48 protein-coding genes and 3 pseudogenes are annotated in these 57671 nt (G+C 38.1%); 7 read left to right on the forward strand and 44 right to left on the reverse strand.

Annotated features, from left to right (window positions below):
• Positions 1-5 precede the first annotated feature (5 nt).
• The 6 genes from JCM14932_RS09045 to JCM14932_RS15140 all read right to left on the reverse strand — a co-directional run bounded on the left by JCM14932_RS09045 (position 6) and on the right by JCM14932_RS15140 (position 4258).
• Positions 6-968: a WxL protein peptidoglycan domain-containing protein gene (locus JCM14932_RS09045; protein ID WP_025024594.1), complete on the reverse strand. Its 963-nt coding sequence runs from the start codon at positions 966-968 to the stop codon at positions 6-8.
• Positions 969-1070: 102 nt separating this feature from the next.
• Positions 1071-2168 (reverse strand): DUF3324 domain-containing protein, encoded by a 1098-nt coding sequence (locus JCM14932_RS09050; protein ID WP_025024595.1) that lies wholly within the window; start codon positions 2166-2168, stop codon positions 1071-1073.
• Positions 2169-2283: 115 nt separating this feature from the next.
• Entirely contained in the window at positions 2284-2691 is a 408-nt protein-coding gene (locus tag JCM14932_RS09055) for a WxL domain-containing protein (protein WP_081776141.1), read from the reverse strand.
• A 69-nt stretch (positions 2692-2760) separates the two neighbouring features.
• The gene (locus tag JCM14932_RS09060; RefSeq protein WP_025024597.1) at positions 2761-3063 is read right to left on the reverse strand and encodes a hypothetical protein; all 303 of its coding nucleotides are present in this window, start codon (positions 3061-3063) and stop codon (positions 2761-2763) included.
• Positions 3064-3202: 139 nt separating this feature from the next.
• A complete protein-coding gene (locus JCM14932_RS09065; protein WP_025024598.1) occupies positions 3203-3628 on the reverse strand; it encodes an LPXTG cell wall anchor domain-containing protein in 426 nt (141 codons plus the stop codon).
• Between the two features lie 114 nt (positions 3629-3742).
• Positions 3743-4258 carry a GNAT family N-acetyltransferase gene (locus tag JCM14932_RS15140; protein ID WP_025024599.1) on the reverse strand — a complete coding sequence of 172 codons (516 nt, stop codon included), beginning with the start codon at positions 4256-4258 and terminating at the stop codon, positions 3743-3745.
• Positions 4259-4321: 63 nt separating this feature from the next.
• Here JCM14932_RS15140 and JCM14932_RS15145 point away from each other — a divergent pair, with 63 nt between their 5' ends.
• Together JCM14932_RS15145 and JCM14932_RS15150 are read left to right on the forward strand one after the other, a co-directional pair.
• The gene (locus tag JCM14932_RS15145) at positions 4322-4645 is read left to right on the forward strand and encodes a type II toxin-antitoxin system antitoxin (protein ID WP_034543067.1); all 324 of its coding nucleotides are present in this window, start codon (positions 4322-4324) and stop codon (positions 4643-4645) included.
• Between the two features lie 18 nt (positions 4646-4663).
• On the forward strand, positions 4664-5467 hold the full coding sequence (locus JCM14932_RS15150; RefSeq protein ID WP_034543069.1) for an SPFH domain-containing protein: 804 nt from the start codon (positions 4664-4666) through the stop codon (positions 5465-5467).
• Positions 5468-5513: 46 nt separating this feature from the next.
• On the opposite strand, the gene JCM14932_RS16595 is transcribed toward JCM14932_RS15150, so the two are convergent.
• Together JCM14932_RS16595 and JCM14932_RS09090 are read right to left on the reverse strand one after the other, a co-directional pair.
• Entirely contained in the window at positions 5514-5657 is a 144-nt protein-coding gene (locus tag JCM14932_RS16595; protein WP_155832109.1) for a hypothetical protein, read from the reverse strand.
• A 29-nt stretch (positions 5658-5686) separates the two neighbouring features.
• Entirely contained in the window at positions 5687-6340 is a 654-nt protein-coding gene (locus JCM14932_RS09090; RefSeq protein WP_025024600.1) for a nitroreductase, read from the reverse strand.
• A gap of 94 nt (positions 6341-6434) precedes the next feature.
• Between JCM14932_RS09090 and tpx the strand changes: the two genes are divergently transcribed.
• Positions 6435-6929: a thiol peroxidase gene (tpx, locus tag JCM14932_RS09095; RefSeq protein ID WP_025024601.1), complete on the forward strand. Its 495-nt coding sequence runs from the start codon at positions 6435-6437 to the stop codon at positions 6927-6929.
• Positions 6930-7136: 207 nt separating this feature from the next.
• Here the strand turns inward: tpx and JCM14932_RS09100 are convergent, their stop codons facing one another.
• On the reverse strand, positions 7137-7898 hold the full coding sequence (locus tag JCM14932_RS09100; RefSeq protein WP_025024602.1) for an NAD(P)H-dependent oxidoreductase: 762 nt from the start codon (positions 7896-7898) through the stop codon (positions 7137-7139).
• 118 nt (positions 7899-8016) lie between these two features.
• Here JCM14932_RS09100 and JCM14932_RS09105 point away from each other — a divergent pair, with 118 nt between their 5' ends.
• Positions 8017-8658, forward strand: a complete 642-nt coding sequence (locus tag JCM14932_RS09105) for an SDR family oxidoreductase (protein ID WP_025024603.1) — start codon at positions 8017-8019, stop codon at positions 8656-8658.
• Positions 8659-8691: 33 nt separating this feature from the next.
• Here JCM14932_RS09105 and JCM14932_RS16600 read toward each other — a convergent pair whose 3' ends face one another.
• From JCM14932_RS16600 to JCM14932_RS09135, 6 genes are all read right to left on the reverse strand, one after another.
• Positions 8692-8913, reverse strand: a complete 222-nt coding sequence (locus JCM14932_RS16600; RefSeq protein ID WP_162149792.1) for a hypothetical protein — start codon at positions 8911-8913, stop codon at positions 8692-8694.
• The gene (locus JCM14932_RS17660) at positions 8852-9088 is read right to left on the reverse strand and encodes a type II toxin-antitoxin system RelE/ParE family toxin (RefSeq protein ID WP_025024604.1); all 237 of its coding nucleotides are present in this window, start codon (positions 9086-9088) and stop codon (positions 8852-8854) included. The genes JCM14932_RS16600 and JCM14932_RS17660 overlap by 62 nt, the downstream gene beginning before the upstream one ends.
• An 88-nt stretch (positions 9089-9176) precedes the next feature.
• Positions 9177-11495 (reverse strand): BspA family leucine-rich repeat surface protein, encoded by a 2319-nt coding sequence (locus JCM14932_RS09120; protein ID WP_025024605.1) that lies wholly within the window; start codon positions 11493-11495, stop codon positions 9177-9179.
• Between the two features lie 139 nt (positions 11496-11634).
• Positions 11635-13683: an SLAP domain-containing protein gene (locus tag JCM14932_RS09125; protein ID WP_025024606.1), complete on the reverse strand. Its 2049-nt coding sequence runs from the start codon at positions 13681-13683 to the stop codon at positions 11635-11637.
• A gap of 136 nt (positions 13684-13819) precedes the next feature.
• Positions 13820-15730: an SLAP domain-containing protein gene (locus tag JCM14932_RS09130; RefSeq protein ID WP_081776144.1), complete on the reverse strand. Its 1911-nt coding sequence runs from the start codon at positions 15728-15730 to the stop codon at positions 13820-13822.
• A gap of 76 nt (positions 15731-15806) precedes the next feature.
• Entirely contained in the window at positions 15807-16658 is an 852-nt protein-coding gene (locus JCM14932_RS09135; protein WP_025024608.1) for a YitT family protein, read from the reverse strand.
• A 122-nt stretch (positions 16659-16780) separates the two neighbouring features.
• Here JCM14932_RS09135 and JCM14932_RS09140 point away from each other — a divergent pair, with 122 nt between their 5' ends.
• Positions 16781-17644, forward strand: a complete 864-nt coding sequence (locus JCM14932_RS09140) for an NAD(P)-dependent oxidoreductase (protein ID WP_025024609.1) — start codon at positions 16781-16783, stop codon at positions 17642-17644.
• Between the two features lie 36 nt (positions 17645-17680).
• Here JCM14932_RS09140 and JCM14932_RS09145 read toward each other — a convergent pair whose 3' ends face one another.
• The 9 genes and pseudogenes from JCM14932_RS09145 to JCM14932_RS15160 form a co-directional block, all read right to left on the reverse strand.
• Positions 17681-18019, reverse strand: a complete 339-nt coding sequence (locus tag JCM14932_RS09145; RefSeq protein WP_025024610.1) for a type II toxin-antitoxin system PemK/MazF family toxin — start codon at positions 18017-18019, stop codon at positions 17681-17683.
• On the reverse strand, positions 18019-18261 hold the full coding sequence (locus tag JCM14932_RS09150; protein WP_025024611.1) for an AbrB/MazE/SpoVT family DNA-binding domain-containing protein: 243 nt from the start codon (positions 18259-18261) through the stop codon (positions 18019-18021). The genes JCM14932_RS09145 and JCM14932_RS09150 overlap by 1 nt, the downstream gene beginning before the upstream one ends.
• A gap of 242 nt (positions 18262-18503) precedes the next feature.
• Entirely contained in the window at positions 18504-18701 is a 198-nt protein-coding gene (locus tag JCM14932_RS09155; RefSeq protein WP_025024612.1) for a DUF6440 family protein, read from the reverse strand.
• The gene (locus tag JCM14932_RS09160) at positions 18694-19131 is read right to left on the reverse strand and encodes a DUF805 domain-containing protein (RefSeq protein ID WP_025024613.1); all 438 of its coding nucleotides are present in this window, start codon (positions 19129-19131) and stop codon (positions 18694-18696) included. The genes JCM14932_RS09155 and JCM14932_RS09160 overlap by 8 nt, the downstream gene beginning before the upstream one ends.
• Before the next feature lie 11 nt (positions 19132-19142).
• Entirely contained in the window at positions 19143-19484 is a 342-nt protein-coding gene (locus JCM14932_RS09165) for a fluoride efflux transporter FluC (RefSeq protein ID WP_025024614.1), read from the reverse strand.
• Positions 19485-19600: 116 nt separating this feature from the next.
• A pseudogene (locus JCM14932_RS17200) lies at positions 19601-19693 on the reverse strand (CrcB family protein); the annotation flags it as partial.
• A gap of 2 nt (positions 19694-19695) precedes the next feature.
• Complete coding sequence (locus JCM14932_RS17205; protein ID WP_051528108.1) at positions 19696-19893, reverse strand: fluoride efflux transporter FluC; 198 nt, start codon at positions 19891-19893, stop codon at positions 19696-19698.
• A 273-nt stretch (positions 19894-20166) separates the two neighbouring features.
• Positions 20167-21066 (reverse strand): phosphogluconate dehydrogenase (NAD(+)-dependent, decarboxylating), encoded by a 900-nt coding sequence (gene gnd / locus JCM14932_RS09175; RefSeq protein WP_025024615.1) that lies wholly within the window; start codon positions 21064-21066, stop codon positions 20167-20169.
• Positions 21067-21455: 389 nt separating this feature from the next.
• Positions 21456-22001, reverse strand: a complete 546-nt coding sequence (locus JCM14932_RS15160) for a hypothetical protein (protein ID WP_025024616.1) — start codon at positions 21999-22001, stop codon at positions 21456-21458.
• Positions 22002-22197: 196 nt separating this feature from the next.
• Here JCM14932_RS15160 and JCM14932_RS09185 point away from each other — a divergent pair, with 196 nt between their 5' ends.
• Positions 22198-23583, forward strand: a complete 1386-nt coding sequence (locus JCM14932_RS09185) for a hemolysin family protein (protein WP_025024617.1) — start codon at positions 22198-22200, stop codon at positions 23581-23583.
• Positions 23584-24138: 555 nt separating this feature from the next.
• On the opposite strand, the gene JCM14932_RS17210 is transcribed toward JCM14932_RS09185, so the two are convergent.
• The 5 genes and pseudogenes from JCM14932_RS17210 to JCM14932_RS09210 form a co-directional block, all read right to left on the reverse strand.
• A complete protein-coding gene (locus tag JCM14932_RS17210) occupies positions 24139-24384 on the reverse strand; it encodes an iron-sulfur cluster biosynthesis family protein (protein ID WP_081776145.1) in 246 nt (81 codons plus the stop codon).
• Positions 24381-24527: pseudogene (locus JCM14932_RS17665) on the reverse strand (iron-sulfur cluster biosynthesis family protein); the annotation flags it as partial. The pseudogene JCM14932_RS17665 and the gene JCM14932_RS17210, both read right to left, overlap by 4 nt.
• Entirely contained in the window at positions 24527-24892 is a 366-nt protein-coding gene (locus tag JCM14932_RS09200) for an iron-sulfur cluster biosynthesis family protein (protein WP_025024619.1), read from the reverse strand. The gene JCM14932_RS09200 and the pseudogene JCM14932_RS17665, both read right to left, overlap by 1 nt.
• Positions 24893-25110: 218 nt before the next feature.
• Entirely contained in the window at positions 25111-25725 is a 615-nt protein-coding gene (locus tag JCM14932_RS09205; RefSeq protein WP_025024620.1) for a hypothetical protein, read from the reverse strand.
• Between the two features lie 6 nt (positions 25726-25731).
• Positions 25732-26394: an HAD hydrolase-like protein gene (locus tag JCM14932_RS09210; protein ID WP_025024621.1), complete on the reverse strand. Its 663-nt coding sequence runs from the start codon at positions 26392-26394 to the stop codon at positions 25732-25734.
• An 83-nt stretch (positions 26395-26477) separates the two neighbouring features.
• Here JCM14932_RS09210 and JCM14932_RS09215 point away from each other — a divergent pair, with 83 nt between their 5' ends.
• Positions 26478-28817 (forward strand): HAD-IC family P-type ATPase, encoded by a 2340-nt coding sequence (locus JCM14932_RS09215; RefSeq protein WP_025024622.1) that lies wholly within the window; start codon positions 26478-26480, stop codon positions 28815-28817.
• 63 nt (positions 28818-28880) lie between these two features.
• Here JCM14932_RS09215 and JCM14932_RS09220 read toward each other — a convergent pair whose 3' ends face one another.
• The 15 genes and pseudogenes from JCM14932_RS09220 to JCM14932_RS09295 all read right to left on the reverse strand — a co-directional run bounded on the left by JCM14932_RS09220 (position 28881) and on the right by JCM14932_RS09295 (position 57569).
• A complete protein-coding gene (locus tag JCM14932_RS09220; RefSeq protein ID WP_025024623.1) occupies positions 28881-29186 on the reverse strand; it encodes a type II toxin-antitoxin system YafQ family toxin in 306 nt (101 codons plus the stop codon).
• Positions 29179-29433, reverse strand: a complete 255-nt coding sequence (locus JCM14932_RS09225) for a type II toxin-antitoxin system RelB/DinJ family antitoxin (protein ID WP_025024624.1) — start codon at positions 29431-29433, stop codon at positions 29179-29181. Before JCM14932_RS09225 ends, JCM14932_RS09220 begins: the two co-directional genes overlap by 8 nt.
• 371 nt (positions 29434-29804) lie before the next feature.
• A complete protein-coding gene (gene sufB / locus JCM14932_RS09230) occupies positions 29805-31247 on the reverse strand; it encodes a Fe-S cluster assembly protein SufB (RefSeq protein WP_034543074.1) in 1443 nt (480 codons plus the stop codon).
• 18 nt (positions 31248-31265) lie between these two features.
• A pseudogene (gene sufU / locus JCM14932_RS15170) lies at positions 31266-31690 on the reverse strand (Fe-S cluster assembly sulfur transfer protein SufU).
• Positions 31677-32894, reverse strand: coding sequence for a cysteine desulfurase (locus tag JCM14932_RS09240; RefSeq protein WP_025024626.1), 1218 nt, complete (start codon positions 32892-32894; stop codon positions 31677-31679). The pseudogene sufU and the gene JCM14932_RS09240 overlap by 14 nt, the downstream one beginning before the upstream one ends.
• Complete coding sequence (sufD, locus tag JCM14932_RS09245) at positions 32881-34164, reverse strand: Fe-S cluster assembly protein SufD (protein WP_025024627.1); 1284 nt, start codon at positions 34162-34164, stop codon at positions 32881-32883. Before sufD ends, JCM14932_RS09240 begins: the two co-directional genes overlap by 14 nt.
• A gap of 12 nt (positions 34165-34176) precedes the next feature.
• Positions 34177-34971: a Fe-S cluster assembly ATPase SufC gene (gene sufC / locus JCM14932_RS09250; protein WP_025024628.1), complete on the reverse strand. Its 795-nt coding sequence runs from the start codon at positions 34969-34971 to the stop codon at positions 34177-34179.
• A 288-nt stretch (positions 34972-35259) separates the two neighbouring features.
• The gene (locus JCM14932_RS09255; RefSeq protein WP_025024629.1) at positions 35260-35763 is read right to left on the reverse strand and encodes an SLAP domain-containing protein; all 504 of its coding nucleotides are present in this window, start codon (positions 35761-35763) and stop codon (positions 35260-35262) included.
• Between the two features lie 383 nt (positions 35764-36146).
• Positions 36147-37352 (reverse strand): hypothetical protein, encoded by a 1206-nt coding sequence (locus tag JCM14932_RS09260; RefSeq protein ID WP_025024630.1) that lies wholly within the window; start codon positions 37350-37352, stop codon positions 36147-36149.
• 392 nt (positions 37353-37744) lie between these two features.
• Entirely contained in the window at positions 37745-40552 is a 2808-nt protein-coding gene (locus JCM14932_RS09270) for an L-type lectin family protein (protein ID WP_025024631.1), read from the reverse strand.
• A gap of 295 nt (positions 40553-40847) precedes the next feature.
• Positions 40848-43856: a hypothetical protein gene (locus tag JCM14932_RS09275; RefSeq protein ID WP_025024632.1), complete on the reverse strand. Its 3009-nt coding sequence runs from the start codon at positions 43854-43856 to the stop codon at positions 40848-40850.
• Positions 43857-44039: 183 nt separating this feature from the next.
• Positions 44040-47267 carry an L-type lectin family protein gene (locus JCM14932_RS09280; RefSeq protein WP_025024633.1) on the reverse strand — a complete coding sequence of 1076 codons (3228 nt, stop codon included), beginning with the start codon at positions 47265-47267 and terminating at the stop codon, positions 44040-44042.
• Positions 47268-47413: 146 nt separating this feature from the next.
• Entirely contained in the window at positions 47414-50686 is a 3273-nt protein-coding gene (locus JCM14932_RS09285; RefSeq protein WP_025024634.1) for a hypothetical protein, read from the reverse strand.
• Between the two features lie 177 nt (positions 50687-50863).
• Positions 50864-54979 carry a hypothetical protein gene (locus JCM14932_RS09290; protein ID WP_025024635.1) on the reverse strand — a complete coding sequence of 1372 codons (4116 nt, stop codon included), beginning with the start codon at positions 54977-54979 and terminating at the stop codon, positions 50864-50866.
• A 217-nt stretch (positions 54980-55196) separates the two neighbouring features.
• Positions 55197-57569 carry a hypothetical protein gene (locus JCM14932_RS09295; RefSeq protein WP_025024636.1) on the reverse strand — a complete coding sequence of 791 codons (2373 nt, stop codon included), beginning with the start codon at positions 57567-57569 and terminating at the stop codon, positions 55197-55199.
• Positions 57570-57671 lie beyond the last annotated feature (102 nt).

Below are 57671 nucleotides of genomic sequence, written 5' to 3' on the forward strand. Positions count from 1 at the left end.
GAATGTCAACTTACCCAAAGATTCAATACGATTAGAGATACCAAAACTAATACTATCAAGATATACGTAATCGTCTTATCGTAGACTAAGTTTTTACAACGTGAATTTATATTATTCGCTTGTTTCTCAGTTATTGTATAGGTCTTCTTAAAGTTCCAAACCGCTTTGCCACTTCTGGCAACGCCCTCAACTTTATACTTTCCCGGTTTTATAGGTGTTTGGTTCTGGTTAAAATCAATTGGAATCTTAGAATTTGGTGCAACCTTTGGATAGGTTAAATCAGCAACCATTTTCTTTGGTCCCCAATCAAATCTATCTAACCAGCTTTCACGCTTAACAGTTGCATGAACTATAACCTTTTTCATTATACCTGGTTGATTATTTTGAAGATTAACATAAATATGCGGTTGATGTTTTTCAACTGCCAAGGACAAACTATGCAGACTTAATATACCGCCAACAGCCTTATTATCCTCCGTTATCCATACTGGAACATTTGAGTTTCCACTTGCAGCACGATACACATCATATATGTTAAATCCACCCATAATTAGACCCTTTAATTTTTTATCAGGAATCTTTACTTTAAAAGTAAGATCCTTAGTTTGATTAGGTCTTAATATAACCGTTTGTGATTTGGTCATATCAGCGAAAGCATACTGTAATCCATAATCGCCAGTTTTAATATCTTCAGTGTAAGCAATTTTACCATCAGAAGAAGTAGTGGCATTGGTCGGTACAACTTTGAGTTTTAGCTTTCTAATACCAAAATTACTAAGTGATATTTTTAGTTTCCGTTCTCCACCTTTTTTACTACTGATTTGAAATCGATCTGTGACGTTAGAGTCACCAATCAAGGGGGTAACTGTTACTCCGTTAATATCTGCATAAATAGTTTTTGGAGTCATAAATAAAAGCAACAAACAAAAACTAATCATAGATAATTGATAAATTATTCTTCTCTTCATACTTTCTTACCCCATAAACCTAGACATATGTATATATCAATAATACTAAAAAAGCCGTTCCAAGTCTTGGAACAGCTCAATTTATTTTTTTATTTATGAATATTAACGACGACGTCTTCTAGGTTGATTGTTTGATCCACCATTATTATTACCATTGTTCTTATTATTCTTTTTACCTAGGTAAATACCTAATCCTAGAATAATAGCTAAAGCCAAAATAGCTAATAGAATATACAACCACATATAATTTGGCTTAATTCCTGCCAACTTATTGTACTTAGCAGCGTCTGAATTAGTAATTGTGAAGTCCTTGTTAATAACCCAACTCTTTATACCACCAGCAGTTTTATAAGTTAACTTAAGATGATAATCTCCCGCTTGTAATGATTTCTTACCCCAAGAAATGGAATAATTATAATTTGATGTTGGTGCTATTTGTTGATTACCTGCTGAAGATTTAACTTTGAAACTCTTGTCACCCTTTTTTGTAACTATTGCCTCTGAGTTTAGAGCACCATCATATGAATTGGCTGAATTATGTACATTAGCAAGAACACCAGGTGTTTGTCCGTTAGTTGATGTTACAGTATTAGGTTTAACTGTTCTAACCGAATATTTAGATTCAACCTTATCTTTGCCCGTTTGACGTGTTTGAATAGGAATAGAATAACTAAACTTGTTTTTTAACAAAGTACCATTAGATGAAACAGTACCTTTAGCCTTTTCCTTATATGGACTTACATTAAAACCACCCATTAAATATCCATCAAAGCTTTTCTTTGGAATTGTCAATGTAGCAGTTACTGTGGCTTGGGATTTTCCAGGAATAGTTATTGTTCCCTTATTAGGAGTAATCATATTTCTAGTTTGAAATTTTAAAGATGGATCAGTAACCTTAGTTTTATTGTAGCCTAAAGCTCCACTATCAGTTGTGTAGGCAGTATTTGCGTTATACAAAAATGTTCGCTTGCTGCTCTCCTGATTTATAATAGCTAATTTAAGTTCAATCTTTTGCCCAGGATCACCTGTAACAACATAACTCTCATTATCCAAATTAACATTGTCATTAGAATCACCAATAACTTTTAGCGCATACCCTCCATTAACAGCAGCACTTACACTCGTACTTTCAAATCCAAGTGTAGTTAATCCCAGAACAAATATTAATGCAAGAACAATTTTTCTCACTATCTTTTTCATTATAAAACCCTCCGTGGTTCCAACTGTATACAAACAACTACATTATAAAGTAAAAACCACTACAATTGTAGTGGTTTTATACTAAATTATAAATACATAACTTCTTACGAAAATTTTATGGTTCTACTGGTGTTGTTGATGCAGGTGTTGAATTCAATGTCCAAGTGATAGTCCCTTTATATGCATTAACTCCATCAGTAGCAGTTGTAGTTGATGGTAAGTGTAATGTAGCGGCATCTAATCCTGTGAATTCAGCATTGATTGTACCTAGCTTATATGTAGATGCTGCAAGGCTAACAACATTAGTATCAGTTGCTTGTTTCAATGTTGTTGCGGTTGTTGATAATGGGCTTGTTGGATCTTGTGGTGTTGCACTTGAAATAGGGTTACCCTTTGCATCATTCAATTGTTGTGAAGCTAAGTCAATTGACCAAGCTCCAGCTGCTGCCTTACCTTGTCCATCAATAAAGTTACCTAGGTTAGCACTAACTTGGAATCCTTTTGCAGATTTACGTGAATCAATAACTGATAGTAATCCTGAATCGTTACCATCTTTTGCGGCACCATTAGTTTCACCACCGACAAGTTTTGCTTAAGTTTCACCTGCTGCAACTGTACCGAAACCGAAGTTAGGAACAGCCTTAAGTACTAATGCACCGTCAACAACATTAACGTTAACATTTGAATTTGCTGTTGCTGTACCTTCAGCATCATTTGTACCGGCGATTGCTACATAACTTGTATTAGTTAATTCTCCTGTAGTTGATTTTGCTGATAAATCCTTTTGATCATATGAACCTGTAGCAGCAAATGCTGTTGTTGCTGGTGCAACTAGTCCTAAGATCATACCTGCTGAAGCTAAGCTACCTACTAATACGTTTTTTGATAATTTCATGTTTATATCCTCCCTGATATAGAAAAATTATTTTTTTAAGTTCTTCTTGATTACGGTTACTATGTTATCAGATTTTCCGTTGCGTACACTCCATATTTTGTAAAGTGTATTTTCGAAATCTGAACTTTTTTTGTAACCCTTAATCAGTGGTGAAACCGTGGATCTTCTTCATATAAAAAGCGAACAGACCAATCAGAATTGAAAAGCCCATAATAACATATCCATACTCGTGCGCATCTCCCGTTTGCGGATAAGATGACATGTTATTTACATTTACCGATGGGGTATAGCCGACATCTTTGGTCGTAGGACCGGTACTATCACCGGTGTTATCATCAGTGACTAACACGTTAGCGTTAGAACCGCCAGGGCCATCACTGTCATCAGTGTTGGCAACAACGGCTTCCGATCTAGCTACGCCCCCAGAGCTATTAGTAGACTCAGCGATAACGTGGTTAACGCCAAAGCCACCAACAACTCCTAGAACAATTACGGCAATTGCAAAATAACCGACTATTCGCTTTTTCAATGAAAGACTTTTACTAGTTCTTTGTCTTCTTTTCATATCGAAAAACCTCTCATCAAAATCAGTCTATTATCTCCTTACCGATTACTAGTTTATCATCTATTTCTTCCCTGCAAGTTCGGATTTGTTAAGAAATTCTTACGAGAAGTGAAACTATGGCTTGAGCAAGTAGTATTCAATGAGGTTATCGGTATTGTCCAATATGCTGAAGTTTTGGTTTACTTCATAAATATACTTAAAATCATGTTTGACAAGTAGTTTTTGAGGGGCAATATTATGTTTTTCGGCTGCTGCCCACAGTTCTGTCAGCTTTAATTCCTCAAAACTATACTTGATCATCAACTCAACCGCCTCAGATGCAATATGCTGATGTCGATATTTTTCCTCTATTATAAAGCCGAGTTCTCTGGTTAACTCCAAACCACTCGTCATACCCCGTTCATTCAACTCAATAATCCCTACCATTAATGAGTTTTCTTTTAACGCTATACAATAAGAAGTTTCTAGTTTCAAATACCGATCGAATATCTGCTTAGCATCATTAATATCCTCAGTGTATTCCATCCCTGACAGCTCATGATTACGTTTGTTCTTAACTAATCTATAGAAGGAATCAAAATCTCCCTCTTGAAAGTTTCTTACTATTATATTATTCCCAACTAGATGCATCTGATCTTCCTCAATTAATTGATTTTGTTAACACTAATTATATCGAAATGATATCATAAAGATATGGCAGAGAAAAAATTCTTACTTAGACTCGATGAGGAGCTCTACCAAAAAGTTGCCGAAAAGGCTGAAGCTGATAATCGAAGTGTTAATAAGTATATTGTGCATCTTCTACAACAAAACACAAAAGAAACAACCTTCGAGAATCGCCAATTTGTAGGACAAACAATCAAAGGGAGTGAGATATTAACCGACAGTGGATTGGTCAGTGTCAGCGGTATTTATTATCGCTACATCATCGCCGATTCCACCCCAGTTGATCCTACAGGTTTATACACAATACTTGGAGCAACTGGTAATATCCTCACCTTGCAATTAATCAAATAACAAAGGATGGATCATAATATGTTTGGGATAAAAATCGTTCATCAAAATCACAAAGGTCTGGTGGAATTATTGGGTAAATACCACCACAGCGTTGACGCCGGCCTGCACTTCTATATACCTATAATAGAAAGAATCTATTCAGTCAGTTTGGCAATGAGTCCTTTACGCTTACCTGACTATTCGATCATCACTAAGGATAACGCCGAAGTCCGGGCAAGTTTGACACTGAATTACCACACAACTGATGCTGTGAAGTACAAATACGAGAATACGGACTCCGTAGAGTCAATGTCGCAACTCGTTCGTGGTCACTTGCGGGATATTATAGGTAGAATGGATCTGAACGAAGCTCTCGGCTCCACTTCTAAGATCAATCAAGAATTGGCCGCAGCCATTGGTGACTTAACTAATACTTATGGTATCAACGTTGACCGTATCAATATCGATGAATTGAAGCCATCGACTTCGATTCAAGATTCAATGGACAAGCAACTAAAGGCTGACCGTGAGCGTATTGCCGCCATTGCCAAGGCTGAAGGTGAAGCCAAGAGTATCGAACTTACTACCAAAGCTAAGAACGATGCCTTGATTGCGACCGCCGAAGCACAGGCCAAGGCAACACGTACCCGTGCTGACGCTGAAAATTATCGTATCTCACAAATGAATAAGATTCTTGATGAAGCCAAAGATGGATACTTTGAGAACCAAAGCATCGAAGCTTTTAAGGAATTGGCTAACTCCCCTACTAATACCGTTGTTGTGCCAAGCAATCAGATTGGTGAACTTGGTAAGATTCCGGTTATTAAGAAGATGTTGGAATAGAAAAAGCGATTGGGAATATTTTCCCAGTCGCTTTTTTTATAGTATATTAAGCAATTTCTTTTCCTACAAGGTTTCCACCATCCATAGGTATATCCATTGCATCTTTCATTTCTTCAAAATCAATATCATTGTATTCTCCAGAAAACCAAGGGTTTGCTTTTGCTGTACGCTTATCAAATGTTTTCTTCAAAGAATCACCTCATCATTAATTTTTAAGAATCATTTTCGTATATTCAATATATTATCAACACTAGTACGATCAGTCTTAATACAGTTCAGCTTGCTATCATCAGGATAGCCCATTGCGATGCCGACAACTAATTCTTGATTGTCAGGTATCAGCAATTCTTTTTTCAAAATATCAGGATACTTCACCAAGCTATAAGCCGGTATGGTACCGACTCCCCAACTTGCTGCCGACAGCATCAAGGTTTGTCCAAAAGAACCTAGATCAAAGAGTGTGAATTCACTCGCCTTATTACTGGCGGTCAAGAAGGCAATGGCGGGCGCATGATACAAATTGGCTCTAGCTTCTTGGAACTCTGGATCACTCGTACCTTCATCCCCAATTGCACTCTTGACGGAGTCACCCCAGTGTTCAATGTTAGCTAGTGACAATTCTGAACGATCGGCACGATGCGGTGTCGTCAAGTCAGGTTCACTTGGCAAGTTATTCTTAGTCGCATTCTTATATGCAGCCTTGATGCGCTCCAGAACCCCTTCTTTAGCAACATAAACATGCCATGGTTGTGAGTTCTGCCATGATGGAGCGTGGCTGGCATCTTTAATTATTTCTTCTATTAAACTATCAGATACTTCTTCGTCACTGAATGAGCGAATCGATCTGCGTTTGTAAATCAAATTTTTCCCCAAAACAATACCTTCAATCTTATTCTTAGGACTTCAATCCATTTTAAACTATAATGGAATCATTAACACGGAAACTATCGGAAAGGTGTGAATTTTTATGGATCTAGAATTCAAAGGCAACACAGTTACTACTATTGGCACTCCACTATCTGTAGGTGACAAGTTCCCTGACTTCACTGCGCTCGACAAGGATGGCAATAAGGTCGCTCTCGACAGTTTACTAGACAAACCACTTCTTATTAGTGTTGTCCCTGACATTAACACTCGTGTCTGCAGTATTCAAACAAAACACTTCAACACAGAGGTTGGTGGACATAGCGAAATCAATTTTGTGACTATCTCAAAGAACACAGTTGAGGAACAATCACATTGGTGTGCAGCTGAAGGCGTTGAAAACATGAAGATGCTCTCAGATGTTGACCAAGACTTCGGTAAGAAATCCAACCTATTAATTCCCGATTTAGGTATTTTAGCACGTTCAGTCTGGGTTGTGGACACAAATAAACAAATTCTTTACTCAGAAATCTTGAAAGTTCAAACTAACGAACCAAATTACGATAAAGTTTTGGATCAAGTAGATCAAATGAACTAAACAAAAAGCCGACTTAATAGTCGGCTTTTTTTGTGCACATGAGTTTAAGAAGCAACAAAAAAAGTAGACCACTGTTAACTTTGGCAGGTTAACGGTCTACTAAGCAACAATTAAGTTTAGCCACCACTTGGCTATCAGGAGGGATGCGGACAACATCCCTCTTTTTGTACACTCATAATATAACACATCGCATCATAGATTACGCAATTATCTTCTTCGATGTTTGACGAATGTTACGAAGTGCAAAATAGACCCCAGCAGTACAAAGAAAATAATTGTAAAACTAATATAATCTGTCCAGAAATTAGCGGGCATAAATTGTTTTAGAGGTAACTGGATTCCCATGGTGATCAGCGCCATCACGGCAATCATGAAGAATAGCTGAATATATCTTTTCAATGTCGAATCGTCCTTTCGTTTACGTTGAGAAATTTTGTGTCCGTACTTGGCGCACAACTTCAACTTACTTTCGGGTATCTCTTTCATTCCAAAAGTCCCTGGTAGAACTATCTCGCCAGTCTTGATCACACCGGCAGCGGACATGACACGGTCAATCGTCTTGAGACTATCATCGGTCACACCAGTTACGAAGTTTTCCAAAGTGCTGACGTAACAAGATGTAATACTCAAGTAATGCTTGTCCTTGAATTGACCAGGTATCGTGTCACCATTTTCCTTGAAATAAACAAACTTAGGGCGCATGCAATCGAAGAAGTTCTTCAGCACACCTGACAATTCACGCCAATAAGTCGGTGCAGCGAAGACCCAAACATCGCTTTCGGCTAACTTGCCAGATAAATTGTCGAGAACCTCATTCTTCTCGTGATACTTGTGTGGCGTAATGTCATAGTCTTCGAGAAAAATTGTTTCGGTTTCCACTCCAGAATCAACATTGTTAAGAACAGCATCCAGCAACTTGGCGTTGATACCATGTTCCTGGTGAGATGCCAAGATTCCTAATATTTTCAATATAGTACCTCCCCCTGCTTTACCTAACATTATAGACAAATTCATATCAGTGGCAAAATATAAATAATATTGTTATGGTTACCATAACGGTAACATATCAAAAGGAGGAATTATATCAATGAAAGTCCTAATAATTGGTGCCCACGGAAAAGTCGGACATCTACTAATTGGTGAATTACAATCTAAGAACATCGATTTTGTCGCTGGTCTCCGTAGTCAAAAACAAATTGACGCGTTCGAGGCTAACAACATCCCTGCTCAATTCATCGACTTAACAGCTTCACTTGAGGATATCCACAAGTCGATTAAAGATTCTGGTGCTGACGTCATTGTCTTCTCAGCTGGTGCTGGGGGCGCTGGTTACGATATGACATTACAAATCGACCTTGATGGTGCAGTTAAGACTATGATGGTCGCTGAAGCACTCGGTATCAAACGTTATATTATGGTAAGTTCGATCTTCAGTGACAATCGTGACAAGTGGGATGCTTCAGGCATCAAGCCATACATGATTGCTAAGCATTATGCCGATGAACACCTACGTGGAACTGATCTAGATTACACGATTCTTCACCCAGGTGCTTTGACTGATGATGAAACAGTTGGCAAAGTTAAGTTACTCGGTGATGATGAGGCCGGCAGCATTCCAAGAATTGATGTTGCGAAGTCATTAGCTTCAATTATCAAGAATCCTAATACGATCGGTAAAGAATACAATATTGCTAGTGGTGATACACCTATTGATGGTGCATTTAACTAGTTAGACAAAAAAGAAGCCCGCGGGCTTCTTTTTTTATAGTGATTTTTTCTCATCTTTTATTTTATCTAGTCTAAAATCGTATGAAGTGACTTTTTTATCATATTCTTTCATGTTAGAAATTCTTTGATATTCTTTCTCAAAGGCAGATTTAAATTTAGGATTCTTCATTTCTTCTTTTAGAAGATCTTCAAAACTAGTAGTTTCCATTTTTGCCATCTTCCTCTCTAAGATACTCATCTCTAAGTTTTCTTGCATGATTTAATTCTCGAACAGGTGTCTTTTGCGTCTTCTTTGTGAACCCACTAATAATAGCATATTTGGAATTAACTATCCTAAAATAAAACATTCTCTGTATACCATCATGAGATTTAACTCTTATTTCAAATAAATTCTGGTTTATCCATAAAACAATTTTATTGTATATTTTCATTTGAATCTACTAGACATTTGATATAAGTAATAATAAATAATCTAATTACTTTTCAAACTAAAGGATTCACTTTATACGTCATATACTTTTAGACCAATGAAACATAAGATTCATTAACAAACTCATTTGTAGCCACGCGATAATATTTTTCACCATTGATCATTGTGTATCTATCGGTGATCCAATCAGTCGATGATTGCAACGCACGATTGGTTACCTTGTTGCCTTCAGCATTAACCAGATAGCCAATTTGATCATCATGGACACGTACAATATTTCTCTGCGGAACATAGACGTATACATCGCTAGTTTTGACATATTCATCAGTGGCGACACGATAATATGATTCATCGTTCAATGTATACTTTTCGTCGCTGATCCAACCGGTGTTGGCAGCCAAAGCTCTGTTTGTTACTACATTACCCAATTTGTTATAGGCATTGACTGTCTTGGTCATTGTGGCTACATCTTGGGTTTGTTTGATGGTTATTCCTTTGTTGGTTGCGGGGCTGCTGCTTCCGTGGGAATGGTGGTGAGTGCCGGTGTTTGAGCTCATGCTTTCGTTGTAGACAATATTCAAATTAACAGTTTCACTGTAATAATTAGAACCCAATTCAGTAATAAACTTTCCCAAGGCACTAGCAAACTCCTTTGAACTACAACCTTCCTTCAATCCTAGGTAACTTGCTATTGTCTCGTTATCGTCCGCTGGATCTGTAAACTTACCAGACATAATAGGATATTCCTGACCTTTTAGTGTAGTAAATATATCAAATGTTGTCTTATCAAGATTAATGGTACCCTTTGGAAATAATGCATCTTCAAATTTACTGAGATCAGATACAAAATCATATCCACCACGAATAGGTATTTCCCTTTTTGTACCACCATTTTCTGTATATACTAGATTGGCAGTAGATATTGCCGTACGAACTATCGGGATTTCGAATGTCTGAACTAGGTCACTTTCAGATTTCACAGCGGCCAAATCTATACTACCAAGCTGATCTTTATCTACGGGCATGAATCCCAAAAAAGTTGTCTCCTCCGTCAAAGGAATATTTTCTCCCTCATAATTAGAACCTGTAGTCGTAAATAGGGTCTTCTGAGAATCATCAGATGCATCATAGTAATTTACAATATATTTAACTTTTGCTATGGGAACTGCCTCCCAATATGTATCTCCATTTGTCGCGGCAGCCTCTACACTATCGTACAAATGATCCAAATACTCAGGTTGATCAGATCCATAATGTATTACACCATCTGTCCCTTTCCATCCTTTGAATACGGTAAAATTGTCTCCACCACTACTACCATCATTATAATTTAGCTCGGCAGAGGTTCCTTGTCCGTCATTACACAAAACTGTTTTACTACCAATCCAAACTTTTTCAAGAAAATCCAGAGCTAGCATTCCATCAAACTTAGATTTAGGATTAGTCATATCAAATCCTCTTAAGTCTAGATATTTCAGATTATAATCATACTGAAACATTACGCTATAGTTCATCGCTCCTGAAAAGCTTGTTCCATTCATTGTAACGGATGACAGATTGTTACAATTTTCGAACATACCAGTTAAATCATTATCTACAAATACCATTCCATCTAAATTTACTTTATTTAAACTTTTATGATTCTTAAACATACCAGATAAATCTGCTCCTGGTTTGATTTTCCAAGAGGAAATATCTAAATTCTCAATATTAGTATTTTCAAACATATTCGTCATTTTACTAGTTTTACTAACATCTAAATTACCAATATTGTCTACTTCTACAAGATTGCTTAATCCACTAAAAAGATTCTCTAAACTATCTCCACCCGTACATTTATCATCAAATGATACTTTTGAAATATTATCTACTTGATTCTCCCATGGATTCTTATTAGAAGGAGATGCCTTGACTGAACTTACTGTTCCAGCACCAATATGCAGGGTCTTATCAGAATCAATGTACCATTTGCTTCCAGTGTTATCATCAGTATCCAACTGACCTTCAGCTATGTTAGTGTTTGTTTCTGCAGGTTCTACATTTTGTTTTTGACCTGTTTGATCTAAACTTTCTGACTGATTATCAACCGGTTCAATTTCATCCTTTTGCGGTGTTTGTGGCGTATCTGCATTAGCTTGAACTCCATCATTGCCAGTATCTTTTGTATCTTGCGGCACTACTTTTGGATCCGTTTTTTCTGCCGGTTGTTCGACCACTTGTTCCGTATTACTTTGAGTATCAGTCGTATCGTCGACTGGATCAGCACTAACATTTGTGGTGCTTGCTCCTAAAAATACTAATCCACTAGCGAATGCCAAACTCGACATTACGACCCAATTCTTGCCAGACTTATATAACTTTTTTCTGACTATTGTATTTGGATTATGTTTTAATTGCTGAAACCTCATATTGATTTCCTCCCTAAAAAACATAAATTGTTATATTTTGCAAGTGATTACATAACTAATTTTATTATTATCTGTTTATACAGGAATTGCAATAGTTATTTATCTAAACATGAAAAAGAAGCCCCTGCGGACTTCTTTTTTAAACTAATGATACATATGATTCATTCACGAACTCATTTGTAGCAACACGATAGTACTTCTCACCATTAATCATTGTATATCTATCCGTGATCCAATCAGTAGATTCTTTCAAAGCACGATTGGTAATCTTGTTACCTTTAGAATCAACCAAATAACCAATTCGGTCATCATGAACACGTACGATATTCTTCTGTGAAACATAGACATATACATCACTAACCTTGACGTATTCATTGCTAGCAACACGATAATACGATTCATAATTCAATGTATACTTCTCATCACTGAACCAGTCTGTATTAGCGGCCAAAGCTCTATTTGTCACTAGCTTACCTAAACTATTGTAGACACTCACTATCTTAGTCGTTGTAGCTACATCTTGATTTTGTTTAACGATAGTTCCCGTATTAGTTGTGGTATTACTATTTCCATGAGAATGTGAATGAGAGTTGGAATTGTTATTATCTACGTTCTGATCATTTTTGAATGCAACATTAATTACTAAAGAACTTCCAGTACCTGATTCCATGACATCTGGGACCACTTGAAATTGCTTAGTACATACCAATTTAACAAAGTATTGAGGTGTCATATCTTCGGGTAAATTATCAAAGGTTCCATCTTCATTCGGCGTCTGATTTTCAGAATTAATAATTTGCAAATATTGATTATATGTCAGATGATCCTCAATTATATCAGAAAGTTTTATTATTTTACTTTCCCCGTTAGCACCTATTGTACCAATAGTAGTATTATCAAAATCAATTTTTTCAACCGACGGTATCTCTGCATAGAAATTATCTAATTTTTTAGAATTATTCTGTGTATCATTGATAATTAAATCTACAGATGAGATTTCTTTTTTCTTATCGTTTTTTATATCGTAATTATTAACTATTATTTTTTCTGGATCACATTTTTTCAAAACAACATCCTTTAGTACAAAATGATTGTCATCATACAAATCTTTATATTGACCTTCAGGAATATCAAGATAACCATCAGAAGATTTCAGTAAATATCCTGGTAGACTAGGGTCCAATCCTATCGGATCACCTTCACGAGGATATTTTGCACCTGTTTTGTCGTATTTATCTCCCAAATATACGTCCTTATCACTATCCGCATCATGGTAATAATATTTGATCCTATACTTAGTCTTTTGTAATGGAATAGCTTCCCAAGTTTTAACCCCCTCGTTATCGCTCTTAGGAGAACCATCATATAGCGATAAGAAATCAGAATAATTATTTCTTATATTCCCACTTTGGAATCCAAGATAATGATATGCACTGTTGGACTCTTTTCCAGATTGAATCATTGAACTCATTAGAGACACTTTATTAGTTAATGTCAATGTAGTTAAAGAATCTGTCCCATTCAACATATTTTCAGATAATGTTGACGAAAAAGCAAATTTAGACAAATCCAAAGATTTCAAAGATGAACAATTTTGGAACATTCCCGTTACCGTTGTGCCTTCATTAGTCGTAACATTACTGACATTAACACTTTCTAATTTGCTGGACTTATCACTATAGTCATCTCCATATGAAAACATATTAGCAGCATAAGCACTACTCAAATCAATATTATTCAAATCCACAGATTCCAATTCTGGCATTTTATAGAATAAATAACTTACATTACTACGAACTGCTTTAACTCCGGGGTCAAGAACAACTTTTTTAATACTATCTGAATATTGACCCCAGACACTCGTATCAGGACTACCAGTTCCCTTTAGAACACCTGTACCAATATGCAATGTATAATTTGAATCAATGTACCACTTACTACCGGTATTATCATCAGTGGCAATTTGTCCACTAGCAATATTATTAGATGGCTGTGGTGTAGATACTGTTTCTGTTTGTTCTGATTGATAACCCACTGCATCGGCATTAACATTAGTTACACTTGTTCCTAAAAATACTAATCCACTAGCAAATGCCAAACTCGATACTAAGATCCATTTCTTGTCAGACTTATATAACTTATTTCTAACTACTACATTTGGATTATGCTTTGAATGATGAAACCTCATAATGTTTCCCCCCTGAATCACATAGCACAAGCTATGTAATCGAATACATAATTAATTTTATTATTCTCTCTACATATAATAATTGCAATAGGCATTTTACTAAACATGAAAAAAGAAGCCCCTGCGGACTTCTTTTTTAAACTAATGATACATATGATTCATTCACGAACTCATTGGTAGCAACACGATAATACTTCTCACCATTGATCGTCGTATATCTATCTGTGACCCAATCGGTAGATTCTTTCAAAGCACGATTGGTAATCTTGTTACCTTTAGAATCAACCAAATAACCAATTCGGTCATCATGAACACGTACGATATTCTTCTGTGAAACATAGACATAAACGTCGCTAGCTTTGACATATTCATTGGTAGCAACACGATAATATGGAGTTCCATTCAGCTTATATTCTTGGTCACTCAGCCAGCCAGTATTCTTAGCTAAGGCTCGATTAGTTATCAGTTTACCTTTTTTATCGTATACATTGACTACCTTAGTGGTCGTTCCAACTGTTTGTTTTACTTTAGTTGTCGTACCCTTGTCGGCATCTGAATTATTATTGTTATTACTACTGTTACTTCCGCCGCCAGAACTTGAACCACCACCACTTGTGCTGTCCTTTGTGTATACAGCATTGACTGTGATTGGGGTTGTACCGGCATCAGCATCGCCAAAAACCTTATTTGCTTTATTCTGAAGTTGAGCATTTATTGCATAAGAAATAACTGCGTTCACACTCTTGTCAGTTAAATCAGGATTTGCGGCAATATAATCGTCAAATGATTGTTCTGCATCACCAATTTTAATTGTAGATTTAGCTGTGTCTAACTTGGTATTTGATGGATCTGAAACACTATTATCATACGTATATTCAGTGTCATTAACTGGGATTGTGAACGAAGCATCTGTTGCCTTGTCACTTCCAATTTGTTGTGATACTGAGATGTTTACTGGGTCTAATTTTTGTACACCAACCTTTATCATATACCCATCATTTCCATCGCTAACAATTTGAGCAGATGTATCAGTAACTGAATCAGCTGAATAGCCCGCAATTAAATGATTTATACTAGATAATTTTAATTCGTTATTAGTTAAGTTAGCATACTCTCCGGGGTTACCAGGGTATAACTTAGCAGTATCACTATATATTGAATCTCCATCCATCTTACCAGCATCAAAATACTGAACATAATAACTTGGTGCAACTTCAGTACCAACAGGAATCCATGTAAAATTAGATTCTTGCGTGGAAGTAGCAGCATATTTACCAGCTAATTCTTCTGAATTCAACATTTCGCTAGAATCTGAGGAATTTTGCCAATCACCAATTTTATAAACAACACCATCTTTTGTGTAAGTTGTAGGAAGGTCCCCAATATGAAGAACGCTATTTTTACCTAACGTAAGTGAAGATAACATGTCGGTTCCAGCAAAGTTACTATTAGTTGAAGTTACCTTAGACATATTCCAATCTGAAATATCTATCGAGGTTAGATTCCTGTCGCCATCAAAAAGATGCGTAATGGTAGTGGCATTGTCCACATTGATATTGTTCAAACCACTAATTTTCTTTACGTTTGGTAAAGATTTGAATAAGCCACTAAATTCCTTATTTGAATTCAGCACACCATCAACCTCTACTTCGGTAATATCTTGAGCATACCTACTCCAATATGGAGTACTGTCATCTTGTAAGCTTAACAATTCATATGTTAATCCTACATTACCAATACGTAATTGCAAATTATGATCGTTACCATTTATGGAGTATACACCCCAGTCGTAGTCAGTCATATCTGCATCAGGACTTTCACTATGTACTAATTTGTATGTATTATCATCCGTATCACCAACAACACTACTAGCAGAACCAACATCAGCAGCCTGAACCACAGTACCAGCACCATTACCAACACCAAACAAAGTAAAACCACCAACAACTGCAAGACTAGACATAACCACCCAAGTCTTACCAGACTTATACATTTTCTTCTTTTCTACGACATTTGAATCATGCTTTAACTGTTGAAATCTCATCATGAATCCCTCCCTGAATGTGAAACATGGTATTTTGAGTACTAAAAAAGAGCTTTATGAAAGCTCTTTCATAATTATCTTAATTATCGTTAAATTTACCCATAATTGCAACAGTTGGCTGAATATTTATGAACGCATTCTCGTCTACTCTGGTGATTATTTTTCTAGCAAAGAACAGTTCATATTTGGTCAATACCATTGTTAGAGAGCCAATCGGTTCTCCTGAATAAGCTCCAGTCAAGCTATGGTCAAGTGTGATACCACGATTGAGTGACTTCATTAATTCTTGAGACATCTCATCGATCTTGTGCGAATAAACTACCACGGTGATCTTTTGTTGCTGCAAATACATCTTGTCTACAATCATATTGCAGACGTAGATTGAGACGATACTGTAAAGAGCAAGCTCCCATCCGAAGACGATACCGGCAATAGTGATGATAACAGCATTAACAATGAAACTTACTTGTCCGACCGTTCGACCGGTACTCTTCTGCACGATCAGAGCGATAATATCCGTTCCTCCAGTTGAGAACCCAGCTCTGAAACAGACACCGATTCCAATTCCGGTCAGAATTCCACCGAAAATAGCAGCAAGCATCGGATCATTTGTGATCGGGTGCAATGGTACAAAGAGGATAAAGACTGATGCTGAAACAATGGCAATGATCGAAAGAATAGTGAACTTCTTTCCTAACTTAAACCATGAAAGCAGCACTAAGGGAATATTCAAGAGTGCGTACCAAAAATAAACTTGGGTATTAGTATGAGAAAATTGCTCGATCAAGTTGACGATCAATTGTGAGGCACCCATAACTCCAGCAGTATATATTTTTGCCGGCTGCAAGAGCAATTGGATTCCTAACGCTGAGGCCACCCCATAAAGCAACGCTGCCGAGATACTTTTATAATAGTTTTTGATGAATTCCATGGAATCACCCCTACTTCATTAGACTTCTTAATTTTGATTATATATCAGGCAAACATAAAAGCCTACCATTATTAATGGGCTATAATAAAACTAATGATTAAATCACAGGAGGTTTTACATTTATGCAAAAATTAGGTTTCATTGGAACTGGTGTTATGGGTTCTGGAATCATCAATAATCTGCTCAAAGCTGACTACGACGTGAATGTCTACACACGTACAGAATCGAAGGCTGAACCTCTATTAAAAAAAGGCGCTAAGTGGCTTGCTAGTCCTAAAGAAGTGGCTGAAAACTCTGACATTATCTTCTCAATGGTCGGATTCCCACAAGATGTCAAAGATGTTTACTTCAAGGACAATGGTATCTTCGCTGGATTGACTGACGGCAAGATCATCGTCGATATGACGACAAGTACTCCTACTCTTGCCAAAGAAATCGGTGAGAAAGCCGAAAAAATAAATGTCAAAACATTGGATGCCCCAGTATCTGGTGGAGATGTCGGTGCTCGTGATGGTAAGTTAACGATCATGGTTGGAGGATCAAAAGAAGCCTTCGACGAACTAGTACCAATCTTTGAAATCATCGGTCAAACCAACCATTACTTCGGATCATACGGTGCTGGTCAACATGCTAAAATGGCCAACCAGATCATGATTGCTGGAACAATGACTGGCATGACAGAAATGTTCGTCTATGCTAAGGCTGCCGGGTTAGATATGAATGCTATTTTGAAGACAGTTAGTGGCGGTAGTGCCAACAACTGGAGCCTTGATAACTACGGACCTCGTGTTCTGGACGGCGACTTCAAACCCGGATTCTATTCTAAACACTTCTTGAAGGACTTGCGTATTGCCCTCGATGAAAGTGAGAAGATGGGCTTAGACTTACCTGCTACTAAACAAGCCAAGGCATTGTACGAAAAATTAGTTGATGATAAAGATCTCGGTAATGATGGTACACAAGCGTTAATTAAATTATGGTGGTAATAAAAATGGACCCGCAATTGCGAGTCCATTTTTTTATTAAAATATACCTAAAATATCAGTTTGAATTGCATTTATAGCCTTCATCATAATTTTGCTATGAACATGTTCTACATAATTCCATCCTCTGGCTCCATAATCTAATGTATACAGTTGAAGAGTATCTATATAACCATCGATTTTCTGACCATCATATGCAACTAAATTAGGAGTCTTGATTCTAGCATTCGCATGAGTAATTGGCATTACTGCAACTCTATTAGTGTACTTATTATATTTAGAACTTGATACTACAAGTGCAGGTCTTACTTTCATTATTTCATTTCCGCGCTGTGGATCAAAATCAATCATTATAATATCACCTTTTTGCGGGTACACTAATTATTCAACTCACTTTCCAATATGGTTGGTCCCTCATCACTAGGTATTGCAAAATCTTTCTTACTGAAATTGGGGTCATCAAAAACACTTTTTCTATTAGGTATTAACGTTAATATACCTTCCTCATCGGAGTAAATTCTATAACTTTTATTTCCTGCTATTAACTCCTTAGGCAAAATGATTCCCTCTGAATTACCAACTTTACGCACTTTAATTTCCTTACCAGATAAATTCATCATATCAATGCCTCCAATCTCGTATAACATGTTATAACATGTTTTCAGACAATTAACATGTTTTATGCTTACAATATTTTTGCGAATAAATTTCTACCTGTTATAATGTGCTTGTAGTAAAAGAGACGAACCATACAAGGGCCCGCCTTTTGCAATTCCGCTGACGCGGTAGCAGATTTCAATCCAAAATAGCAGACCGATAACTTGCCAGTTAAACCGGGTCTGCTATTTTAGTGTCTTAAATTTTATGAATACTCTGGATTCAACAATGGCTTACCATCTTTATCCACAAGTACGGTCATCCCTGATCCCATTCCAGGATATACTCCCAAGAGATATTGAACTCCCGTAGTTTTGTCAGTGATAACATCCATCATTTGTGATCCATTTGATTTGGCCGACTGAACGTCAAAACGAGCATCTTCTTTATTCTTATTAAACATATTGGTCATCCTCCACGAATTTGGCCCAATTATTATTTTCGTCACGTTGTGGTAGGCAAGCTAGAACAATCATTATCAGCTCACCAATACCTGGTAAAACAATGCTAAGCATCCACCAGCCACGTAAGTTACGGTCATGCAAACGGCGGATCACCGCATTCCAAATCGAGATCAAATAATATCCCAATGTCATAACCATGGCGATCGACCAGACGGCGCTCCAGTAAAAATCATTGATCGACATGACTGTCACTAACCAACCGAATAGTCCTATCAAAACCACCGCCACTATAGTCATTCCTAACAATCCCCACCAGAAGTCAGCACGGCTCATCCGCTTCGCACCAACAAACATATCTTGAAAATACAACTTGGTCGAATTAATTAAGTTTGGCTTGTTACTTTCATTCCAAATATTTTTATTTTCCATTATTTACCTTCTTATAAGTGAATCCCGATTACAAACCCTAATATACCAATAATATACGTCAAAGCAAAATATAAGAAACATCTGAAGAATCTTCGTTGAAACCACAACTGACTCAATTCCATATTCAGTGTACCGTAAGTTGTGAATCCCCCGCAAAATCCTGTTCCTAAGAATAATAGTAATCCACCGGCATTAATATGCGCTGTGAATAATCCTAGCACCAAAGCTCCAAAAATATTTATCAACAAAGTTATAACTGGAAAATCTATTTTTATTTTTTGTGATAACGAGGTTAATTCATTTCGTAAAAAGGCGCCAACGCTGGCTCCCAAACCAACTAATAAAAATGTCATTGATTCTTTCTCCTTCCAGCGTAGTCAATGAAGGCACGTGTTGCTGCCCAATAATTACCGAGTAATGCACAGATGAATCCACCAATGATTGTGATCGTCAGATAAGTTATTAACATCGTCCAACTTCCGGATTGATACAGTCGATAGGTGTCGGCTGTGAATGTGGAAAAAGTTGTGTATGATCCTAACAGTCCTGTGCTTAATGCCAAAATTATTTTGATGATAAGTGATAGCGGTCTTGCAAATAATGAATCAAGAATGGCAGAATCAGTGCTCCACTTAAGTTAGCGACTAATGTCCCATATGGAAATCCATTGCTAGACTTGAATAATAGGCTCTCTGCATAACGGAGGTTACTACCGATGAAGGCCCCTATGAAGATGATTAGGAAGGTTTTTATTTTTTGCATTTCTTCACCTCAATCCCTATAGGATAGCACAAAAAAACCGGGAGTTTTATGTCCCAGTTTTTGGTTTGAACTATTTCTATTTAAAGATTCTTTGTTCTATGATTTTTTGGTTTTCCGAAACGAGTTGCGAAAGCCAGATTCCTCCACTCTCTACTCAAAACGCGCTTACAAAAGACAACTCCCTCCGCTTACTACGCTTAACAAATGCACCAACTACGTTGGTACCTTCGTTAAGCTAGGTAATACTCAGGAGTTACCGTCTTTTGACACGCTCTACTTCTTATCCATATCATGTCCACCGAACTCATTACGGAGTGCGGCAACAACTTTTCCTGACATTGTATCGTTCTCTAATGAACGGTAACGCATCATCAATGCGGCTGCGATAACTGGTGTTGGTACTTGTAGCTTCAAGGCTTCATCCAATGTCCATTTTCCTTCACCGGATGAGTGCATTACACCTTTGATTTCGTCTAACTTAGGATCTTTAGAGAAGGCATTTTCTACTAATTCCATCAACCAGCCACGGATAACTGATCCATGTGACCAAACTTTGGCTACAGCTTCATTATCATATTCAAAAGGACTGTGTGATAATACGTCGAATCCTTCAGCGATAGCTTGCATTTCACCATATTCAATACCATTGTGGACCATCTTCAAATAGTGACCACTTCCAGCTTTGCCTGTGTATAAGTAACCGTCTTTTTCAGCAATACCCTTAAAAATTGGTTCGATGTAACTGAATAATTCTTTGTCATCGCCACCGATCATGAAGTTACCATCATGATTAGCACCGCTCATACCACCTGATGTACCAACGTCAAAGAACTTGATACCTTTGTTCTTAAGAATTTCATTGTGCTTTAGTGAGTCTTCATAGAATGAGTTTCCACCATCGATCACAATATCATTTTGATCTAGCAATTCACTTAATGAGTCAATTGTTGAGTTTGCAGGCTTACCAGCTGGTAACATAACCCAGACGATACGTGGAGCATCTAAGTTCTTCACTGCATCTTCCAAGCTGTCAACAACGGTTGCGCCAAGTTTTGTTGCACTCTTCTTTGCATCTTCATTCAAATCAAATGCAACTACTTCATTGTTGTTTCTAATTAAATTCTCAGTCAAGTTGATACCCATCTTGCCGAGTCCAATCATTGCTAATTTCAAAATAAATCCTCCTAGATTTTTTTCGCCATTAAATAGTATACGGTAATGTTCGTCTATTTAAAATAAGTTTGCATAGTAAAAGCGCATTCAGTTTTTTGAATGCGCTGATTTGGTATTTTATTTTCACTGGTTTGTGGTTGCGCGTTTCTGAAACGAGTTGCGAAAGCCAGATTCCTGCGCCTGCTACAGATAGCAAATGCACCAACTTCGTTGGCACCTTCACTATCTTAGGCAGTGCTCAGAATCTACCGGCTTTCTCCACTCTCTCTAATTAAAACGCGCTTACAAAAGGCAACGCCTCCGCTTACTACGAATAACAAATGCACCAACTACGTTGGCACCTTCGTTATTCTAGGTAATGCTCAGACGTTCCCGCCTTTTGACACGCTCTATTTCACGAATCTATTCCACCAATGTCCACCCTTGTCATTATCTTCATGAACTTGTTCATTAACTTTTTCTTTGATAACAGCATCTTGAGTCTTTTCATTTTCTTCCTTGAAACGGTCGAATTGACTTTGTAAGCTGTCTCTTTCTTCTTTAGCGTCCGCTAATTGTTGCTTTAAGTCAGCGATTGTTTGATCTTTTTTATCTTCGTTAGCTCTAAGATCTTCAAGTGTCTTCTTTAATTGAGCAACTTCAACATCCTTGCTGTCAGTTTCTTCAGCGTCCTCGCTGGCAACTGGGAAGATTTGCTTGGCAGCTGAATCAAGTGTCATCTTCGGTCTATGACCTAGTTCAACCATTTGCTTGAAGTCTTCCAAGTTCTTGGCTGTGTACAAGCGGTTGTTCTGACTGTTACGTTCGAAGTAATCCGCGTTGCCTGTGGTATGTTCAACGATCAATGAATACTTGCGTAATGTTGCGACGCTGATCCCCAATTCTTCCGCTGCTTTAGCAGGAGTTAAAAATTTATTGCTCTTTGCTCTACTCAAAAGTATTTCCCCCGATTTGTCTCTATTGTTTTAATTATAAAAATAAAGTGCCGCAGTTTCAACCACCAAATAATAGTTGATGTATCGATATAGTTAGTAATCACTATATTTTGTCGTAATTATTGTTATACTAAAGACAGAATGTAGCACTTTAGGTGTATAATTCTTCTTACTAAAGAAAAGGGGAAATGATATATTGTCAAGCTCCACTATAACTACTAATTTAATTATAATTCTAATCACGTTCATCTTCGCCTTCTTCTTCGTGGCTGCTGAGTTCGCCTTAGTTCAAACCCGTCCCAGCCAACTAGAAGATGCCATCGCTAAAGGTGAAGGAAATCCTAAGAAACTAAAACGTGCGTTGATGATGGTCAACAATCTGAACGAATACTTATCAACAACACAGGTTGGTACTAGTATCGCCGGTATTATCTTAGGTTGGATCGGTGAAAGTACGATCGAGTACTTGCTGGTCGACTTCTTCGGGATCATCCATCTATCCAATGGCAGTGGTGGTATGCATGCCATAGGTTCAATCATCGGTGTGCTACTTCTTACCTATCTAGAAGTTGTTTTGACCGAGATCGTTCCTAAGAACGTTTCTATCGATATGCCACTGAAGATGTTAATGTTAACCGTAACACCAATGCGTGTCTTCCACTTATCAGTTTATCCATTCGTTTGGTTACTGAACGTTTCAGCTTCAGGTATCGTCAGATTGATGGGCTTGAAACCCGCTGATTCCGAAAACGAAGTCTTCTCTCAATCAGAGATTCTTCGTCTTTCTAAGTCAGCCGTTCAAGGTGGTGATATGGACCAAAACGATGTTGTCTTCATGCAACGTGCCTTCGAATTAAATGATAAGGTTGCTAAAGATATCATGGTCGATCGTACTAGTTTGTACGTGGTTGATATTACTGACAAAGTTAAAGACGTCTTGAAAGATTATCTACAACAAGGATTCTCAAGATTCCCCGTTGTCGTTGACAATGATAAGGATAAGGTCCTAGGTTACGTCTATGCTTACGATATCGTTCGCCAAAACCAAGTTGACGGTGAGATCGGTATCAGCCGTATCTTAAGATCTGTTAATACTGTTCCTGAAACAATGCCAATTCAAGATATCCTATCTAAAATGATCAAGAAGCAAACACCTATCGTTGTTGTTGTCGATGAATATGGTGGTACTAGTGGTATCGTTACTGATAAAGATATTTATGAAGAATTATTCGGTACTGTTAAAGATGAGATCGACGATGTCTCTGATGAATACATCGTTAAGAATGATGACGGTAGTTACAATGTTTCTGGTAAGACTACTCTTTATGATTTTGAAAGATACTTCAGAACAGATATACCTGAGTTCCAAGAATCAGATATTATCACTATCGGTGGTTATATCATTGAGAAATATCCAAACATCAATAAGGACTTCGAATTCAGTATGAGAAACTTCAAGTTCAAGGTCGTTGAGTTTGATCATGGGTTTGTTAACTGGTTCAAGGTTTCTGTTGATAAGAGTGCTGTTACAAAACAAGATAATTTAGCTTCATTGACTGATGTTGATGATTTGAAAGACTAATTAGAAGAGACCTGCAGATATTGCAGGTCTCTTTTTTTGTTGGCTTATAATTGCCGCCTCCAGCAGAAAGGGATGAGCCTGCTGTTGGACCGATTTCAGCCAAGGTCTGAAATCTTACTTTTGAACTCCGCCAAGAACACGGATTTCAAAAGACATCCGTGCTGTACGAACGGGAACCCTCCGTTCTACACCACTACAACTGCCTGGCTCATCCCTTTCTGCTTCCGGCTATATTACACAACTCAATTATTTTTTCTCTATATTATACATACACACTAAAGATACTAATCTAATATATTTTATACGTAGCTCAATTCAAAAACCGGAGATTGAGGACAGAAGTGCCAGCAGTGGCAGTTATGTTAGGACGGGCGAACTACCCGTTCTTACATAACAGGGCGACTTTTGAAATTTGCGGTTTGTGCAAAGTTCAAAAGCGAGGTTCCAGACCGTGGCTGGGACCGGTCCTCACAGCAGGCACTCCTGACCTCAATCGGAGGTACCCAACGCAAAAAAAGACCGATAACCATAAAGATTATCAGTCCACAAATCATATTAACAGCCGCCACCCATAGTAACAGTGTTAGCCTTAACTGCATCCCAATCAACGATATTAACCGCACCATCAACAAGCTCACGTGCGTTCTTGAAGACGATCATACGTGTCTTAGGATTCAATTCTAGTTGCATATCTTTTTGAATATAATCATCAGCGATCTTCTTGAAGTAGATTGGTCCAAGATCACTATCCAAAGCAATTTCATAATCTGACTTAGGTGCATCAGGTCGATCGCAATGAATCTAAATTTCGTTACCAATGCGCAATTACCCTCGTCAGAATATGGTCCTAAGCCATTGTCGAGATCAAGCAATAATACCTTGCCCTCATCAACATATGGTTGTAACTTTGCTTTTACTTCATTAGTCATTTCAATTCTTGCCATTATTTATTTGCCTTCACAATATCATAGTCTATGATGTTAACACTGTTATCGATGATCTCTTTGGAATTCTTCAGTACCAACAATTGGGTCTTAGGATTTACTTCCAACTTCAAACCTTCGTCAATGAAGTCTTCAGCACTTTGCTTGTAGTAAATCTTGCCAATGTCGCTATCAAGAGTGATCGTATAATCAGACATATCTTCATCGGCGCTTACGACAATTACTCTAAACTTAGTGATCAAAGCACAGTCACCTTCACCGGAAAAGCGTCCCAAGCCATCATCCAAGTCTAAGATGATATTCTTGCCAGCGTCAACGTATGATTGTAATTTGCCTTTTGCTTCACTTGTAAGTTCAATTTTCATGTACACGCACCTCTACTATCTATATTTGTATTTCGTGGTACTTCCCCAGTCTAATATGCTCAAGATGAATAGCATGAAGACGATAGATATATAACTTAGGAATATACCGTTGAGAATATTATACAAAACATCGCGCAAATTGTACTCTATATTGCTTGCGATGAGATCTTGAAGTGGATAATACGTCCCTGCCAGTAGGAGTGCCAACAGGATCGAAGTTACGATACCAATGGTTCCAATATGATGGAAGAACAATGTACTCGACTTAACCTTCGACCATAGCCGTAGGCTAGTAAAACAAAGACCAAACCTGATATAATCATTGTCAACTTAATGATTTTTTTAAGTGTCTGTAATTCTGATAGGACTTGTTCGATCGGTCCGATATCATCTTGAATGATTTGATCCATTATGCCCTTGTTACTATTGACGGCAGAGTCGATCTGCGGATCAATATCCAATCCATTAGCCTTGGCTTCTTTTTTGAGGTTATCACCGATCGTGGTTAAGATAACATCCCCAATGGTAAGTTTGGTATCATCATTATATACATCATCCACAGACGCATTGATAATCTTTTTTATATCACTTTTACTTAGATCAGTTGCCGAGATACTTCCGACCTCTGAATAATTATTGACCAATCGTCCGAGTTTTTGGTTAGTATAATTGCGTATCAAAGATACGTTAGCGTCACTGCTAACGACCTTCTTAACGTAATTTCGATTAAATACTGTCGACAGAGTTATTCCCAAAAAGACGATTATCATCAAACAAATTGATAATAAGACTAAGGTGAATCCGTGGCGATTGTATGATAATGATTTACTCATGATTGACTACTTCTCCATAGCTAGTTTTGCAATGTCTTGCGGTGTATTCACAATCCATTCAGAATGAGCCTTACTTAGTTCATCCTGTGTACCAAAGCCGTAAGTGACCCCGATGGCCTTGAGATTATTCTTGTGTGCCCCCACAATGTCACTGCTACGATCCCCAACCATAACCAAGTTGTCAGAATTTAAGTCGACTGACGTTTTTTCGATACCATATGCTATCACGTCTTCTTTGAGAGTGCGAGTTTTCTCATCTTCGCTGGCTCCGAAAACGTGTCTGATGTATGGCTTCAAACCAATTTGATCGATTATCTTCTTGGCGAAGATCTCTGGTTTTGAAGTCGCAACGAATACTTCCTTGTTGCCAGCTTTCAATTCCTTCATCATTTCAACGATACCATCATAAACTTGATATTGTTGCCAACCATCGATAGCATAATATTCCTTAAAAGTATTGAATAGTTCTTGTGCCTTAGGATCATTCATCTCTAAGTGATCGTACTTTTGAAATGATGCACCTAGTGTTGGTCCAATATACTTACGTAAAGTAGCATCATCATGTGGCACGTAGCCATCAACTTTTTTGTACATATATTTCAAACTCTTCATAATTCCTTGTTCGGAATTAATAATAGTTCCGTCTAAATCGAAAAATAAATTGTTCAAATTAATTTCATCCTTTATTTAGTGTTAAATTTAATACGTAGAAACAATTATAACATCTATCAAATATTGTCGCAGGTGTGTAAATGGTAAAAGTAAAAAGGCCCGAAATATTCACAGATATCAATCGCGGATTGAGCAGCCAACAGGTTAATGAACAAACGGCCGCTGGTCTGACAAATGTTCAAATCAAAAAATTGTCGCGTCCGATTCCAAAAATATTGGCTGACAATTTATTTACCTTGTTCAACTTCGTCAACCTGGTGATTGCTGTCTTAATCTTCTGGACTGGTTCATATCGTAACTTGTTCTTCTTAGGACCGGTCATCGCCAATATTATTATTGGAAGTTATCAGGAGATCCGTTCTAAGTTAACAGTCGACAAGATCAGTCTGGTCAATGAACAGGACTTCCCTGTCATACGCGATGGCAAACAAATCGAAGTCGCTATCGATGATCTGGTCGAAGACGATATCGTCTTACTGAAGCGTGGGAATACTATCCCGGCTGATGGTATCGTTCGTTACTCCAATGGACTACAGACTAATGAATCAAGCATCACTGGTGAAGCTGATACTATTGCTAAGGCTAGTGATGATGACGTCTATTCCGGTAGTTTTGTCGTCGCCGGGCAGGCTAAGATTCAACTGACACAGGTCGGAATGAATAGTTTTATTTCACAACTATCCAATGCTGTTGGTAAAGAAAAACGTAAAGTTAGTGTCTTGATGAAGATCATCAATAACATCATTAAAATTCTAACATATACTATTATCCCAATTGGACTTCTTTTATTTTTCCGTTCATATCTTAAGAATGGTGATATTGCGTCTTCAATTCTGGGAACGTCAGCTTCAGTTATCGGTATGATTCCAGAAGGATTAGTTGTCCTTACTTCAATTGCTTTGGCAACCGGTGCGTATAACCTATCCAAGAAGAACATCTTGGTTCGTTCACTAAGCGCCATCGAAACATTAGCACGTGTTGATACTCTTTGCCTGGACAAGACCGGTACGATCACGACTGGTAAGTTGACGGTTAAAGATACCTTATCCTATAACAATTACAGCGAAAAACAAGTTCAAGCTATCGCTACTAAGATCGTTGAAGTGACTCAAGAAACCAATGCCACTGCTCAGGCAATCACCAAACTAAAAGTTGAAAGTTTTGGTGAGAAATCTATTGAGGTAATTCCCTTTTCATCCGAAACAAAATATTCCGGATTCGTCTCTGCCGATGGCTCTAGATACCTTATGGGTGCCCCTGAGTTCATTATCAAGGATGCTGGTACAACTATAACCGAAGTTGTCGATACGGCAGCAGAGCAAGGATTTAGAGTTATCGCAGTACTTAAAGAGTCCAAAGGTATTCAAACTCTGATTGGATTACTAAAAATATCTGATGAAGTTAGAAAACAGGCTCCAACGACTTTCTCATATTTGAAAAATCAAGGTATCAACTTGAAGATCATCTCCGGTGATAATCCTGTGACAGTCGCTAATGTCGCTAAGCAAGCTGGAATTGATACTGACAATAGTTATATTGATATGAGCCAAGTTGCGGAAGGAACCGACTACACAAAATTAGTTATGAAATACCGTGTCTTCGGTCGCGTCCGTCCCAATCAAAAGGCTGACCTGATCAAGGCTATGCAGGACAATGGATTGACTATCGGTATGACTGGGGATGGTGTCAACGATGTTCTCGCCATGCGTCAATCAGATTGTAGTATTGCGATTGCTGGTGAGAGTGATGCTGCTGAAGCAACGGCCGACTTCGTATTATTGAATCGTAATTTTGACTCGATGATTTTCATGCTCAACGAAGGACGTCGAGTTATCAACAATGTCGAACGTGTTGCTTCACTATACTTGATCAAGACGATTTATTCAGTTATCTTGTCAATTATGTTCATCTTCTTAGGAACCGGTTATCCATTCGAGCCATCACAATTAACACCCGTTAACGCCCTAACTGTTGGTATTCCAACCTTCATTCTAGCGTTAGAGCCTAACTACACCCCACCCGCTGGACGATTCATGCATAACGTTATGGAAATTGCCTTACCATCAGCGATAGTCAATATTCTGATGATAAGTACCGTCTACTTCCTGGGAAATCACATGGGCTTGAGTTATCATACGACTTCAACCTTATCAGTCTTCACGATTGGAATCATCGGTTACTGTGCATTGATATCGATCAGTAATCCACTGATAACGAGGAAAAAAGTCATGATCGGTATATCGTTTATACTCTTCCTGTTGGCGTTCATATTCACTGACAAAACCTTCGGATTGCAAAATATTCTGATCTGGCGTTACAGCTTCATGTACCTTGCTATCTTCCTGATTTCTTGGCCACTGTTCATGTTTATGCGTGAAGTTTTAGGCCGTCGGGTATTTAGTAAGATTAATTGGAAATAAATATGAATATGGAAAAGGAGTGGCCTGTTGGTCACTCCTTTTTTGATTGTCGTCAATAATAATTTAAAACAATTGCCAATGATTATTCCGTTTAAAAATATCATCATGCGACCCTGTACGTATTAAAACCAATGTCAGTTCCTTATCAATTATTATATATACCAGTAACCAATTTTTTTCAATATGTAACTCTCTATATCCACGCCAATTACCAGTCAATGCATGATCACTATATCTAGTCTTTAAAATATCTTCATCACGATTGACAATATGGGTTATAACTGTTTTTAATTTCAATACGTCATAATGTTTCTTTTGCAACTTCTTATAGTTTTTAACAAAAGCCGGTGTCTGAACGATATCAAGCATTTAGATCGTCCCACCATTCATCCACAGACTTATATCTCTTTAAATCTTTTCTAAATGCATCTTTTCTAGCTTGGACACTTTCTGGATCTTCAAGTTCTGGCTTAAACGGGAGTGCTTGTTCTCTAACAGATTGTTTTAGGAACATTGTGACAGCAGTAGTTAAATCCAATCCCAAATCACTATATAAATCTTGAGCATCCTTTTTCAACTCTGGATCAATTCTTAAACTGATTCTAGCTTCAGACATCGTTATCACCTCTTTAACCGAAGTATATTATCTATGATATGTAAAATCAAGGAAATTGTACCAACGATGAATTACCATTGGATACCCAATGTCAACACTCAGATAAATACCATTTTCCTTTGCAGAATTTTTCCTTATTCATTGTCTAATTTAAATTACGAAAAATTTACACTATAAAACAAAAAGACCATGAACATTTTGAGTTCACGGCCTTTATTTTATCCGAGAGGATTTTTCAATTTTATACGTTTTCTGAAACGAGTTGCGAAAGGGCAAATGCCTCCGCTTAGCTACGCTTAAGAAAGGATGCACAACCCGCATCAATTCTTAAGCTAGGCTATGCTCAGCATTTACCCGTCTTTCTCCACTCTCTATCCTACGGTACCTTCCATCTCATAACCGATCAATCGGTTCAATTCAACGGCGTATTCCATTGGCAATTCCTTAGTAAATGGTTCCACAAATCCCATAATAATCATTTCTGTGGCCTTTGCTTCACTCAATCCACGGGACATTAGGTAATACAATTGTTCCTCTGAAACTTTCGAAACTTTGGCTTCGTGTTCCATCGAAACATTTCCGTTCAAAATTTCATTGTATGGCACGGTATCAGAACTGGATTCTTCATCCATGATAATGGTGTCACATTCAACGTGGGCCTTTGATCCATCGGAGTTTCTCTCAAATCTCACGGTACCACGATAATCAACGGCACCGCCGTCCTTTGAGATCGACTTGGAAACAATTGATGATGATGTGTTCTTAGCATTGTGGATCATACGGGCACCAGCATCTTGATCGACACCTTTTCCGGCAACAGCGATTGATAGCATCGTTCCCTTGGCACCTTCACCATCCAAGTAAACACTTGGATATTTCATTGTGATCTTCGAACCCAAGTTACCATCGACCCATTCAACAGTCGCATTTTCCATTGCTTGAGCACGTTTTGTCTCAAGACTGTAGACATTATTCGACCAGTTTTGAATCGTCGTATAACGGACATAAGCATCCTTTTGAGAAAATACTTCAACAACAGCCGCATGCAAACTATCACTTTGATAGTTAGGAGCTGTACATCCCTCAACGTATTGAATACTTGCGCCTTCGTCAACGATGATCAAGGTACGTTCGAATTGTCCACTGTTCTCAGAATTCAATCTGAAGTATGACTGAATTGGAATATCCAAGTGAACACCCTTTGGTACATAGATGAATGATCCACCTGACCAGACAGCACCGTTCAAGGCTGCAAACTTGTTGTCATTCGGGTGAACCAATTTGCCGAACCACTTGCGGAATAATTCAGGATATTCGCGCAAAGCTGTATCAGTATCAGTGAAGATAATTCCGAACTTAGCGAATTCATCACGCATATTGTGATAGACCACTTCTGATTCATACTGAGCTGACGAACCGGCCAAGTATTGACGCTCAGCTTGTGGTACACCCAACCGATCGAAGGTATCCTTCAATTCAGTTGGAACATCGTCCCAATCACGATATTTCTTATCAGTCGCCTTCTGGTAGTAACGCATGTTCTTCAGATCAAGCTTCGACAAGTCTGGTCCGAAGGCAGGCATTGGCATCTTCTTGTAGATTTCGTAACTCTTGAGACGAAAATCAAGCATCCATTTTGGCTCTTTCTTTTCCTTAGAAATAGCACGAACGACTTCCTCAGTTAAACCTCTACCAGTTGAGAAAACTGGTTTGACATCATCATGGAAGCCAAAATCATAATCATCACTCAAACCAAGATCTTTAACTGATGACACGGCCTCTTCGTTATTCTTAGTATTTTCTGTTTCTGGCATATTTTTCACTTCCTATGATTATTTGTTCAAGGCTTTGTGCAAAGCCTTCCATGCTAAAGTTGCACATTTGATCCTAGCTGGAAACTTTGAGACACCCTCAAGTGTAGCAGCGTCTTCCAAGATATCAGTATCAACATCGTCACCGATGATCATACTAGAAAAAGTCTGCACCATTTCTTCAGCTTGATCAGTCGTCTTACCGATAACGGCATCGGTCATCATACTGGCAGATGCCTGACTGATCGTACAACCATAACCACTGAAGCAGCGTCTGCTATCTTGCCGTCTTCAACTTTCAAATCAAGTTTTAGAACATCCCCACATGTGGGATTCTTTAATTCAATATCATTAGTCTTATCAGACAATTCACCGTGATGGTGAGGATTATCTGAGTGATCCAAAATAACTTGTCTATATAAATTATCCATTCTAGATAGTGCCATCTTTAAAGAACTCCTTTGTTGCAATAATTGCATCAACTAGTTTGTCGGCATCTTCTAATGAATTGTAGAAGTAGAAGCTGGCACGGGCAGTCGCGGATAATCCTAAGTAAGTCATCAAAGGTTGGGCACAGTGATGTCCAGCACGTACAGCGACACCTTCCATATCAAGACCTGTCGCCAAGTCATGTGGGTGTAATCCTTTGAGATTAAATGAAATAACTGCGGTGTGCTTATCAGGATCCTTTGGTCCATAGACTTCTAGATCATCGATTGCGAGAAGTTTTGGCATAACGTAACTGACGATTTGGTGTTCATAGTCGGCAATCTTTTGCATTCCGATAGTGTTCAAATAATCAATTGCATAGCCGAGTGAAATTGCTCCAGCAATGTTAGGCGTTCCAGCTTCAAACTTCCAAGGTAGTTCATTCCAAGTCGTGTCATATTTCTTAACGAACTCGATCATTTCACCACCGTACTCAACTGGTGTCATGGCATTCAGCAAGTCTTCCTTACCGTACAACACACCGATTCCGGTTTCGGATAACATCTTGTGTCCGGAAAAGGCGAAGAAGTCACAATCCAAGTCTTGCACATCAACCGGCATATGTGGAGTTGATTGCGCACCATCAACGACCATCACAGCACCGTGCTTGTGAGCCAACTCAGCTAACTTCTTAACCGGATTGATCACACCTAGGACATTTGAAACTTGAGTAACTGAAACGATCTTCGTCTTATCAGTGATAAGTTCTTTGGCTTGCTTCATATCCAGCTCGCCGTCGTCAGTTAAGTTGATGTATTTTAATTTTGCATTTTTTTTGATAGCTAATTGTTGCCAAGGAATCAAGTTGCTGTGGTGTTCAAGAATCGAAATAACGATCTCGTCACCTTCATGAATATTCTCACCGTAACTTTGAGCGACCATATTCAATGAATCAGTTGTTCCCTTAGTATAAATAATTTCTTTAGCCGACTTAGCATTGATGAAGGCACGGATCTTCTCACGTGCTGCTTCAAACATCTCGGTCGAACGTTCAGCTAGTGTGTGGACACCACGGTGAACATTGGCATTATCTTCGTAATAGAACTTTTCCATTGCTTCGATAACAGCCTTTGGTTTTTGACTAGTTGCCGCATTATCGAGATAGACTAAGTCTTCGTCATTTACTTTTTGATGTAGGATGGGGAAATCATTGTTGTCCATTGATTAACTTCCTTTCGATCATCTGCGTCAAACGATCACGTACTTCTTCTTCAGGTATCTCAGTAATAACACTGCTCAAGAAGCCTCTGATAACTAGACGTTGAGCAGTTGATTCATCAATACCACGACTCATTAAGTAATACATTTGTTCTTCGTTAACACGGCCAACACTAGCAGCGTGTCCGGCAGTAACATCGTTCTCATCGATCAAAAGAATTGGGTTCGCATCCCCACGCGCATGTCTCGACAACATCAAGACACGACTCTCTTGTTGAGCATCAGAACCACGAGCACCCTTAACGATATGACCAACACCATTGAAGGTCAGTGTTGAAGATTCAAGGATAACACCGTGTTGCATAATGTGACCGATCGTATGACGACCGTAGTTAGTAACCTTCGTATCGATACCTTGGACTTGTTCACCAGTTGTGATGGCAACGACCTTGGCTTCAGTATGAGAACCGTCACCTAATAAGTCGGTTCCGAAGTCACCAATGACATTCCCGTCATTCATGAATCCAATAGCCCAGTCGATTCTAGCATTAGCGCCAGTGATTCCACGTCTTGATAAGTAACTTGTCGTTGATTCACTCAATTGATCAAGGGCTGAATAATGTACGTGTGTATTGTCACCAGCAATAACTTCAGCGACGATATTACCCTTGTTCTCTTCAGCATCACCGTTAGTAATGAAGTTTTCTAGATAAGTAACCTCTGAATTATCTTCGGCGACTAGTAAGATGTGTTGATTGAAGTCACGTTTGATATTGTTGTCTTGTACAAAAGTAGCTTGGATAGAATCTTCAACTTGCACGTTCTTAGGAACATATAAGAAGATTCCACCATTCATCATTGCGGCATGGATAGCCGTTAATTTATTTTCATCAGCTTTGACAACTTTGGTCATATAATATTTTTGAATAAGTTCAGGATAATCTTTGATAGCTGTGAATATATCTGTCAGGATGACGCCCTTGGCAGCCAATTCTGGTTGTAGATGAACATCAAGCGTCTTACCGCCGGCTTGAACAATATAATTCTTCGATGTGGCAGGTTCGTATGTTGTTGCGACACTTTTGGCATCGAAATCAGTTGGACGATCTAATCTCCAACTGCGATAATTAATTTTTTCGTATCTAGGTAATGACAAATCTGATGACTTTTCGAGATTGTCAGTTCTAATTTTCGTGAACCAATCTGGTTCGTTGTTTTGGTGAGAGAATTGAACGACATCGTCCATGTATTTGTCTTGTAAACTTGGTCGCATATCCAATCCCTCCTATATTTCGTCTGTTAGTTTGACATCAAGATTTAAGTCGTCACGAATTCCAGCGTAACCTTCATCTTCTAGCTTCTTAGCAAGATCAGGGCCACCGCTCTTAACGATACGTCCGTCCATCATGATATGTACTTGATCAGGTACGATGTAATTCAAGAGACGTTGATAGTGAGTGATGATAAGTGATCCGAAGTTGTCGCCACGCATTGAGTTAACACCACGTGATACAACCTTTAGAGCATCGATATCAAGTCCGGAGTCGATTTCATCGAGAATGGCGAACTTGGGTTGGATCATCAATAATTGCAAAATTTCATTACGCTTCTTTTCACCACCAGAGAATCCTTCGTTCAAGTATCTGCCGGACATTTCATCTGTCATATCCAAGATATCTTGTTTTTCATCCAACAACTTGATGAACTTTCTAACAGGAATCTGGTCGTCCTTATCACGACGAGCATTAATAGCTGCACGCATGAATTCAATATTTGTAACACCAGGAATCTCGGCTGGGTATTGCATTGCTAGGAACAAACCGGCACGAGCACGCTCGTCAACTGGCATATCCAGAATACTTTTGCCGTCTAATAGCACGTCCCCTTGTGTTACTTGGTAGGCAGAGTTACCCATGATGGCAGCTGACAAAGTTGACTTACCAGTTCCGTTAGGACCCATGATTGCGTGGATCTCACCAGTGCTCATCTTCAAGTTAACACCCTTGAGAATTTCTTGGCCTTTACCATTTTCTTCATCTGTAACTGAAACATGTAGATCTTTGACTTCTAATGTGGACATAATCTAACCTCCATTGTGATGTCTTTATTATAGTATTTTATTGGCATAATTTTAATGCCTTTTAGATATAAATTTCACTTTCTATTGTAATATTTGTGTATGCGCTTAACCTCCTTATGTATAAGGAAAAGTCAAGGGTGAATTTTAACCTATTTTAAGGCTATTTCTGCACTTTTGGTATTACAATCGACAAGTTAAGTGTATCACGATAAGCACAAAAAAAAGCTAGGTTAAACCCTAGCTTTTGGAATATTTATATAAGATTTTAATTCCTATTGTATATAAGAACTATAGTAATGAAACGTCTGAGTCTTTGACCCATTCGTTTGTGGCAACACGATACATCTTTTCACCATTGATACGGGCAGCTTTGTCAGCCTTCCAAGCACTGTTCGTGGCAAGTGCACGATCATTGATCAATGTTCCCTTTGAATCATAAACTTTGGCATTAGTCTTACCATTTATCTGTGCAATCTTAGAGATTGGTGTGTATAAATAAGCATCGGATGCTTTGATGTATTGATTTGTGGCTACACGATAGTATTTGACACCATTGATGTAGACCTTCTTGTCAGTGATCCAACTTGAGTTAGATGAAACAACGACATCATCAAGCAATGTACCCTTGTTTGAATACAAGTCAGTATATCCTTTGTTTGGATATGTTGTGATCGTACCCATGAAGTCAGAAGTATTAGGAGCAACTTCGATCGACTTGTTAGGATTATCCTTGTTGATAGTCATTTGCATATCGTCAGCATTCAAGAAGCTGTAGCCATCTGGAGCTGTCAATGTAACATCATCTCCGTCAGCACCTTCACCCGTTGTGATACCGATTGTTCTGCCTGTTTCTTGATCTACGAATGTAATTACGTATGAGACATTTCTCTTAGTTACATAAACAGTACGTTCATAACCATCTTTTTTGAGAGTAAACCCTCTATCAACAACGTTTGATAATTCGTAACCCTCTGGAGCTGTTAGTGAAATATATGAACCATAAGTGCCAGTTTGATCTTTGTCAGTCTTTACAGTCTTACCAGTTGCTTCATCTATATAAGTTACTGTGTATTTTAGTGAAGCTGGAACAACAGGGACTTCAATTGAACGATTAGCATCAGTAAACTCATGTGGTGTATCTGTACTCTTAGCTAAAGTAAATCCAGTAGGTGCTTTTACATCAACTGTTGTATTAGGCGTTGCTGTATCAGCCTAGTGGTTGCATTAGTTTTATCCGTTGTGTCTGAAGCAGTGCTTGAACCAGCTGGCTCTTCAGGTGTAACTAGATTATTATCAGTTGTACCTGTTTGTGTATCAACAATATTTTTATCATATGTAAAATTGATGGTATATGGTAACTTCTCTGTATCAGATGAAGTTGCATCAACAACTTGAACAGTTGCTGGATTATCATCATTAAATGTCATTGCCTTGCCAGTTGATGAATCTGTTAATTTATTACCTTTATCATCAATTGCTTGAGCAGAATATTTAACAGAATAAATCCCCGCTTTTGCTAATGCGAAATCAGCAGCTTTTCCATAATCATTTTCTGTTGTTCCATCTACAGCTGTTGTAGTAACCAAGAACTTTTGACCTTGACTATTCTTAATTACAAATTGCCCCTTTGCACCAACAGTATCGCCTGATGTTATTTGTCTACCCTTTAATTGTGTCCAGTCTGGCTCAGCGAAAACATTAACTGTTCTATTAACAGCATCACCAGTTGTGTAATTGTCCTTGGCTGTATAAGTAACAGTGTATGAACCAGGATCTTGAATATCACTTGTAGACATATCAGTTAATAAGGTTGCGGAATTCTTAACCCCTTTAGCATCTGTACCATTAGTTGTTGCGGCTGTTACGTCTTTGTTAACAACATCTTTAGCAAAGTTAACTTGTTCAGGCGCTGTCTTAGTCGTAAAGTTCATAACTTGAGATGCATTATCCTTACCAAAGGCAACTGTTGGCTTAGCATAGTTATATTGCACATTAACTGTCTTAGTTGTATCGCCACTAGTAAATGTAACCTTAGTTGCGAAGCCGAACTTATTGCTATCAACGACAGTCATTGGAATCTGCGTCGTATCTGTTGAAGAAGTTGTAATATTCAATTCATTGGCTAAGTCAGTATTGAAGTCTGATCCACTCTTACCGAAGATTGGAGCAACTGACATAGTTGCATTGTTTTCCAAGTCCTTAAACGTTGTAGCAGTTCCCTTTGCTGCTGTCGCTGTAGAAGTTGTTGCCTGTGATAAAGCATTAGTTGCTGTGATTGATGGAGCCGCTGTTTCTTTTGCTTGAACTATTAAAGGGCTAGCGCCGAGTACGGTACTTGATAACATGATACCGGTCAAAGCTAGTGTTTTGATTTTACCCATAAATAATTCCCCCTGTTTAATTTCATATTTGATAATTTCATTTTAAAAAATAACTACATCTACATTTTATCAATTTCCTGACAAAAATGTTGCATTTTTCATTCAAAAATCAAGTTATTTCGAAACTTTTTAACTAAATTTTTAAAAATTATATATTTATATTCCGTTTTGCCATTTATATCCATAATTATGTTCATATGTGCCATAATAATCTTAATATAAAGCTTTTGCTCCATGTTATTCGTCAAAGCCGACGATATCACAGAATACACACCTTAATAAATGGCTAAGAGAACGTGCAAACGCACGCTCTCTTTTTTATTGCACACTATCCGTCAGATGCCAAGAAATAGTACCAGTATAACTACCTGCCAATGGACTAGGCATAACCTTCAGTAAGATTCCGTTATCCTTCGACCATTGACCAACAATATCAGTAACTTCTTTTTCCTGGCCGACAGTATCGTCTGACGCAACAATACTTGACTATCTTCAAGTGACTGAATAGCACCGTCCTTGTTCGTGTAGATCAAGCCACCCGCTAAGTTACGGTCATTAGTCGTATCAGTCAATTCTGTACATTGCGCACTCAGTAACCACTTGGTATTGATACTCTCAACTTCAAGGGTCCAATCACCGGAACGCGGCAGGATTCTAGTCTCTGGACTGGCATTGATCGACTTGAACGAATAACCTTTATCACTCTTCAACTTCAGTGACTTGTTGATGATCGTCACATTGTAAGTCACAGGTGTAGATGATCTACCATATCCATCTGTTGCCGTGATAACAACTGTATGGTCACCAACACCTAATTCCCCACCGGACTTCTCATATACAAATTTATTTGTCGTGGCGCTATCATCCCCCGTCAATTCATACATATATGGTTCATCATTATCAATCGTAATGTTCAAAGTAATATCCGAATTCTTAAAGGCGGCGTTGTCGCTATAATTTATCGTTCCACCTAATCTAGCGACTTCAGTATATAGAGCTGTGATATCTGTTAAGTCAGGAATCAAAGTCAAAGTAGTATCCGGAACATTGACGTTGAATTCCAGCTCATTTGACTTCAAGTCATGACTATCTGTCATATAGAGCTTGACGGGATTGTCGCCAACCTTAAGATTAGCCGCTTTGATGTTGGCACTGAAGTCCCCACTAGTAATAGCATCACTACCAGATAATTGAGTTGTTGTGTCAATCCCATTCACAACAGTATGCAATGTCAGATCATCATTCTTAAAGCTTGAACTATCATTATACGAATGAGTTCCATCGATACCTACGTCCATATTACCGGTGGCAATAAGTTCTTGATCACTCTTAGAATCAATTCGAAGGGCCTTGTCTTCCACCGTGACTGTATACGTCACAGTATTAGAAACGAATGTGTCGACCTCCGTTACCTTACCATCCTTGTCGTATTCCAGTGGATAATTATGATTTACTACATAAACTTTTATCTTGTGTTCTTTCTTCGAGAGATTGGATAGATACAATTCAAAGTCACCCATCTTACTGATAGTATCCTTGGTAACTATCTCATCTGCACCATCAATCGAGTAATGTATCTCTGTATCTTCATTCGTAGCAGTCGCAAGTTTATCAAAGTCCCAATGTCCAGTTACAGTTGTTTCGTTTTGATTGTACAGAACTTGTGGGTCCTTCGAAGTTTTGGTCAAAGTCAATGTGTCATCTGGATAGTAGACAGTAAATGGTTTGGTTTCCAAATCGGCATAATACTGGTCAGTCGACACACCGGCGTGAGATGGGGGTACCTTCACCGTCTCTGTACCTGCCGGCAAATCAGCCGCCACACCATTTATAGAAATAACTGCCTGACATGTCGTAAGATCCAAGTTTCGATCCAAGTTAACTGTTATTTCTTTGAATTCATTATGATTACTATCTGATCCAGTTGAAGGGGTTTGACCATAAATAATCTGTTTATTACCGCCTCCATAATCAATCTCACCAATTTGTTTGGTAGGATCTGTTTCGAAGTCAATTCCATCAGGTAGAGAGATCTTGACTGTTGCGTTATCGATATTAGATCTACCAGAAACAAAATTTAAGAGATATTTGAATTGCAATTCATCCTTTGGATGAGCTCTTGTTGCCGTTGGCAAACTCTCATCTGATCCATCGAACATATCGGGATGATTATTGTTTGTCTTATGAGGGTCACTTTCAATAATCTTCGTTTGATTAGTCTTATTGATAATATAAGCATTAGTATCGGCCTGAATAACACCAGGTAGTGTTTCGAATAATACACTGGCGTTGGCTCCTTTGAAACTACTAGCAGCAGCTCCAACAGTCATAAATCCAAAACGTAATCTGTCACTCTTCAACTCAAATTTATCCAATGCTAAAGGAATAGTAGCTCCAACTTCACCTTGCGCAAAAGGCACTCTGTCCCAACTATTAAAATCGATTCCTTTGATATCTTTGTCGTTGATCTTATACGTTAACGAGGCTATATTAGAACCTTTTTCAGGTGGAATATAAGTAATGGCCAAGTGATGCCATGCCAATCTTTTTTCTGAATTAGTTCTAGTATCAAGCTCCGAAGTATCATTGTGATTGAGTATGTACCAGTTATTTCCACCATCTTTGGTATAGGACAGCGGATCGCCAGGATAGGCCCAGCCAACGTGTTGAGTCCTTATACCTCTACCACCACCATCGTTGACCTGATAACCATCTAGCGAGTCTCCTTTTGTACTACTACCAATGGTTGTCGAACCATTGACCATAGTGTCAAACTCTAATGCCCAACTGTGTTGAATGGCTCTAGCCGCCATAGTCTCAGGTGATCTGACGCTGGAGGCTAGTCCACAACCCCAAGTACCGATAGTTTCCCCACCTCCTATTTTCCCCACATTATTAGCTGTAGAACTAGAAATAGGATCATCACCATTCTGCAATACAAACGTGACACCTTCAGCTGCCGAATTTGAGTCCCCCATATAGATCCACACAGAAATATTTTGTCTTTGGTTAATGTTCAAATAATTATTGTCGACATTACTCCAAGCGGATGTTATCGCTGTTGCATTTCCACCCAAAGGGAAATCCAAACGTTTGCCGTTAGAAATAACCGGACCAAAACCCGATGTGTATTTTCCCGGCATAAATAGTGCATTGGGATCCGTCGTAGTAAGACTGATATTCAACGAATCTGGGGCCATATCATAGATGTCCGAGTCTCTATATGATTCAACAGCCTTAACTTCGACGTACTTAATCCAAACAAAACCAAAAACATTGATACAGATAAAACTAATATATGTATAACCTTCCTTAAATTTTTCATATTAATCCACCCTTGTTAATATGCTTTTATTTTTTGTTTAAACAAATATCTTCCAACTATATTATATCTTATATTAAATCTGTATAAACACTTATTTGCGTAAGTAATTTTAGCTTATATTGAATTTTTATAAATCAACCACAAAAAAAGCATCCGCAATGTGGATGTTTTTATTGCACACTATCAGTCAATGACCAAGAGATAGTACCTGTATAATTACCGGCTAATGGGCTAGGCATAACCTTTAAGAGGATTCCATTATCCTTCGACCATTGACCAGCAATGTCTGTAACTTCTTTAGTTTGACTAATCGTTTTATCGGATGCTAACAACACTTGACTATCTTCAAGTGATTGAATGGCACCATTCTTGTTCATGTAGATCAAGCCACCTGCTAGGTCCCGCTGGTTGGCAGTATCCTTCAACTCTGTACATTGTGCACTCAACGCCCACTTTGAGTTGATGCTCTCAACTTTCAAATCCCAAGCACCAGAACGTGGCAATACTCGAGTTTCTGGACTAGTGTTGATCGACTTGAACGAGTAACCTTTGTCACTGTCGAGTTTCAAAGACTTGTTGATGATCTTGACATTATAAGTAACTGGATCAGAACTTCTGCCATAGCCATCTGTCGCAGTGACCTTAATCGTATGGTCACCAACACCCAAATCGGCACCGGACTTCTTATAGTTGAACTTATTTATCGTGGCACTGTCATCACCGGTTAATGCATAGGTATATGAAGCACCGCCATCAACCGAAATATTCAATGTGATATCTGAATTCTTGAAGATGGCATCATCACTATAACTTATCGTTCCGCCTAACGTTGCCGACTCAGTATATAAGGCTGTGATATCTGTTAAGTCAGGTGTTAGTTTCAAAGTTGTATTAGGAACTTTGACATTGAAGTCTAGTTCGTTAGACTTCAACTTGTTACTATCCGTCATATATATTTTGACTGGATTATCACCAATATTTAAGTCACTTGTCTTTATATTAGAAGTAAATTTACCAGACGTAATATCATCTGTTCCCGATAATTGTTGTGTCTTCTCAGTTCCATTAATGACTGTATGCAAGGTTAATGTCTCATTCTTAAAGCTCGAATTATCATTGTACGAGTGGGTCCCATCAATTCCTACATCGTCATTACCAACAGCTGTGACGGTTGAATCACTATCTGAAGCAATCTGTAGCTTCTTCTCATCTACATTGACTGTGTATGTCAACCTGTTTGAAGTTATTGTGTCAGATACTCCATCACTGGATACATAATTTGGATCGACTACGTAGACATCGATTGTATGTTTACCAGATTTCAATCCTTTAAGATCGATGGAAAAACTACCATTATTACTCAAAGTATCTTTCAAAACTGGTTGATCAGTGCCATCAATGGCATAGTGAATATTCATATCATCGTTGTTGATCGGTTGTTTACTACCGAATTCCATATCAGCTGTTAAAGTTGCTGTTTGACCAAGATACGATGTCGATGGATCTGTGGAAGTTTTGGTGATCTTCAGGGTATCTGCTGGTGCGACAATATCGAACTCTTTAGTTACCAAGTCAGCGATGAACTGGTCACTTTGAACTTGCGCATGGGATGCACCAACGTGTAGTGACTTACCACCCGTCGCGATGTCAGCCGCTTGCCCATATAATTCGATCGAAGCTAACGGACTATCGATATCCAAATCCTTGTCTAACTTGAAACTAATACTATTAACCGGATTACCGTCACTATCGGTACTAGCAACCGGAGTCTGACCATATATATCTTGAGTACTACCGTCGCTATATTTCACTACGCCAAGCTTCTTAGTAGGATCAGTTGTGAACTTAACGTTGTCAGGTAGTGAAATAGTGACGTTGGCATTATCAATATTCACTCTACCGGACTTGTAATTGACCAAGTATTTGAACGTCAGGTCATCGTTAGGGTGAACTTTGTCCTTGCTTACCAAACCTTGATCAGTATCATTGGCAAACATTGATGGTGTACTATTACTTGTCTTATCAGTATCTGTTTCGATGACTTTCGAAGAATTATTTTTATCCGTCAAATAAGCATTGGTATCAGCTTGAACTAATCCGGGGATGCTTTCGAAGACAACTCTGGTATTAGCACCACTAAATGCATTCTCGTTAGCGGAAGACGTTACAAATCCGAATCTCAATTTATCGGTATCAGTCATATGAAATTCATCCAAATTCAAGTTGATCTTCTTAGAAATCTGTTCTTGACCAACTGGAGTTGTTTTTGGATCTGTATAAGTAATACCATTCAAGTTCTTGTCATTTACTTTATACTGCAACGTTGCATTATTAGTTCCATCTGTCGGTGGAGTATATTTGATCAAAACATGATGCCAAGCTAATTTTTGGTTTTTATTACCTCTTATTTCAGATTCCTCAGGATCTTGATGGTTCTGCAAATAATAATACTTACTAAGCAATGATCCATATTGGAAGTATGTTGCCGGGTCCCCTGGATAACCCCAAGCAATGTGTTTAGGTCCAACACGTCTTTGAGGAACCCAATTGACTTGATAGTCATCGAAGGCATTCCCTGGACCACCGGCACCGGCGGTATCTTCACCGTTTTGCATAGTATCAAACTCCAACGCCCAACTGTTCTGAATTGCGGTACTAGCGACTGCTTTTGTGCTCAATCTATTGGCACTTTTATCATCACCCCAGACACCAATGGTCTCACCACCAACAAGATTACCTTTGGAGTCAGTTACACCAACATCTGAACCGCCATTTTGTAATACAAAAACCAATCCTTGTGATGCACTGGTTGTACTACCCATGTAGATCCACATTGAGATGGTCTGCTTCTGATTAATATCCAGATAATTATCAGTATTATTACTCCAAATAGCCTCTGTGTAGTCAGGATTCCCCTCAGTTCCTAATTTAACAACACGTCCGTTCTCAATCACAGGTGCGACATCTTTTGAACACTTACCTGCTACGAATAAGCCGTCAGGATTAATTACGCTGCTAAGACTTCCGATATTGATGCCTTCAGGAGCTACTGACATTACTTGATCATCTGTGTAATACCAATCAGACGCAGCTACTCTAGTTGTGTTTAGTCCCAATAGAACTATAAAAAATACAACCGCAAAAATAATTACTGACACAATCCCTTTATTATTTTTCATATTAATACGCCCCCGTTTAATATGTTTATTAGCTTCTGTTTAAACAAATATATCATAACTATATTATCGTACATATCCGATTTGTATAAACATCTATTTTTGTAATTATTTTTTTCTTATGTTGAATTTTTATAATTGCGGACGCAAAAAGACACATCTACACGAGATGTGTCTTAAAATTTATTATTTAATACTTTCAGTCAGATTCCAAGAGATGCTTCCTTGATAATTACCAGCCTGAGCATTGGCATCCACCTGCAATAGGATACCGTTGTTGTCATCCCAATCAATTGGATGACTGCCACTCGTGATATCGGAGTCTGAAGCTAGACGTACCAAGTTATCCATTGTCTTCAGATTACCGCTATTTGGATCTACATAGACCATTTGACCAGCTAGATTGATCTTTGGTACCGGAGCAGTTGAGACCATATCACCTGCTTCAGCTGACAAAATATAACCTGAATCAACTGTATCAACCGATAGATGCCATTCACCCTTACGTCTAACCATCCGTTCTTCTGGACTCTGGTTGATTGTCTCGAAGGCATAGTCATCGCTATACTTCAGGATTGCTGATCTTCTAACGAAGTTGAAGGTATAAGTTATCTTGTTAGATTCTCTGCCATAACCATCCCTCAGATAAACATCAACCGTATGGCCATTTTTGGTTTCAGTCTTATTACCATCGGCGTCGACAGGATCGATTCCTAATTTGTCTTTGCTATATTTCTGAACGAAGTCTAATTCAGAAGCATCATTTATAATTTTACCATCGCTATCTCTAGCCTGAATGAAACTTGCCTGAGGATCTCCCGAACCTTCATAAGACATCATCCATTGCAAACGACCTGTATTGAACTTGTAATCATTCGCCTCATCGTCATTGTATGTAACATGTGCTGGTAATTCTATCATGTCATCTCCATTAACGACTTCAATAGTCTGATTATCTGGTGATAAGATTGGATTACGTTTAGGAACCGTAACTGTATACGTCAGCGTATTAGACACCATACCGTCCGGATCAACTACCGATAAGTCAATAACATTGACCCCGGTATGGATATAGGCCTGCTTATCACTTGTCCCGAATCCAGGGGCTAATTTACCAGAATATGTATCCGTTGTACTTCCACCTATATCGGTCTTCATCTGCGTAGCTTCCATATGGAAACCATCATCTAAGTTATTAATAACCATATGGACATTCCAATGGCGATTATCTTCTGGAGTCTGGGGTGGATTCTCTTCCATTAGCTGATTATTGCTGTAAGCGACCGTTCCATCCAGTAATACATTGTCTAAGTCCTTTACTTTGATACTCTTCTGATTATCAGTTGCGTGAATCATCAATGCTACCTTTACAACATTGACTTTGTAAACAACTTCCTCGGACATTTCTCCATCACTATACATTGCTCGAACAGCTATCGTGTGTTCCTTTATATCGAGTCCCATCTTATCATTGGCAATTGTGAAGTGGCCTGAAGTACTTATATCATCATCTTGAAGTGTCCCAATAGGTTGATAAGTAGTATTATCAATGTTCACATATATTGACATATCTGTATCTTTGAATTCAGACAATTCATCTTTACTACCTTGCTTAACTCTCGTTACCGTACCACCAATAGAAATTTGCCCATCAATCGGAACCGTTTGATTCTGGGTACCTTCATCCGGTGTAATGGTTGGTACGTAAGTCGTCTTCTTGATTGTGAATTTTGGAGTTTGGAAGTTATCCTTGTAAAAGTCACCGTCGTACTTGGCTGTTGTCTCTGCAACAAGAGTATCTTCCTTAACCTCATTAGCCTGGGCGTGCAGAACCACTTTGGCATTACGATAGATATCATCACTATCATCATTCAATGGCTTACTTAGCTTGATGGAGTACGGATCATCTCCGAGGTCATCAATGTACTCAGTGTCAGCTAACTTGTCATTGTCATCATAATAATTGACTTCTCCATAATGACCGTCAATTTTTTGGTAAGTAACATTGCTTAACTTAGGTGCTGTTAGGGTGATGTTACTTAAATCCTCTTCACCGTCTATATAATTAAGATTGTATTGAATATTTAAATCATCTTGACCTGCAACGGTATCACCTGGAAGCAACTTTTTGACTGCTGTTGTATCGAATATTTGAGCGTCACTTGTGGCATTTACAAGTGAAGGTATGGATTCAAATATAACCGCATTGGTTATTGGAGTTCCTCCTGTTGCTGCAGTGAAACCATACTGAATTTTGGTTTGACCTGGATCCAGATGAAAATTCTTAAGATCAATATTTGCCGTCGCAAATATTTCCTTCGGTCCTTTTATCTTGTCATCTGGATCTGTAGGTGTTCCATCGTAATTCTTATCTCTATACTTATATGTAAGTTGACCAATCGTTGAGCCTTCATCAGGTGGAGTATATTCAATTGTTAAATGACGCCACCCATCTGTTGGCATATCGTTACCATTAACTGTCAATTCAGCATCAGCACCATTATGGCCACCATCAGATCCAAGGTTGTGTTTCATAGACAATATGGATGTCCCAGATACACCGACAAGGAACGTTTTATGCGGTGGATTAACACCTACTTGACGATAGGTATCCTTTACAGCAGGATAATTCCAAGCAATATGTGGATGACTTAGAGAATTGTTCTCAGCATCGTTATACGGCCACCAATCAAATCCATCACCATTAGACGGGACCATATCATTAGTCTGTACATCAGCGTACTTCCAATTATTAAAAGTACCCTTTCCTAAGCCACCATTATTAACTTTTGAGTCAAATTCAATAGCAAAACTATTTTGAATAGCCTGTTTCTGAGTGGTTTGATACAATGGATCATCGCCTAGGTCTTCCAAACCACCAAAATAAGTAGTTGATCCAATAGAACTCGTTCGCTTACCTTCTGAACCCCAGACACCCAGCGTTTCACCACTGTTTACATGCCCATTGTACGTAGAAATGGCATTATTCCCTCGGGGATCGTTCTGCAAGACAAATGCCATACCAGCCATATTATCCTTGTCTGGATTCAATCCAAAATACATCCACATTGACATGGTTTGCTTTTTGGTAACGTCAAAATAGTTTTTTCCTGTACTCCAAACGGCACCAGTTTGATTAGAACCCGATGTCAATTGAACGGCATCGACATTTTTAGATGAAATGTTATGCACAACTGCGGAATTCGTATCACCAGTCGAAAATGTTTTACCCTCATTACGTGTAAAGTAATCACCTAGCGGCAATCCACCTGGTGCCACATCTAGCACAGACTGATCACTATATACGAATGCCTGAGCTTCTTCAGGCTTATCAAAATATAAAAACATTAAAATAATCGATAATACGCCAAATAACGCAAAACCAATTTGCGTTAGTACTCTTTTATGTTTCACCTCATTACTCCCCCTTTCCCCAAATATACGTGCATATACTATATGTCCATATTATCTCATGTTTGAGTCCTTTTATAAATATATTTTTACAACCGCTTACAAATATTCATAAAAAAAGAAGCCACACAATTGTGACTTCTTAATTACTATATACTATCGGTTAAATCCCATGTGATGGTACTTGAATAGCTCCCCTTAACTGAAGCGCTGTTCAAATCCAACAATATCCCGTCATCATCAGACCAGTTGCCACCAATGTTAGTTGTCTTACTATCCTTGGTATCCTGCTCTGTAATCCCCACAGGAGTACCATTGGCACCAACATTCAGTGCATGAACATCATTCTTGTCTTTGGGATCAACGTAGACCATTCCGCCATCTAGAACATCCGCATTGCCACCAGCTTCATTGTTACGAACGAAGTCAGTTGCGGAAGCTGATAGTTTCCAGGGACTATTCATACTTTCGACACTCAATTGCCAATCACCACTACGCTTCAAATATCCATCGATCTGTGGATCAACTGAATGTGACCCGAAGCTGTAGTTCTTATTTGTCGTTAACTTGACATAATTTTGAACCACATCGACATCATACTTGATTGTATTAGATTTTCTTAGATATGGATCGAGTACATAATACTCAGCTTCAAAATTCGTCTTACTTGTATCAAGCCCTGATGGAGTATTCAATCCCTTCGGAATCTTGTATTCTCCAGTGATATTAGAAGTATCATTAAAATCTGTAGAAATATTCATCCCTGCAAACAAATTATCCACTGTCCCATATGCTGTCATATATCTAGGACTATATTTATGATCTGGATCACTGTAATTCAGTGTTGAAGGTAATTTCAAATCTTGACCCTTTAAGGTTGTGATTTTATCTTGACCAGCATTAGAAATATTTATCTTCAGATCAGGTACGTTGACTTTGTAATTAACAGTCGACTTGTATCCGTGTCCCGTTGTGTCGGTTGGACTATCATATGATAAAGCGCTAAAAATAACTTTGTAATTATTCTCACCAACAGTTAAACCAGTCGTCGCATTTTGGTCAATAGCTCCCTGTTCTGAATATCCAACTGGTCTGAGTTTGAACGTATATTTGAGAACAGTTCTACTGTCATCAGTCCAATCATAACTTGCTTTACTACCATTCATCTCTGTACTTGCTTGAAGATTTCCTTTGCCATCAGTTAATTGACCAATCGAACCGATATTATCTATTCCGATTCTAGATCCATCACTGAATTTCAAAGTACCAGTGAAAGTTTGGATTCCATCATCGTCAACTGTACGGTTTTGATCATCAGGTGTGATTATTAGTTGCTTTGAAGTAACCGTAACGTTGTATGTTATTTCATTCGAACTGATAACATCATTACTCAAAGTTGATGATGCTTTAACCGTAATTTTGTGATCACCATCAGTCAATCCAGTAATTGGAATTGAGAACTTACCGGTATCCTTTGTCAAAGTATCCTGAGTTGTAACTGCTGGCTGACCATCAATCTTATATGTGTACCAAGTAGCTGATTTATCGACATCAGCCGTGCTAGTTCCGTATTTGATTGAACCATTCAAATCGATTTCTTTGGTCGTAGATGAGTATGATCCATCACCAGAAGTTTTAGCTAAGACCAAAGTGTCTGCTGGTTTAACAATGTCGAATGTTGGTATTTCTGTATCAGACTTGTAATTAGTCCCTTCGAACACAGCGTGACCTGCTGGAACTGTCAGACTTGCATCTGAAGTCAGTGGGTTAGCTATTGTGTTCAATTCAACTCTGGCTGTTTTCCAATTAGTATTTGAACCATCAGCAACACCCATATCTTCTAGATTGACGGAAACTGACTTGCCATCAGAAGAAATACTACTTGCATTGACTGCTACATCCTTAGTTGATTTACCATCTGCACTAGTGTAATAAATCGTCCCAATATTGCCACTATCGTTCTTGATAGTTAAGTTATCTGGGAGATCAATGGTTGAAACAAGACCCTTAGCGGGTTGTTTACCACTGTCATATTGCATCATATAGTTCAACCCGATATTATCACCAGGGTGAACTTTGGTAGTCTCACTCATTGCCTGTGCATCTTTATCCATAATTGAAGTGTCTGAACCAACTCTAGCGTGTGTATCTTCGTCTACAGCATAGGAATTAGTTTCAGCTTCAACTAAAGACGGCATTGTTTCAAAGACTACCGCACTAGTCGTATCTGTATCATCACCGGTTGAGCCAGTGAATCCATATCTCAACTGACCGTCTTTGACATCCCCAAATGCTGTAAGATCAATTGGAGCAGTGCCCTCCGCATAAGTATTAATTAGATGTTTTTTGATAATCTTACCGTTAATATTCTTATCATCATATTTGTAATGAATGCTTGCCGTATTAGGGTCAGCGGCAGTTGGTGGGGTATATTCAATTGACACGTGCTTCCAAGATTCACCTGCTGGCTTACTTGAATTATATGTGAAGTCAATATTATTACCGTTATAGCCCGAATCAGTTGAAAAATGGTGATTTAAAGCCATGACTGAAGTACCAGTTACATTTGTGGTTATGACATTCCCAAAAAAATCTTTTACATCGGTGGACTTAGGTGCAAGTGGACTGATTTGCTGATAGCTAGTTGATCTGGCAGGATAATTCCAAGCGATATGTGACCCAATTATAAAATTATTATCACCAGAATAGGGTAGCCAATCAAATGCATCTCCCGGCTTAGGAATCTGAGCCATTGTTGTCGGCTTATTTTGTGCATCATAGTGTATTTGATTACCGTCACTATCTTTTATACCAGTACCTTTATTGGCATAAGTATCAAATTCCAATGCCCAACTCTTTTGAATAGCTTGTTTCTGGATTGGTGTAGTACTATCACCCTTCAAAGGCTCATCATTATTCGTAACATGAGGACTACTATCAGAACCCCAGACACCTAACGATTCACCTTTATTAACTTTTCCATTCAAAGTAGAAATGGCATGGTCACTATCATTCTGTAAAACAAACGCCATACCATCGGCAGCCCCTTTCGGATCTGCATTTCTACCGAAGTACAACCACATTGACAGATTCTGTTTCTTATAAATATCAATATAGTTATCCCCTTTACTCCAAACCGCACTAGTTTGTCCTTTACCCTTAGTCAATAGAACAACATTTGGATTATTAGTATCACCTGAAGGACTAGATGTAGTTGCGGAATTAGTTTCTCCCGTACTGAATGTTTGTGGAATATTAAAATAAGTATTTAATGGCAATCCATATGGCGCTGCTTTTATAACATCACTATCTATAGATGACCATGCTTTAACATTTGTTTGATTAAAATTAAGTGAAGCTATCATTGCGATGGCAACGACAAATAGCGCTCCAATGAACGTTATTCTTTTCTTACTATTCACTTAGACTCCCCTGCCCTACTTTTGAATAAATATCACTACGTTATATATAATTATATATGAATATATTTATTCGAATAATTCGATTTAAATAATTTTTTCTTATTAAAATTGGATATACCGTACAAGAAAGAGACCAAATTAAAAAACACACCCTATTTAGATGTGTTTTTTTGAAATCTATAACGTATTAGAAAGCGTCCAACTTATCTTAGTACTATAAGTACCAGCTTCTGGTTCTCCCGTTAAGTTCAAGAGAATACCATCATTATCACTCCACTTACCAGCGATATCAACATTCTCAGAATCTACGTCTGGATCAGAAGCTATCGGTGTATCGCTATCCATTGAAAATGAATTATTATCTTTATCGACAAAAATCAGATTACCAGGCAGCGTCAAAATATTACCTGCTACATCTTTGGTCGTCATTGGTTCAGCAGAAGCTGTTAAATCCCAAGCTGATTGGACACTATCAACGCCTAGAGTCCACTTGCCATTACGTTTAACCACTTTTTTTTCAGCAGATTTGTTTACTGCATTGAACTTGTAATCAGTATTGCTTGTCAAAGTAGCTGACTTGGATACCCATTTTACATTAGCTTCTACTGTATTAGACTTACGTCCATATAAATCCTCTACATAATATGAAATAACGTGTTTTGGACCTATACCTGTTTCAGCACTATCATTCGGAATTCCAAGAATATTACCTATAACGCCTTGAAATAACTTGGTTGTAAATTCTGAAGTTGATTGTGAATCTACTGAATCCAAACAACTACTGTAATTAAAACCACCCTTCGGATTAACAATATGAATTAACATAGGCATACCGTTACTTCCAATAGAAGTAACATTAAACGATTTTTCATATTTCACAGTTAACGGTAGATTAAGTTCCCCATTGGATAATATAGTGAAATCTGTATTATCACTTGTCAATTCCAAATTATCTTCAGGTACATTAATTGTATATGTTGTCTTAACAGAATGACCTGCGGTATCAGTCAAAATAACATCAACTATATTTTTACCAATTCTAAGTCCAACTGGCATTTCTTTTCCATTAATACCATTTTGCATAGTATCTAACCACTTATCATACGAATAACTTGGAGATCTGGCATATCCAACTGGATTAATGTCAAAACTGAACTTTCTAATCTTGTCTCCACTTTGATATCCAGTATCATATGTAACCGTCTGTTGTTTTTGATCAAATGCAGTATTCTCAGAATGGATAAGATACTGAATATTTATTTGATCACCCTCTAATTCAGAACCATCAGTATGCTTGTATACTCCAGACAATGTAACTGGTAGGCCGTCTTCAACAGTTATATTACGTTTATCGGGAGTAACAGCCAATACTTTATCTCCCACACGTATCTCGTAATCAACAGTATTAGATACATTGCCATACTTATCAAGAACTCTTACATATATGTAGTGAACCCCATTACCTAATTCACTTGCATTATGCAGTATCGTAAATACACCAGGACTATCGGTATCACTCAACGAACCAACTTTTTCAAATCCATTATCATCATCAGGATTTGCATCAATTCTAGCATATGTCGTCATTTCACTATTCTTGAAGTCAGTCTTCGTATGCGAGTCATCATTGGTAAAGTATGTAACTAACCCCTTCAAAGTAAAGTCATCATTTGTAGTAACACTTTGCATATCACTATCATCAGTGGCTTCCAAATGAGGTTTGTATTCTGCATTACGAATCGTAAAGCTCGGTGTATCCATACTTCCCGAATACGAGCCACTAGAGACTGTCGCAGTTATCGCGTTAACTTTAGTATCTTTATCAACATCATTTGCTGTCATGTAATAAACTAACTTCAGATTATTAACATGGCCAGCCTGATTATCATCTGGGTTATTATTACCCAGATCCAAAACTACATCATATGTGAATGGAGGACTTCCAATATTTTTAAAAGGAAATTCTTCCGTTACACCTTCATAAGTTGTGTAATAAGCTGTACCTGGGTAAATACCTAATTTCCTACCTGATAAATTATCAGGTAGAGAAGATTTAATTGATGGTACTAACAAATCAGTAGTTCCACCATCATAACTAACATTATATTGATACTGAAGCTTGTCGCCTTCTTGAACCGTATCGCCATCAGTTATATATCGGCTCTGCGATTCATCATAGACTTGGGCTTTATTAGTGATCATCATGCTTTGAATCGTGACATTATAAGTTATCTCATTAGAACTGATAACATCATTGTTCAAGGTAGACGATGCTTTCACCGTGATTTTATGATCTCCTTCTGTCAATCCAGTAATTGGAATCGAGAACTTGTTTGCGTCTTGTGTCAAAGTATCTTGAGTTGTTACTGGTGCTTGATTATCAATCTTATACGTGTACCAAGTCGAAGTTTTATCAACATTAGCTGGGGTCGTATTGTATTTGATTGAACCATTCAAATCAATCTCTTTGGTAGTAGATGAATATGTTCCATCACCAGAAGTCTTAGCCAAGACTAATGTGTCTACAGGGGCAACAATATCAAACGTTGGAATCTCAGTATCAGACTTATAATTACTACCTTCAAACACGGCATGAGCAGGTGGGACCGTAAGAGTTTTACCTGAATCAGGTTTATTAGCAGTCGTGTTCAATTCAATTCTCGCTGTCTTCCAGTTATCCTTAGAACCATCAGCAACACCTAGATCTTCAATATTAACAGATACTGATTTTCCATCAGCAGCGAGACTACTTTCATTGATTGCTACTTCTTTGGTCTTCGACCCGATGGTATCAGAATAATAAACTGTACCAATATTTCCATCATCATTTTTGATGGTCAAATTATCAGGAACATCGACTGTCGCAACAACATCCTTGGAAGGCTGTTTACCACTATCGTAATACATCATGTAGTTCAAACCGATATTGTCGCCAGGATGAACCTTTTTAGTTTCACTCATTGACTGTGCTTCAGTATCCATAAGTGAAGTATCTGAGCCAACTCTAGCATGCGTATCTTTATCTACAGCGTATGAATTGGTATCAGCTTCAACTAGGGATGGCATGGTTTCGAAGATTACAGCACTAGTTGTTTCTGCATCAGAACCAGTTGAACCGGTAAATCCATACCTTAACTTACCACCTGGAACTTCGCCAAATGCTGATACTTCTACTGAAGCAGTTCCACGGGCCTGTGTATTATTTCGAGGATTCTGAATTATCTTTCCATAAGCGTCTTTATCGTTAAACTCATAATGTATGGTCGCATGTTTAGGATCAGCAACTGTTGGTGGTGTATATGTAATGGATAAGTGTTTCCAAGACTCAATTGGAGGTCTACCTGAATTATATGTGAAATCAACATTATTCCCGTTATCTCCAGAATCTGTACCAAAATTATGTTTCATAGCCATAACGGAAGTACCTGAATATATTGTGTTAGTTCCTATAAAGGGAATAGTTACGTCAGTTGCTTTAGGTCCGTCTGAACTAATTTGTTGATAAGTGTCTTTTCTTGCCGGATAATTCCATGCAATATGTGACCCACCTATAGGGTCTGTGCCATTTCTATATGGCAACCAATCGAACGCATCTCCTGCATTTGGAATTTGCATGGGACCATTAGTCATATCATATCCAGTGGGATTAGGTACTATTTGGTATCCATTATATGTTTTCCCAGTACCTTTATTAGAGTATGTATCAAGTTCCAAGGCCCAACTATTTTGAATCGCCTGGTTTTGAATTGGAGTTGTATTATCACCCTTTAATGGTGTGTCATCATTAGTAACAAGCTTGCTGCCATCAGAACCCCAAACACCTAATGATTCACCTCTGTTAACTTTACCATTTAAGGTGGATATAGCTTTAGTTCCATTTTTATCATTCTGTAAAACAAAGGCAAGCCCATCGGCGGCCCCCTTATAAGTCATATTTGCGCCAAAATACATCCACATTGACAATGTTTGTTTTTTATTCATATCAATGTAGTTATCACCATCACTCCAGACAGAACTAGTATTACTCTTACCATCTGTCAAAATAACGGCAGTAGACTTTTTAGGATCATCAGAGCCATATGTCTTAGCATTATTAGCCTCACCAGTGGTGAAATTTGTCGGAACATAAAAATAATCATCCAATGGAATTCCAAATGGCCTGTGATTTAAAACATCGTTATCAATTGTTGATCTAGCTTCGATATTATTCTGTGTACTATTAAATAAAGATATAATTGCAATAAATACGACAAATAACGCTCCGAGGAACGTTATTTTCTTTTTATGTTTCATTTCAAGTTCACCCCTGCCCTAACTTTTACGTAATACCTATCATATTATATTGATTATATATTAAAATATTTATGTAACCGATTCAATTTGAATAATTATTTATTATCTAAATTGATTATATCCCGTTTATGCAACCGTTTCCATAATTTGTTTAAACTTATTCACTAAAATAACCCAGATAACTGATTGTCAGCTATCTGGGTTATTATTTTTATATTTATATACTATTAGTTAAATTCCAATTGATAGTTCCACTATAAGTACCACCAGCAGATACACTATTCAGATCAAGTAGAATTCCATCAGCATCCGACCATTCATCATCAACATCTGTCGTTGCAGTGGTGCTGTTCTCTTTCGCATCGATCACGGCCGGATCACCATCTGCATTAATATTCATATTTTTGATGTTGTCATTATCATTAGGATCAATGAAGACGATATTTCCATCAAGTATTGCTGCTCCACCGCCATCTGTATTGGTACGAACCATATTACCTGCACTGGCAGTCAGTACCCACGGACTATTATAACTATAGACGCTAATGCCCCAATCGCCATCTCGACCAATTAATTCTCTAACACCTGGTGTTGGTTCACATTCTTTGAATTTATAACTGTCTGCCGTTGATAATTGTGTGTAATTCTTAATTCTTTTACCATTGAAACTTACTTTATTGGACTCTCGGTGGTACGGATCAGTGACATAATACTCGGCATCAAAGGTTTCCTTCGACTTGTCAATTCCCGTGAAAATACTCCAGAAAATTCCTTCATTCAACTCGTACTCACCTGTTAACCATTGTTCCTTATTAACTATCTGAAGGGATTGCGTAGATCCATCTACCGTAATCACCCGATGCATTTTAGATAAGTCGTAGCCATACGTAGGATTATCTTTGTAATTAATTTTAGCGGGCAAGAACAATTTTTGTCCACTTAACGCTGCTACATCTTCTTGACCAGAATTATTCAGAGTAATATCGATATCAGGGACATTGAGCGTGTAGTCGACACTTCCAGCATAAGGTTTGGTAGCAGTTCCATCTAAGGACTGTATTCTAAACCCAACTTTTAGATTATTTTCACCAACGGTTAATCCTTTCATAAGAGATCCAATCGGACCTACTGTGAAAGTATAGTGGATTTCAGTATGCTCCTCATTTGTATATTCATAGTCAAAACTACTATTACCCGACATAAAAGTCTGCCAATCTTGAACTTCACCAGTTCCATCAGTCAGCCTATATCCATTTGAACTGGAATTATTATCAAATCCGGTAATTTCTAGAGGTTCACTCAATTTGATTGTCCCAGACATAGTTTGCTTACCATTATCATTAACATTTATCGTTGACTTATCCGGGGTGACGATCAAACTTATATCAGTCACATTGATCGTATATTCTACCTTATTAGATGCAATCGTTTCTATACTGCCATCCGGTGCTTGATACTTGGTATCAACAACCTGAACAACAACCTTATTTTCACCTAATTTGAATCCATTTGATTCACTAGTAGTTATCGGAATTCTATATTGTCCAGCGGGGCTTTCAGTATCAACACCGAGCTTATTCTTAATACCATTTATCGTGTAATAGATATCCATATCATTATTAACGATAGTCTTGGCAGGATCAAACTCCATCTTACCTAGTAAGTAAATAAACCCACCATCTATCTGGGAATTAATGGTACCTTGATCGGTCGAGATCGTCAGTGTTGCTGAAGGTTCTACGATATCGAATTCATCGGTCTGCACATCAGCAATATAGTTCGGCCCTTCCAAAGCAAGATGAGAAATCGGAACTGTCAAATTGGCAGCTCCATCTGGAATTGCATTCGCTGTCGCATTCAGCTCGATCTTAACTGACGCCCAATCGGTCGTACTCTTATTATTAAGTGACAACAAATCATACGTTAACTTATTGTCAGAAATATTATTCGTCGTCAATGTAACTTCCTTGGTAGTACTACCATCGGCACTCGTGTACGTTGCAGTTCCAATAGTATCACTACCATCAGATCCAAAGGTTACATTCTCAGGTAAGTCGATTGTGGCATTAATACCGTCAGCTGATTGCTTACCACCTTGATAATTCAATAAATACTTAAATGTCAGATCATCGTTAGGATGAACTTTTTTTGTTGTCGGTAATTTGACATCATCGCCATCAAAGGCCGGTGTGGTAGCACCAATTCTTGAATTAGTTGTCTCATCCACAACATAAGCACTTGGTTCTGCTTGGACTAGGGCTGGAATCGATTCGAAAACGATAGCTTCAGTTGCGGGAGTATCCTCTCCCGCCGCACTAGTGAAGCCATAGCGAAGCTTGTTGCTGTCACCTAATTGAAATTCACTAGTATCCAGATCAATCGTGTTGCTATACGGTGTCTGACCTGTTTCATGAACAGAGTTAGGATTTTGAACACCAGTATCAACACGTTTTAGGTTAATACTGTATTTTAGTTTGGCCATTCCACCTTTTTGAGCAGGCGGTGTATATTCGATTTGTACATGGTGCCAAGCGTCAGTTGGAGCATTTAATCCTCCAAACCATATTTGTTCAGAATTCTTATGTCTCATTTGATACACATTGTGTTTTTGCGTGATAACAAGCCCCGTCTCAAAAGTCCGCGCAATATTATATGTTGTAGTTCTACCGGGATAATTCCAAGCCAGATGCGG

The sequence above is a fragment of the Companilactobacillus nodensis DSM 19682 = JCM 14932 = NBRC 107160 genome (assembly GCF_000615905.1).
GTDB lineage: Bacteria > Bacillota > Bacilli > Lactobacillales > Lactobacillaceae > Companilactobacillus > Companilactobacillus nodensis.

Bases quoted from the DNA above. Each gene is read 5' to 3' on its own strand.
- JCM14932_RS17660 (WP_025024604.1), bottom strand. From the start codon at position 9,088: ATGAAAATATACAATAAAATTGTTTTATGGATAAACCAGAATTTATTT.
- JCM14932_RS09295 (WP_025024636.1), bottom strand. From the start codon at position 57,569: ATGAGACATAAGAATTCTGAACAAATATGGTTTGGAGGATTAAATGCT.
- JCM14932_RS09140 (WP_025024609.1), top strand. From the start codon at position 16,781: ATGCAAAAATTAGGTTTCATTGGAACTGGTGTTATGGGTTCTGGAATC.
- JCM14932_RS09205 (WP_025024620.1), bottom strand. From the start codon at position 25,725: ATGAGTAAATCATTATCATACAATCGCCACGGATTCACCTTAGTCTTA.
- JCM14932_RS09270 (WP_025024631.1), bottom strand. From the start codon at position 40,552: ATGGCCCCAGATTCGTTGAATATCAGTCTTACTACGACGGATCCCAAT.
- tpx (WP_025024601.1), top strand. From the start codon at position 6,435: ATGGATCTAGAATTCAAAGGCAACACAGTTACTACTATTGGCACTCCA.
- JCM14932_RS09105 (WP_025024603.1), top strand. From the start codon at position 8,017: ATGAAAGTCCTAATAATTGGTGCCCACGGAAAAGTCGGACATCTACTA.
- JCM14932_RS09050 (WP_025024595.1), bottom strand. From the start codon at position 2,168: ATGAAAAAGATAGTGAGAAAAATTGTTCTTGCATTAATATTTGTTCTG.
- JCM14932_RS16600 (WP_162149792.1), bottom strand. From the start codon at position 8,913: ATGCAAGAAAACTTAGAGATGAGTATCTTAGAGAGGAAGATGGCAAAA.
- JCM14932_RS15145 (WP_034543067.1), top strand. From the start codon at position 4,322: ATGGCAGAGAAAAAATTCTTACTTAGACTCGATGAGGAGCTCTACCAA.
- JCM14932_RS09225 (WP_025024624.1), bottom strand. From the start codon at position 29,433: ATGTCTGAAGCTAGAATCAGTTTAAGAATTGATCCAGAGTTGAAAAAG.
- JCM14932_RS09155 (WP_025024612.1), bottom strand. From the start codon at position 18,701: ATGTTTAATAAGAATAAAGAAGATGCTCGTTTTGACGTTCAGTCGGCC.
- JCM14932_RS09135 (WP_025024608.1), bottom strand. From the start codon at position 16,658: ATGGAATTCATCAAAAACTATTATAAAAGTATCTCGGCAGCGTTGCTT.
- JCM14932_RS17205 (WP_051528108.1), bottom strand. From the start codon at position 19,893: ATGCAAAAAATAAAAACCTTCCTAATCATCTTCATAGGGGCCTTCATC.
- JCM14932_RS09200 (WP_025024619.1), bottom strand. From the start codon at position 24,892: ATGAAAATTGAACTTACAAGTGAAGCAAAAGGCAAATTACAATCATAC.
- JCM14932_RS09130 (WP_081776144.1), bottom strand. From the start codon at position 15,730: ATGATGAGATTTCAACAGTTAAAGCATGATTCAAATGTCGTAGAAAAG.
- sufD (WP_025024627.1), bottom strand. From the start codon at position 34,164: ATGCGACCAAGTTTACAAGACAAATACATGGACGATGTCGTTCAATTC.
- sufC (WP_025024628.1), bottom strand. From the start codon at position 34,971: ATGTCCACATTAGAAGTCAAAGATCTACATGTTTCAGTTACAGATGAA.
- JCM14932_RS09160 (WP_025024613.1), bottom strand. From the start codon at position 19,131: ATGGAAAATAAAAATATTTGGAATGAAAGTAACAAGCCAAACTTAATT.
- sufB (WP_034543074.1), bottom strand. From the start codon at position 31,247: ATGCCAGAAACAGAAAATACTAAGAATAACGAAGAGGCCGTGTCATCA.
- JCM14932_RS15140 (WP_025024599.1), bottom strand. From the start codon at position 4,258: ATGCATCTAGTTGGGAATAATATAATAGTAAGAAACTTTCAAGAGGGA.
- JCM14932_RS09290 (WP_025024635.1), bottom strand. From the start codon at position 54,979: ATGAAACATAAAAAGAAAATAACGTTCCTCGGAGCGTTATTTGTCGTA.
- JCM14932_RS09065 (WP_025024598.1), bottom strand. From the start codon at position 3,628: ATGAAAAGAAGACAAAGAACTAGTAAAAGTCTTTCATTGAAAAAGCGA.
- JCM14932_RS15150 (WP_034543069.1), top strand. From the start codon at position 4,664: ATGTTTGGGATAAAAATCGTTCATCAAAATCACAAAGGTCTGGTGGAA.
- JCM14932_RS09060 (WP_025024597.1), bottom strand. From the start codon at position 3,063: ATGAAATTATCAAAAAACGTATTAGTAGGTAGCTTAGCTTCAGCAGGT.
- JCM14932_RS09220 (WP_025024623.1), bottom strand. From the start codon at position 29,186: ATGCTTGATATCGTTCAGACACCGGCTTTTGTTAAAAACTATAAGAAG.
- JCM14932_RS09045 (WP_025024594.1), bottom strand. From the start codon at position 968: ATGAAGAGAAGAATAATTTATCAATTATCTATGATTAGTTTTTGTTTG.
- JCM14932_RS09165 (WP_025024614.1), bottom strand. From the start codon at position 19,484: ATGACATTTTTATTAGTTGGTTTGGGAGCCAGCGTTGGCGCCTTTTTA.
- JCM14932_RS09215 (WP_025024622.1), top strand. From the start codon at position 26,478: ATGGTAAAAGTAAAAAGGCCCGAAATATTCACAGATATCAATCGCGGA.
- JCM14932_RS09260 (WP_025024630.1), bottom strand. From the start codon at position 37,352: ATGGGTAAAATCAAAACACTAGCTTTGACCGGTATCATGTTATCAAGT.
- JCM14932_RS09120 (WP_025024605.1), bottom strand. From the start codon at position 11,495: ATGAGGTTTCAGCAATTAAAACATAATCCAAATACAATAGTCAGAAAA.
- JCM14932_RS09150 (WP_025024611.1), bottom strand. From the start codon at position 18,261: ATGATGAATTTATCTGGTAAGGAAATTAAAGTGCGTAAAGTTGGTAAT.
- JCM14932_RS09275 (WP_025024632.1), bottom strand. From the start codon at position 43,856: ATGAAAAATAATAAAGGGATTGTGTCAGTAATTATTTTTGCGGTTGTA.
- JCM14932_RS09240 (WP_025024626.1), bottom strand. From the start codon at position 32,894: ATGGACAACAATGATTTCCCCATCCTACATCAAAAAGTAAATGACGAA.
- JCM14932_RS09125 (WP_025024606.1), bottom strand. From the start codon at position 13,683: ATGAGGTTTCATCATTCAAAGCATAATCCAAATGTAGTAGTTAGAAAT.